The sequence below is a fragment of the Nocardia anaemiae NBRC 100462 genome, from assembly GCF_001612725.1.
Taxonomy (GTDB): domain Bacteria; phylum Actinomycetota; class Actinomycetes; order Mycobacteriales; family Mycobacteriaceae; genus Nocardia; species Nocardia anaemiae.
The window spans coordinates 1-57,671 of sequence record NZ_BDAZ01000041.1 but is presented as its reverse complement, the minus strand read 5'-3'; the positions used below and the strand labels follow the sequence as shown (position 1 = coordinate 57,671).

Annotated in this window: 44 protein-coding genes and 1 pseudogene (1 of these 45 running past the window's edge); 29 read left to right on the top strand and 16 right to left on the bottom strand. The window is 65.5% G+C overall.

What is annotated here, in order from left to right:
* A protein-coding gene (locus NA5_RS23315) for a discoidin domain-containing protein (protein WP_245672356.1) crosses the window boundary here: on the bottom strand, positions 1-2,111 show its 5' portion. The gene continues 619 nt to the left of window position 1, outside the view; the window shows 2,111 of its 2,730 coding nt (coding positions 1-2,111); the start codon lies at positions 2,109-2,111; its stop codon lies off the left edge, out of view.
* Between the two features lie 157 nt (positions 2,112-2,268).
* On the opposite strand from NA5_RS23315, the gene NA5_RS23310 reads away from it, so the two are divergent.
* Positions 2,269-3,300 (top strand): LLM class flavin-dependent oxidoreductase, encoded by a 1,032-nt coding sequence (locus NA5_RS23310; RefSeq protein WP_062989557.1) that lies wholly within the window; start codon positions 2,269-2,271, stop codon positions 3,298-3,300.
* Here the strand turns inward: NA5_RS23310 and NA5_RS23305 are convergent.
* Both NA5_RS23305 and NA5_RS23300 read right to left on the bottom strand, forming a co-directional pair.
* Positions 3,261-4,304 (bottom strand): fused (3R)-hydroxyacyl-ACP dehydratase subunits HadA/HadB, encoded by a 1,044-nt coding sequence (locus NA5_RS23305; protein ID WP_062989555.1) that lies wholly within the window; start codon positions 4,302-4,304, stop codon positions 3,261-3,263. The two genes, NA5_RS23310 and NA5_RS23305, sit on opposite strands and share 40 nt — an antisense overlap.
* A gap of 32 nt (positions 4,305-4,336) precedes the next feature.
* The gene (locus NA5_RS23300) at positions 4,337-4,975 is read right to left on the bottom strand and encodes a YdcF family protein (protein WP_062989553.1); all 639 of its coding nucleotides are present in this window, start codon (positions 4,973-4,975) and stop codon (positions 4,337-4,339) included.
* A gap of 337 nt (positions 4,976-5,312) precedes the next feature.
* On the opposite strand from NA5_RS23300, the gene NA5_RS23295 reads away from it, so the two are divergent.
* Both NA5_RS23295 and NA5_RS23290 read left to right on the top strand, forming a co-directional pair.
* Complete coding sequence (locus NA5_RS23295; protein ID WP_062989551.1) at positions 5,313-6,521, top strand: esterase/lipase family protein; 1,209 nt, start codon at positions 5,313-5,315, stop codon at positions 6,519-6,521.
* A gap of 354 nt (positions 6,522-6,875) precedes the next feature.
* Positions 6,876-7,676, top strand: a complete 801-nt coding sequence (locus NA5_RS23290) for a VOC family protein (protein WP_062989549.1) — start codon at positions 6,876-6,878, stop codon at positions 7,674-7,676.
* Positions 7,677-7,695: 19 nt separating this feature from the next.
* On the opposite strand, the gene NA5_RS23285 is transcribed toward NA5_RS23290, so the two are convergent.
* Positions 7,696-8,649 (bottom strand): Lrp/AsnC family transcriptional regulator, encoded by a 954-nt coding sequence (locus NA5_RS23285; protein WP_062989547.1) that lies wholly within the window; start codon positions 8,647-8,649, stop codon positions 7,696-7,698.
* An 85-nt stretch (positions 8,650-8,734) separates the two neighbouring features.
* On the opposite strand from NA5_RS23285, the gene NA5_RS23280 reads away from it, so the two are divergent.
* The 6 genes from NA5_RS23280 to NA5_RS23255 all read left to right on the top strand — a co-directional run bounded on the left by NA5_RS23280 (position 8,735) and on the right by NA5_RS23255 (position 14,050).
* Positions 8,735-9,616 (top strand): VOC family protein, encoded by an 882-nt coding sequence (locus tag NA5_RS23280; protein WP_245672355.1) that lies wholly within the window; start codon positions 8,735-8,737, stop codon positions 9,614-9,616.
* Positions 9,613-10,830 (top strand): carboxylesterase/lipase family protein, encoded by a 1,218-nt coding sequence (locus NA5_RS23275; protein WP_062989545.1) that lies wholly within the window; start codon positions 9,613-9,615, stop codon positions 10,828-10,830. Before NA5_RS23280 ends, NA5_RS23275 begins: the two co-directional genes overlap by 4 nt.
* Before the next feature lie 20 nt (positions 10,831-10,850).
* On the top strand, positions 10,851-11,807 hold the full coding sequence (locus NA5_RS23270) for a hypothetical protein (protein WP_062989543.1): 957 nt from the start codon (positions 10,851-10,853) through the stop codon (positions 11,805-11,807).
* Positions 11,804-12,256, top strand: coding sequence for an ABA4-like family protein (locus NA5_RS23265; protein WP_062989541.1), 453 nt, complete (start codon positions 11,804-11,806; stop codon positions 12,254-12,256). Before NA5_RS23270 ends, NA5_RS23265 begins: the two co-directional genes overlap by 4 nt.
* Positions 12,257-12,769, top strand: a complete 513-nt coding sequence (locus NA5_RS23260) for a DoxX family protein (RefSeq protein WP_062989539.1) — start codon at positions 12,257-12,259, stop codon at positions 12,767-12,769.
* Positions 12,770-12,976: 207 nt separating this feature from the next.
* Complete coding sequence (locus tag NA5_RS23255; protein WP_174555262.1) at positions 12,977-14,050, top strand: alpha/beta hydrolase; 1,074 nt, start codon at positions 12,977-12,979, stop codon at positions 14,048-14,050.
* 63 nt (positions 14,051-14,113) lie between these two features.
* On the opposite strand, the gene NA5_RS23250 is transcribed toward NA5_RS23255, so the two are convergent.
* Positions 14,114-15,331 (bottom strand): PucR family transcriptional regulator, encoded by a 1,218-nt coding sequence (locus NA5_RS23250; protein ID WP_062989535.1) that lies wholly within the window; start codon positions 15,329-15,331, stop codon positions 14,114-14,116.
* A gap of 828 nt (positions 15,332-16,159) precedes the next feature.
* Between NA5_RS23250 and NA5_RS23245 the strand changes: the two genes are divergently transcribed.
* The 13 genes from NA5_RS23245 to NA5_RS23185 all read left to right on the top strand — a co-directional run bounded on the left by NA5_RS23245 (position 16,160) and on the right by NA5_RS23185 (position 35,196).
* A complete protein-coding gene (locus NA5_RS23245; protein ID WP_062989533.1) occupies positions 16,160-16,423 on the top strand; it encodes an acyl carrier protein in 264 nt (87 codons plus the stop codon).
* A gap of 3 nt (positions 16,424-16,426) precedes the next feature.
* A complete protein-coding gene (locus NA5_RS23240) occupies positions 16,427-22,471 on the top strand; it encodes an aminotransferase class III-fold pyridoxal phosphate-dependent enzyme (RefSeq protein WP_169811347.1) in 6,045 nt (2,014 codons plus the stop codon).
* Complete coding sequence (locus NA5_RS41370; protein ID WP_062989529.1) at positions 22,468-23,307, top strand: nucleoside/nucleotide kinase family protein; 840 nt, start codon at positions 22,468-22,470, stop codon at positions 23,305-23,307. Before NA5_RS23240 ends, NA5_RS41370 begins: the two co-directional genes overlap by 4 nt.
* Positions 23,304-23,558, top strand: a complete 255-nt coding sequence (locus NA5_RS23230) for an acyl carrier protein (protein WP_062989527.1) — start codon at positions 23,304-23,306, stop codon at positions 23,556-23,558. The genes NA5_RS41370 and NA5_RS23230 overlap by 4 nt, the downstream gene beginning before the upstream one ends.
* A complete protein-coding gene (locus tag NA5_RS23225) occupies positions 23,555-25,270 on the top strand; it encodes a fatty acyl-AMP ligase (protein ID WP_062989525.1) in 1,716 nt (571 codons plus the stop codon). The genes NA5_RS23230 and NA5_RS23225 overlap by 4 nt, the downstream gene beginning before the upstream one ends.
* A 31-nt stretch (positions 25,271-25,301) precedes the next feature.
* Positions 25,302-26,705, top strand: a complete 1,404-nt coding sequence (locus NA5_RS23220) for a cytochrome P450 (protein ID WP_062989524.1) — start codon at positions 25,302-25,304, stop codon at positions 26,703-26,705.
* A complete protein-coding gene (locus NA5_RS23215; RefSeq protein WP_062989523.1) occupies positions 26,702-29,425 on the top strand; it encodes a PEP/pyruvate-binding domain-containing protein in 2,724 nt (907 codons plus the stop codon). Before NA5_RS23220 ends, NA5_RS23215 begins: the two co-directional genes overlap by 4 nt.
* Positions 29,422-30,744, top strand: coding sequence for an aminotransferase class I/II-fold pyridoxal phosphate-dependent enzyme (locus tag NA5_RS23210; protein ID WP_062989521.1), 1,323 nt, complete (start codon positions 29,422-29,424; stop codon positions 30,742-30,744). Before NA5_RS23215 ends, NA5_RS23210 begins: the two co-directional genes overlap by 4 nt.
* Before the next feature lies 1 nt (position 30,745).
* Positions 30,746-32,149, top strand: a complete 1,404-nt coding sequence (locus NA5_RS23205) for a nucleotidyltransferase domain-containing protein (RefSeq protein ID WP_062989520.1) — start codon at positions 30,746-30,748, stop codon at positions 32,147-32,149.
* Complete coding sequence (locus NA5_RS23200; RefSeq protein ID WP_062989516.1) at positions 32,146-32,868, top strand: HAD family hydrolase; 723 nt, start codon at positions 32,146-32,148, stop codon at positions 32,866-32,868. The genes NA5_RS23205 and NA5_RS23200 overlap by 4 nt, the downstream gene beginning before the upstream one ends.
* Positions 32,853-33,785 carry a diacylglycerol/lipid kinase family protein gene (locus NA5_RS23195; protein WP_062989514.1) on the top strand — a complete coding sequence of 311 codons (933 nt, stop codon included), beginning with the start codon at positions 32,853-32,855 and terminating at the stop codon, positions 33,783-33,785. Before NA5_RS23200 ends, NA5_RS23195 begins: the two co-directional genes overlap by 16 nt.
* Entirely contained in the window at positions 33,782-34,558 is a 777-nt protein-coding gene (locus NA5_RS23190) for an SDR family NAD(P)-dependent oxidoreductase (RefSeq protein WP_062989512.1), read from the top strand. The genes NA5_RS23195 and NA5_RS23190 overlap by 4 nt, the downstream gene beginning before the upstream one ends.
* Positions 34,559-34,722: 164 nt before the next feature.
* Positions 34,723-35,196 carry an HAD-IIIC family phosphatase gene (locus NA5_RS23185; protein ID WP_062989510.1) on the top strand — a complete coding sequence of 158 codons (474 nt, stop codon included), beginning with the start codon at positions 34,723-34,725 and terminating at the stop codon, positions 35,194-35,196.
* A gap of 57 nt (positions 35,197-35,253) precedes the next feature.
* Here the strand turns inward: NA5_RS23185 and NA5_RS23180 are convergent, their stop codons facing one another.
* Positions 35,254-36,201: an alpha/beta fold hydrolase gene (locus NA5_RS23180; protein WP_084484361.1), complete on the bottom strand. Its 948-nt coding sequence runs from the start codon at positions 36,199-36,201 to the stop codon at positions 35,254-35,256.
* Positions 36,202-36,276: 75 nt separating this feature from the next.
* Here NA5_RS23180 and NA5_RS23175 point away from each other — a divergent pair, with 75 nt between their 5' ends.
* Positions 36,277-36,627 carry a winged helix-turn-helix transcriptional regulator gene (locus tag NA5_RS23175; protein ID WP_062989506.1) on the top strand — a complete coding sequence of 117 codons (351 nt, stop codon included), beginning with the start codon at positions 36,277-36,279 and terminating at the stop codon, positions 36,625-36,627.
* 77 nt (positions 36,628-36,704) lie between these two features.
* Positions 36,705-38,411, top strand: a complete 1,707-nt coding sequence (gene ilvD, locus NA5_RS23170; protein ID WP_062989701.1) for a dihydroxy-acid dehydratase — start codon at positions 36,705-36,707, stop codon at positions 38,409-38,411.
* A gap of 120 nt (positions 38,412-38,531) precedes the next feature.
* Here the strand turns inward: ilvD and NA5_RS23165 are convergent, their stop codons facing one another.
* Positions 38,532-39,416 carry a sigma-70 family RNA polymerase sigma factor gene (locus tag NA5_RS23165; RefSeq protein ID WP_062989504.1) on the bottom strand — a complete coding sequence of 295 codons (885 nt, stop codon included), beginning with the start codon at positions 39,414-39,416 and terminating at the stop codon, positions 38,532-38,534.
* 99 nt (positions 39,417-39,515) lie between these two features.
* Between NA5_RS23165 and NA5_RS23160 the strand changes: the two genes are divergently transcribed.
* Complete coding sequence (locus NA5_RS23160; protein WP_062989502.1) at positions 39,516-39,863, top strand: DoxX family protein; 348 nt, start codon at positions 39,516-39,518, stop codon at positions 39,861-39,863.
* Positions 39,864-40,322: 459 nt separating this feature from the next.
* On the opposite strand, the gene NA5_RS23155 is transcribed toward NA5_RS23160, so the two are convergent.
* From NA5_RS23155 to NA5_RS23140, 4 genes are all read right to left on the bottom strand, one after another.
* Positions 40,323-41,921, bottom strand: coding sequence for a GMC family oxidoreductase (locus NA5_RS23155; protein ID WP_245672354.1), 1,599 nt, complete (start codon positions 41,919-41,921; stop codon positions 40,323-40,325).
* 105 nt (positions 41,922-42,026) lie between these two features.
* Positions 42,027-43,388, bottom strand: a complete 1,362-nt coding sequence (locus NA5_RS23150) for an NtaA/DmoA family FMN-dependent monooxygenase (protein ID WP_062989426.1) — start codon at positions 43,386-43,388, stop codon at positions 42,027-42,029.
* Positions 43,388-44,458: an LLM class flavin-dependent oxidoreductase gene (locus NA5_RS23145; RefSeq protein ID WP_062989424.1), complete on the bottom strand. Its 1,071-nt coding sequence runs from the start codon at positions 44,456-44,458 to the stop codon at positions 43,388-43,390. Before NA5_RS23145 ends, NA5_RS23150 begins: the two co-directional genes overlap by 1 nt.
* Positions 44,459-44,587: 129 nt before the next feature.
* Complete coding sequence (locus NA5_RS23140; protein WP_245672353.1) at positions 44,588-46,039, bottom strand: MFS transporter; 1,452 nt, start codon at positions 46,037-46,039, stop codon at positions 44,588-44,590.
* Positions 46,040-46,427: 388 nt separating this feature from the next.
* Between NA5_RS23140 and car the strand changes: the two genes are divergently transcribed.
* Positions 46,428-49,907 (top strand): carboxylic acid reductase, encoded by a 3,480-nt coding sequence (car, locus tag NA5_RS23135; RefSeq protein WP_062989422.1) that lies wholly within the window; start codon positions 46,428-46,430, stop codon positions 49,905-49,907.
* On the opposite strand, the gene NA5_RS23130 is transcribed toward car, so the two are convergent.
* Genes NA5_RS23130 through NA5_RS23120 form a run of 3 tightly spaced genes read right to left on the bottom strand, consistent with a single transcriptional unit; the run spans position 49,908 to position 52,894 of the window.
* Positions 49,908-50,531: a TetR/AcrR family transcriptional regulator gene (locus NA5_RS23130; RefSeq protein ID WP_157110585.1), complete on the bottom strand. Its 624-nt coding sequence runs from the start codon at positions 50,529-50,531 to the stop codon at positions 49,908-49,910.
* Positions 50,532-50,543: 12 nt separating this feature from the next.
* On the bottom strand, positions 50,544-51,419 hold the full coding sequence (locus NA5_RS23125; RefSeq protein WP_245672352.1) for an SDR family oxidoreductase: 876 nt from the start codon (positions 51,417-51,419) through the stop codon (positions 50,544-50,546).
* Positions 51,416-52,894, bottom strand: coding sequence for a flavin-containing monooxygenase (locus NA5_RS23120; protein ID WP_062989413.1), 1,479 nt, complete (start codon positions 52,892-52,894; stop codon positions 51,416-51,418). The genes NA5_RS23125 and NA5_RS23120 overlap by 4 nt, the downstream gene beginning before the upstream one ends.
* A gap of 182 nt (positions 52,895-53,076) precedes the next feature.
* Between NA5_RS23120 and NA5_RS23115 the strand changes: the two genes are divergently transcribed.
* Positions 53,077-54,546: a bifunctional phosphatase PAP2/diacylglycerol kinase family protein gene (locus tag NA5_RS23115; RefSeq protein ID WP_062989411.1), complete on the top strand. Its 1,470-nt coding sequence runs from the start codon at positions 53,077-53,079 to the stop codon at positions 54,544-54,546.
* A 9-nt stretch (positions 54,547-54,555) separates the two neighbouring features.
* On the opposite strand, the gene NA5_RS23110 is transcribed toward NA5_RS23115, so the two are convergent.
* Positions 54,556-56,016 (bottom strand): aminotransferase class I/II-fold pyridoxal phosphate-dependent enzyme, encoded by a 1,461-nt coding sequence (locus tag NA5_RS23110; RefSeq protein ID WP_062989410.1) that lies wholly within the window; start codon positions 56,014-56,016, stop codon positions 54,556-54,558.
* Positions 56,017-56,135: 119 nt separating this feature from the next.
* Here NA5_RS23110 and NA5_RS23105 point away from each other — a divergent pair, with 119 nt between their 5' ends.
* Positions 56,136-56,690 (top strand): hemerythrin domain-containing protein, encoded by a 555-nt coding sequence (locus tag NA5_RS23105; protein ID WP_062989695.1) that lies wholly within the window; start codon positions 56,136-56,138, stop codon positions 56,688-56,690.
* 49 nt (positions 56,691-56,739) lie between these two features.
* Here NA5_RS23105 and NA5_RS40560 read toward each other — a convergent pair whose 3' ends face one another.
* Positions 56,740-56,985, bottom strand: coding sequence for a hypothetical protein (locus tag NA5_RS40560; protein WP_157110583.1), 246 nt, complete (start codon positions 56,983-56,985; stop codon positions 56,740-56,742).
* A 323-nt stretch (positions 56,986-57,308) separates the two neighbouring features.
* Between NA5_RS40560 and NA5_RS23100 the strand changes: the two are divergent.
* Positions 57,309-57,671, top strand: a pseudogene (locus NA5_RS23100) (hypothetical protein); the annotation flags it as partial.

The following is a 57,671-nucleotide window of genomic DNA, read 5'->3' as shown; positions in this document are numbered from 1 at the left end:
AAGGTTTGCAGGAATCCGCCTGCCGCGGTGACGAATGTGAAGGCGGGCGCACCGGCGAGGGGATCCTTGGCTGCGACCTTGGCGCCGCGAGCCTCCGCGAACTGGCCGAAGGGGGCGCGAACGAACGGGCGGGCGGCGCGTTCGATGAAGGTATCGGTGGCGCAGCCGGGGACGCCGAGTTTCGCCGCGTCTATGGCATGCACCGAATCGGTCATTGCCGGACCGTCGGGATCCGTGCGCTCCGAATAGTATTCGAGCACGTTGGCCGCGACATCCGGCGGCATCGGCCAGTCCAATGGGTAGATGAGCAGTACGGTGTCGGCCTGTTTGACAGGAGTGCCTGTGTAGCCGTCGAATTGGACGAATATCCGCCGGTTGCCATCGAACGGCATGCGCAGACCATCGGCGATCGAGGTCCATTCGGGCGGCCGCGGTTCGCCCAGAATCTGCGCAGCGCTTGCGGCGTTGCGCAGCGCGAGGGCAGCGACGGCATTGGTGTAGACCGCGTCGTTCACTCCGTTGCTGTACTCGTCGGGACCCGCGACATTGCGAATCGAGTAGCTGCCGTCTTCGTTGCGCGTCACCCGCGAGGCCCAGAATTCGGCCAGCGCGCGCATCACCGGCCAACCGCGTTCACGCAAGTACCCGGTGTCGCCGGTGGCCGCGTAGTACTGCCACGCCGCCAGCGACGCATCTCCTTGCAGATGAATCTGAGTCAGGCAGTGCGGCGGGTCCCAACTGTGGCATTCGTCGAGATCGCCACGGCTGGCGCTGGTCCACGAATAGAAGGCACCGCGGTAGCCGAGCCGCTCGGCATTGGCTTGCGCGGCGGGCAAGGTCCGAAAGCGGTAGTCCACGATAGATTTCGCCAATTCCGGTGCGAACTGGAGCAATCCGGGGAACGTCCAGATATCCGCATCCCAGAACACGGCGCCGCCGTAGTTGTCGCTGCTTAGCCCGACCGGCGAAATGCTGTTGTCCTGTTGCGGATTCGTGCTGGAGTACAGCGAATACAACGCACCGCGCGCCCAAGTCTGCACATCGGGCTGACCGGGCACCTCGACATCACCGCGCCACCGCGCCCGCCAGGCCGCGGATGTTTGCGCGAGCAGGTTCGCCCATCCCGTCCGCACCGCCCGCTGTGCCGCCTCGAATGCGCTCGCCGCCGGGTCAGGCGAGGTGCGGGTGGTGTCGACCCCGACGAACTTCGTCAGCTGATAGGTGCCGCCGTCGCGCACTCGAAACCGAACATCCTGGCGCGCACTGAGATCGCGGCCCGCTGGCATCGGCTCGATCGCGTTCGAAGCGATCCCGGCACCCGGCCGCAGCACGGACACGATATCGCCGTCGACATCCGTGCCGTCGGTACGGAATCCGACTCGAATCGTGTCGTCATCGCGCGCGCCCACCTCGGACTGGCTGACTCGTCGCGCTCCGGCGCCGTCGACGAGATCGGAAACGACCATCTCGCCCGACCAGTGCGGCACCACCGTGACGTGCACCGCGCCGACATGCTGATCCGACTGGTCGGTGAGCACGTCGTAAACCAGATCGGTGGCCTTGCCATCGGGCGCGGTCCAGGTCAGCCTGGTCTGCACCAGCCCGCAGCGCAGGTGCAGCGTCTGTGCGAAATTCGAGATCTGAGCCGCCGGTGTGGCGGACGAATAGGTGTGCTCGCCGACACCGACCGACAATCCGGACCAGTTCGGAATGGCAGCGGCGACCTCGCGGTTATCGGCCACACCCGGAGTGTGCGCATAGAGGCCGGCGACGAAAGCGCCATCGTATGCGGGCGTGTACAGCGGCCAGCCGGTCATCTCATCGGTCGCGGCGTACCCCATGCCGTGCGGCGGCACGCGCAAGCCGAGATAGCCGTTGCCGACGAATGGATGCGCATCGATCGGCACCTGCACCCGATCGTTGGACGGTGCCCAGCCGGGCGCCGACGCCAGTGGATCATCCGGACATGCGGTGCTCGCTACCCGATCGGTGTGACGCACCGTGACCAGCACCGCTGTCACCGCCAGCACGATTACAGCCGCGAGCGCGACAGCCAACAGGATGGTGGTGCGACGGCTCATGCGTTGGAATAACTGGCCGATCCTGGACATTCGCGCCTCCACGTCGAGCTCGACGTTCGTGCCGAGCCGCGATACGCGTCGACGACCGCAGGACCGGCTACCGGGTTACGCAGGTGTGATCTCCATTCTTCCATCCAGCGCCGTCCGCACGGTGGAATGCGGCGGGGTCCGGGGTGTTGACACAGATATGATTTCGGAACTGGATCAGGTGCGGTTGTCGATCCTGGATCGCTCGCGCGTCCGACGCGGACAGAGCCATCCGGAGGCACTGCGGGAGACCGTGCAGTTCGCGCGCCTGGCCGAGGAGTGGGGATATCACCGGTTCTGGGTCTCGGAGCACCACAGTGTGCCTGGCGTCGCGGGCTCGGCGCCGACCGTATTGGCCGCGGCCGCGGCGGCGGCGACCTCGCGGATCCGAATCGGTACCGGCGGGGTGATGCTGCCGAATCATCAACCATTGGTCGTCGCCGAGCAATTCGGGGTCTTGGAATCGCTGTATCCCGGGCGCATCGATATGGGGTTCGGTCGCTCGGTCGGCTTCACCGACGGCGTGCGACGGGCACTCGGACACGGCAAGAGCGATGCCGACGATTTCGATCAGCAACTCACCGATGTTCTCGAATATATCGCCCGGGGCAAGTCAGGTGTGCACGCTTGGCCCGCGGAGGGGCTGCGGATACCCGCATTCCTATTGGCGACCGGATCCGGTGCGCAACGGGCGGCACGTTTCGGATTGCCGCTGGTTATCGCCGCGATCGCCGGACCGGACCGCATGGTCGAGGCGATCGAGGGCTACCGCGCGCAATTCCGCGCCACGCCATGGGGAGCCGAACCGTATGTCGTCGTATCCGGCGCGGTGGTGATCGCCGATACCACCGAGGACGCCCATCGGCTGTTGCTGCCGGAGGCGTGGTCGAGCACGTATTCCCGGACGCGTGGGGAATTTCCGGTGTTGATTCCGCCTGCGGAGATCGAATCCATGACGATGACCGAGCGGGAACGTCGGATCTTCGACGAGGCGCTGCGCGACCAGATCCACGGTACCGAGGACGAGGTCGCGGACGCATTGGAGGACTTGGTCGCTCGCACCGGCGCGGACGAAATCCTCGTCCACACCAGCACATACGACCGCTCCGCACGACTGGACTCACATCGCAGACTCGCCCGGCTGGCTGGACTTCAATCCCGTTCAGTGAAGCGGACTTCCGCGGCGGCGTAGCCGAAAAGCCGACGGCCATGCGCCCTTGCGTCCAGCGCTACGGTTGCCATGCGGCGATGCGGGTCGAGTGAGGTTATCCGGCCATGGAATTCGATCGCGCTGGCCTGAAGGGGCGGAATATGCAGGTAGTGCGTGTGATGTGCGAACTGTGCGCGGAATCGGGTGGCGGCCGCCGGATCACCGAGCCAGCCACTGAGGTATCCGGCGGCCAGACCGAGTTTGAACATGCCGGGGGCGACGACGGTCGGCAGACCGGTCGCGGTGGCGGCCTGCTCGCTGAACAGCACCGGATCGGCATCACCGGTCACCCCGGCGTAATCGACCAGATCACCGCGGGACAGCTGAACGACCCGTGCCGGTAATTCGGTACCGACCGATAGGGATTCGAAATCGACTGTGGTGCAGGGAGTCCGCGGTGAGATCGGTGCCACGATACCGTCGTCTTCGGCCGGAACGACGACACCGGGGGTATGTGGCGCAATCGGGGTATGCGCGCCGAGCCGTTCCGCCGATCCGGCGTTCTCCCGTCCGGTGCGCGCCAGCAGGGCGGTCGACCCGGTCTGCACCACGTCGCCGTGCTGATCGGTCAGTACGCTCTTGACCGCGAGCACATCGTATTGGGCGAAATGCTGGAATGATTCGAAATAGACATCACAGGTGATCCGGTCACCGGCGACCAGCGGCCTGCCGATATCGAGCACCTGGTCGGCGTGCAGAATCCGGTGAGCTTCGTAGCCGGTGATGAGGGTATCGAGTATTTCGCGATGGATCCGGAGCAGGATTATCGAGGCGAATGTCGGCGGGGCGATCAACCCGCCGAAGCCGAGTTGCGCCGCGGCCTCCTCATTCCAATGTGCGGGGTGGAAATCCTGTATCGCGCGGGCGAATTCACGGATCTTTTCCCGCCGGACCTCATATGTGGTGGCGGATCGATATCGATGGTCGAGTAACGCGCGGGCCTGGTCGGCGGGATCGGTAGCGGCATCGACGGCGCTATTGTTCATATTCGCTCCTGTGTTGCTGAATGTGGTGCGGTTCAGGATCTGGGCCCGAATTCCCAAACGAGCGGCGGTACCTTCTCCGGAGTGACGGTGGCGATGACGGCTATGCCCGCGTCGCCGAAAAGGGCTGCGGCCCGGTCGATATGGTCGGCGGAGGTCACCACGACCGCGTCGCGGGTGCCGATATCGTGCATGATCCGAGCCGATCGCTCGGCATTCTGCGCGGTGGACACCGCTTCCGGTTCGATATGGATGCGCTCGGCCGGAATACCGTGCCCGATAAGCCAATCCGCCATCGCTTGCGCCTCGGTGACACCGCTGCACGGATTACCGCCCGTCACGATGATCGGTGACAGCGGAGCCAGCAGTGCCTGTACATATCCGGCGTGCAGTCGACTGATCAACTCCGGTCGCATTTCGCCGTCGGGGAGCAGTCCGTACCCGAGCACCACGATCGCGGTCTGCGGTCCGCGGAAGCCGAGCGGCTGTGCCGACGGCGCGGGTTCGGTTGGCGGCCAATCGAACAGCGTCCCCTGCGGCTGCTCGGCGGAGCCGCCCGCATCGGCGATCGCGGGCGGGCTGTGCAGCAATACCGCCGCCACCGTGGCGGTGCCGAACAGGGTCCCCGAGGTCATCCGTAAGATGCCGCGGCCGAATTCGATCGGATCGAACATGGCAGCTCCACTCATTAGCCGTCGGGTGGCCGCCGACGGTCGGAAAGGTGGAAACCATGGTCTTCCCGCATGATCCGAATTCCTCGTGATCCGTTGGTGATCTGGATAATTCACCGAATTCGATCGGATGAATTGTGGCCGTCGCCGCGACACCGGAAAACCGTGATTGTGCCGCACCCCTAACACGGACAAACCCGTTTGGTGAGGTATCCAGTTACGTTGCCGTCGCACGGGTTTCACCGGCACCCGGCTTTAGCGTTGGCGCAGTTTCAGTGCCGTCGACCGACATACCTCGGCGCTGCGACTCGAACGCTGACGTTCTCCAGGAAGGCATGTCATGAAACGAAGTAGATGCGGTCGGTCGGTCAGCGCCGCGGTGATGATGGGCGTCTCGGTGCTCACCATGAGCATGACCGGGGTCACAGCCAACGCGGATCCCGATCCGGCGCCAACGGAGCAGACACTGGCCGACTACATCGCCGCGGGCCGGAAGGCGGCGCCGGTCGCCGATTCCGGCAGCGCGGGTAGTTCGGGTTCGGCCTGCACCTCGGGCAGCGGTGCGGGATCGGGCAATGGCTCCGGTGATTGCTACGGTGGCTCCGGTAGCAGTTCCGGATCATCGGGCGGATATGCCAGCGACACAGTGGGTTACGGCCCGCCGATGACATCGTGGCTGGCCGCCTTCGGCTACGGCCTGTTGAATCCTGATGTCGCACCGCCCGGCACAAACGACTGGAACTGCAAGCCGACCGCCGAACATCCGCGCCCCGTGGTCGCATTGCACGGCACCTGGATGAACGCCTACAACGGATTCGCCTATATGGGCCAGCCGCTGAAGGATGCGGGCTTCTGTGTCTTCACCTTCAACTACGGTCGCTCGAACCTGCTGGAAGGCGGCGGGGTCGGATCGGTGCTACCCGGCGTGATGGGTACCGGATACATCCAGGATTCGGCCAAACAGGTCGCCGCGTTCGTCGATCGAGTGCTCGCGGCGACCGGTGCGTCCGAGGTCGATATCGTCGCCCACTCCCAGGGCGGTTCGATGGCCAACTGGTACACGAAGTTCGAGGGCGGTGCGGCCAAGGTGAAGAATCTGGTCACCTTCGGCGCCACCCACCACGGCACCAGCCTCGACGGGATCGGCGCATTGGGCCGGGCCATCAATAACTTCGGTATCGACATTCTCGGCTTCATCGAGATCTTCGTCGGTCACGCGGGCATCCAGCAGACCATCGGCTCGGATTTCGTGAACCAGCTCAATGCGAACGGCGACACCATTGCGGGGGTCGACTACACGGTCGTGGGAACCCGCTACGACGAGGTCACCAACCCCTACGACCTGACCTTCCTGAAGGCGGGCCCGGGGGTGACCGTCCACAACATCACCCTTCAGGACGGTTGCGAACAGGACCTGTCGGACCACCTGACGATCATGTACTCGCCGCGCGCCCTGTCGATCGCGCTCAACGCGCTCGACCCGGCCGCGCATCCGAATCTGGAATGCGCCTTCAACCCGTGGTTGATCGGCGGTGGCGGCAAGCTGTGAGATTCGAGTAGGCGTGCACCGCGGCCGGACAGGACGAACCCTGACTCCCCGAGCCTGTCCGGCGGGTGCGCTCACCGCCACGCGATCCCGTACCGGCGAAACGGATTCCTACCCCGCCTCTGTTTCCCGATGGGTGTCGGCGCGTGGTGGCCTGTCCACCGGGCCGATTCCGCACGATCGGCCCGGTGGGCATTCGGATGTCCGAACCCGTTGCAGTAACCGTTCGGCGAACTACAGGACACCGGCCGGAGATGCTGGTTCACTACTAGACGGCAGTGTGATCGGCATCATCCCGGGCGGGTTCGGTAGGCCCGCCCGCGACCGCAGGCAACCGACGAGTGAACGGAGATACCGATGCCTGTTCGAAGCACACCTTGGTCCGAGGGCACCCCGTGTTGGGTCGACTGCCAGGTCGACGACCCGGTGAAGGCGAGCGAGTTCTACGCCGATCTGTTCGGCTGGTCCATCGAGAGCGGTGGGGACGAGGCAGGCGGATATCTGATGGGGATGAAGGGCGGTGACGCGGTGGCCGGAATCGGTCCCAAACCGCAGTCCGAGATGCCCTCGGTGTGGACGACCTACTTCGCCGCCGACGATGCCGACGCGATCGCCGAGAAGGTGCGCGCGGCGGGCGGCCAAGTCGTCATGCCCCCATTCGACGTGCTCGATGCCGGGCGCATGTTCATCGGAATCGACACCGTCGGTGCGGCATTCGGCATCTGGCAGGCCCGTGCGCACAACGGCGCCGCGGTCCACAACGAGCACGGCGCCTACTGCTGGAACGAACTGCACACCCGCCAGCTCGACACCGCGAAGAAGTTCTACGCCGACGTCTTCGGCTTCACCTACGCCGATGTCGGCGACGGCAAGAACATGATCTACGCGATGTTCACCCCGCGCGGCGGCGAACAGTCCGTCGGCGGCATGAACGACGACACCGTGATGCCCGGCGAACCCATGCCCAGCTACTGGCTGACCTGGTTCCAGTTCGACGATGTCGACGCCGGAGTAGCGCGCGCTTCCGAACTCGGCGCGCAGGTGCTGATGCCCGCGTCCGACTCACCGGCCGGCCGAATGGCGATGGTCGCGGCGCCACAGGGAGAGATGTTCGGGCTGATCGATACCAACGTGACGGTGGGGGAGATGCCGCAGTAAACGAGCGTCGCCCGAACGACTAACGAAATATTTGGGCGTCGCGCTTGGCGTAGGTGGCGATCGGTGTGGTTTCCATGCGTTCGATCCCGTCCAGTGCGGTGATCCGCTCGGTGAGGTAGGCATACAGTTCTGCGGAGGTGCGGAAGACCGCGATCGCTATCAGATTGTGCTCGCCGGTGGTGGCGCCGACGAATGCTGCCTCGAAGTCGGAAGCCAAGGCTGTCGCCACAGTCTGGAGCTGATGCGGTACTACGCTCATCCAGATCACGCAGGAGACGGTGAAACCGAATGCGGCGGGGTCGATTTCGACGCTGAACCGCAAAATCCCGGCGCGTCGAAGTTCGTCGAGTCGACGCCGGATCGCTGTCTCGGACCAGCCGATGCGGCGGGCGAGGTCGGGGTAAGTGGTGCGGCCGTCGAGCGATAGGGCGGCGAGTAGCCGATGGTCGAGCTCGGTCAGCGATAGCGACTGTGTCGCGGCGGTATCCGGTGGTTGCAGCGCCTCGATTTGGGCGGTGGTCAGCGCCGAGGTGCGGCCGCGCCAGCGGCGTTGCATGAAGTGGTGCAGGAGCCGGTGTGCGGTGATATCGAGGACATCGCCATGTCCGGCGAGTACGGCCAGCGGTGCCGGGCCGTCGCCGGGTATGCGGAAGATGCACACGATTTCGGTGCCACTGTCGACCACCGTCACCCAGGCGGTGTCCGGACGCTGGACGAGGGCGCGCGCCAGCGTGCCAGCGGAACTTGCCCGTACGGTGATTCGGACGATCCACTCAGCGGTTGCAATCGGCCCCGGGGTCGCGACGCCGGTGACCCGGACGAGCCCGTTGGCGCGCAGGCGGCCGTATCGACGGGCCACGGTGCGCGAGGAAACCCTAAGTACCTGGGCGATTGTGCTGTATGCGGCGCGGCCGTCGATTTGTAGTGCGTGCAGCAGTTGCAGGTCGAGCTCGTCGAGGGTGTCCGAATCCACCCGATCAGGGTAGATAGATGTCCGAAAACGGCGTCGACCGCCCGATAAGCGGTCTTCGACGCTGTGGTCCAGCAGCCTCGTTCGCATGAACGACGACATGAGCAGGCAGTACATCGGAGCCATCCACCACACGGGTCTCAAAGGCAGTGACTTCGATGCGATGACGCGTAGATACCGGTCCTTCGGATTCACCTTGACGCCGCGGTCGCGGCACCTGATGAGCCCGGGACCGGGTGAACCGGCGATTCTGGGGTGCACCGCCAACGAATGCGCGGTGTTCGGCGACTCGTACATCGAATTGTTCGGCATCGTCGATGCCGCCGCCCCGGACCCGTGGCACGCCAAACGGCTGCCGGATGGATTCCGGATTCTCAATCTGGAGACCGACGACGCCGCCGCGGTCAGCACGCGGCTCATCGAAGCCGGGCTGCCCGCTTCCGGTGTGCTCGAACTGAAACGTGATGTGGACACCGAGGACGGCGTGCGGACCATGCGCGCCCGCACGGTGCATATCGATCCGCGCAGCACGTCCGAGGGTTTGCTCGGCATATCCCAGCACCTGACCCGCGAATATGTGCACCAGCCACGGTATCTCGACCATCCGAACGGAGCGCGCGGGATCGCGGCGGTGACGATCGTGGCCGCCGACATCGAGTTCGACGAGATCGTCGACCGCTACCGGCGCATCATCGCGGTCGATCCGACCATCGAGGATTCGTTGATCGTGTTGGCGCACAAAGAGGTTCGACTCGAGTTCGTTCGGGCGTCGGACGTAGGCCAGGTGCTGCCCGGTGAGCCGGTGCCTGCGCCATCGTACTTAGCGGCGATGACCATCCGGGTCGATGATGTCGACCACGCGCGTCGGATTGTGGTAAGCACCGGTTCGCCGACTCGCACCACCGCGGCGGGGTTCTTTGTGTCCGCGCGCGACGCATACGGCGCCGGACTGACATTCGTCGCGCAATGATCGTCGAGACTGCCGCGGGGAAGGTCAGGGGGAGTGCCGACGGTCGGGTAGCCGCGTTCCGCGGCATCCCTTTCGCGACTGCCGTGCGTTTCGGCGCGCCGCGCGCCGTGGAGCCATGGCCGGGCATCCGCGACAGTGTCGAGATCGGCCCGGCCGCACCACAGTTGGCGTCACGGCTGGAGCGCGTCATGGGTCGGTTCACGGTCGCCCAGGCCGAAGACTGTCTGTCGCTGAATGTTTGGGCACCGGCCGGGTCCGGTCATCAGGTGCTGGTTTTTCTGCACGGCGGCGGATTCACCAGCGGCTCGGGCGGATTGGCCTGGTACGACGGTGCGGAGCTGGCCGAGCACGGAGACATCGTGGTCGTGACAATCAACTATCGACTCGGTGTTCTCGGATATCTGTACCTACCCGGTGTCAGCGAAGGCAATCTCGGATTGCTCGACCAAATGGCCGCACTGGAGTGGGTGCGGGACAACATCGCCGCGTTCGGCGGGGATCCGGCGCAGGTCACCGTTGCCGGGCAATCCGGCGGGGCGCTCTCGATACTCGCGATGCCTGCCCGGACCACCGGACTTTTCCGTCGTGCGATCCTGCAGAGCACCCCTGCCGGTATACCGCCCGCCTCACCCGAGGACGCGGTCCTTGCCGGGCGAATGCTGTTGAGCGAGTTGGGCCTTGCGCTGGATGAGCAGCGGCGATTGTTCGATGTTCCGGTGGCCGAGCTGCTCTCGGCGCAGCATGCGGTCGGGGCGCGCGTCGGTGGTGCGGCTCCGCCGTATCAACTGGTCGCCGACGGTGTTCTCGTCAGCGACGACTTGGTGCGGTCGGCCTCTGTTACGGGTATCGAGGTCCTGCTGGGAACGACAAAGGACGAGGCGCTGGCGATGGTCGCTGACGCAGCCGACGCCGTGACCCACCAAGTGTTCCGTGCTCCTACCCTGCGCTTGGCGGAAACGCTTGCCGCGCACGGAAATACCGCATGGCGCTACCGATTCGACTGGCATCCGGCGGGCAGCCCCTTCGGCGCATGTCACTGCCTGGACCTGCCGTTCCTGCTCGGGAACGCGGCAGCGTGGGCGCACGCGCCGATGCTCATGGGCGAGCGGCCGCAGACCCTGGTCGAGGACATGCGCGGGCGCTGGATCGGCTTCATCCGCCACGGCGACCCCGGCTGGTCCCGCGCCACCGAACAGCACTTGAACACCGACTAGTTCCTGCCGAAGGACACCACATGACCTCCCTGAATTGGCATCGCCCACTGATGCTGCTCGCCATCGTGATGGCACTGCTTGTTCTCTTCTCGATCGGGGGTGTGATCGTCGACGACCGCGTCCTCACCGGACTGCCGATCTGGGCCAAGGCATTGAAATTCGCGCTTTCGGTGCTTATCTACGCCGTTACCTGGGCGTGGCTGATCGCCCAGCTCAGCCGCTGGCGGCGGATCGCCTGGTGGGCAGGCACGGTGGCGGCCGTCGGCCTCGGCGTGGAACTGGCCGTCATCGTGATCCAGATCGTGCGCGGCGCCACCAGCCACTTCAACTTCACTACTCCGCTCAATGCCGCGCTGTGGGACACCATGGGGCTGTCCATAGTCGTGGTCTGGGTCGCGACGCTGGTCGTATCGCTGATCCTGTTTGGCAACCCGACGCCGGATCCGGCCCGCAACGCCGCGATCCGCTCCGGCGCCGCACTGTCCCTGATCGGTGCGGCGCTGGGGATGCTCATGGTGATGCCGACCGCGGCTCAACGCGAGACGGGCAGCGCCATCCGAGGCGCGCACACCGTCGGCCTCGCCGACGGTGGACCGGGGCTGCCGATTCTCGGCTGGAGCACCACCGGTGGTGACCTACGCATCCCGCATTTCCTCGGAATGCATGCGGTGCAACTGCTTCCACTGGTCATCATCGCCCTGGAATTCGGTGCGCGCCGAATTCCCGCATTGCGGTCGGCCCGGTCCAGGGCGGCGCTCGTGACCGACGCGGCAGCGAGCTTCGGCGGCCTGCTCGCCGTGCTGACCTGGCAGGCGCTGCGCGGACAATCCGTGGTGCATCCGGACACACCGACGTTGCTGGCACTCGCAGGAATAGCCACTGCCGCAATCGGATCGGCCATGGTGATCATTCGGCGCCGACCGCGGTCCACACACCTGCCATCTGAACCGCTGACCGTGATCGGAGCGACTCGATGACCCGTTCGCTATTCGATCTCACCTTCTGGCTGGCCGCGCCCGTCTGGGCGCTCATGATTCTGGCGCCGCGCTGGCATCGAACGCAGACCATCGTCGCGTCACCACTGATCTGTGTGCCGCCGTTGCTGATCTACGCGACGCTGGTGCTGCCGGAGTTCGGGCCTTTCCTGTCCGTACTGGTCAACCCGAATCTGCCTGGCTTGCAAGCAATTCTTGCCAGTGATGCGGGCGCAGCCGCGGCGTGGGCACACTTCGTGGGATTCGATCTGTTTGTCGGCCGCTGGATCTACTTCGACAGCCGCGCACGCGGTATCCATCCCGTGCCGATCAGTGGACTGCTGCTGTTCACGATCTTGTTCGCGCCGCTGGGCGTACTCGCCTACCTGCTCATCCGACTCCTCCCGGCACACCGACCGACACCGAACCAACTCACCCATGCGGAGGCATGAATGGAAACCCTGATCTTTCTGTTGATTGTCCTGCTCGTGCTGCGCCTCGCCGGTGTACTGGGAGCTACTCGATTCACCGGCTGGCCGACGTGCGCGGCGTATGCCCTTGCGGCGATGCTGGTGCTCACCGGCACGACGCATTTCCTTCCCGACAGCCTTGCGAGCGGGCCTGCTCCCACCCACAGCGATCTGCTGCCCATGGTGCCGCCGTTCGTGCCATTTCCGAGTTTCCTGGTGTATCTGACCGGCGTGCTGGAACTGCTCGGCGCGCTCGGTCTCGTCCGCGCCAGCACCCGCCGACCCGCCGGGATCGGCTTGGTCGCACTGTTCGTCACACTGCTGCCCGCCAATATCTATGCCGCCGTATCCGACATCCCGTTCAACGGCGCGCCCGCGTCTCCGCTGTGGATTCGGATACCCGAACAGGTGCTCTACATCGCAGTGGCTTTATGGGCGGCCGGACTGTACAGGCCGAGTCGTGACGAACTTGTCGACGTGGCGGTGCAACGCTGAAGGAACCCGTGGACGCCGAGAACCGCGGGCGTCGCCCCGTATTGTGTTGCGTCCCTAGTGGTGTCGAGGGCATTGGTGAGGTGTCAAGATCCCGCTGGCGTTTGCCGTACATCGTTCTTATCCGACTCTAGCGTTGGCGCAGTTTCTGCCGTTGACGAGCACGAACGATGTGAGTAGACGAACGCTGGGTCTTGGAGGAAGTGGAGAATGAAACGAAGTCCTGCCGGAGACGCGTTTGCGCCGGTTGCCGGATCGGGCAGTGGGAGGGTCGGAACAGCTCGCCGCCCTTGGGTGCACGCGCTCGCTGCGTTGGCGGCGGTGTTCACGGTGAGTGCGGGCGTGGTCCCGTCGGCCGCGAAGGCCGATGCACCGTCATCGATCACCGGGTCGTGGGCCGAGGGTGATCGCACCGTGCAGCTGCGGGTGTATTCCGCTGCCATGCAACAGGACATCATGGTGAAGGTGTTGCGTCCGGCGGATCGGTCGACACCGCGACCGACGTTGTATCTGCTGAATGGCGGTGGCGGTGGGCAGGACAGTGCGACCTGGCAGAAGAACACCGACGTGCTGAGGTTCCTCGCCGATAAAGACGTGAATGTGGTGCAGCCGGTGGGTGGCAAGTGGAGCTACTACACCGACTGGCGTGCGCCCGATCCGAAACTCGGTCTGTACAAGTGGAAGACGTTCCTCACCGAGGAGTTGCCGCCGCTGATCGATGCGGAGCTCGATACCACCGGTGTCAATGCCATCGCCGGGCTATCTACGTCGGGCACTTCGGTTTTGCAGTTGCCGATCGCGAAACCTGGTCTGTACCAAGCAGTTGCGGCTTACAGCGGTTGTGCGCAGATCAGTGATCCGATCGGGCAGCAGTTCGTGAAGCTCGCGGTGGAGGGCTGGGGCGGCGGCGATACGGTGAATATGTATGGCCCGTTGAATGATCCGATGTGGGCGGCCAACGATCCCTACCTGCATGCCGACCAGTTGCGCGGCATCCACCTGTTCATCTCCACGGGTACGGGCGTGCCGGGAATGTATGACCGCTACAACGGCACCCATATGCAGCCCGGGCCGCGTGGGTTCTTCAATCAGCTGGTGATCGGCGGTGTCATCGAATCCGCGGTGAACTGGTGCACCCAGAACCTGCGCTCCAAACTGGATCAGCTGGGCATCCCGGCCACCTATGACTTCCAGCCCACCGGGACGCACTCGTGGGGGTATTGGCAAGAGGCACTGAAGACTTCATGGCCGGTGCTGGCCGAGGGGCTCGGCCTGCCGTCCTGATAGGAAGACCCTCCAGACAAGCGAAAGGCCCGCCGGACGATCATCCGGCGGGCCTTCTCATTGTCACGTCCGGTATGTGCGCGCGACCAAAGCGGAGCGCAGATACCAGAGCCCGGACGGCTGTGACGGGTCGAAGCCGGTGAGTTGTCCGATGCGCTTGAGGCGGTAGTCGACCGTATTGGTGTGCACATGCAGCACCCGGGCGGTCCGTTGGCGGTTGAGGTTGTTGCCGATGTGGCGCTGCAGCGTTTCCAGCAGTTCGGGGTGTTCGTCCAGCGGATCCAGCAGCGAACCGAGGTATTCGCGGCCAGGACCCGGCCGGGTGAGCTGGTATTCGAGGGCGAGTTCGTCGAAGCGGTAGAGCCCGGCCACCGCCTGCAGCCGCTGCACCATGTCCAGCAGTTCATGCGCCTGGTCGGCGGCGTTCGGAATCTGCTCTGGTGTGGCAACGACCATGGTCGCGGTAATGCCGACCTGCGCGGCATGCGAGAGCCTGGTCACCACGGCGTCGAGTTCGTCGTTGTCGAATTGGGCCGACGGGATCAGCACGGTGCCGCCGTCCACACTCAGCAATGACAGCGCGCTCGCGCCGCATTGGGTGGCGAGTTCGGCCTGCAGCCGACGCAACTTGCGCCGGGCCACCACCTGGCCGTCGAGCATCGGATTGTGCTCATCGCGATGCGGTGGAATGGCAACGGCGAGAACGTCGTACGACTCCGCGATGGCGATGCCGCATTCGCGGGCCATGGTCGAGGTGCTGTGTCCGCCGAGCAGGGCGGAGGTGAGCGTGTGCACGGCGGTGTGGTGCTCGCTGACGACCGCGCGCAGCTCGCGGATATAGGCCACCGAGATCGCCGAGGTGAGCTTGTCGAGCAGTTCGACGACCATCTTCGCGCCGTCGACGAGATTGTCGTAGTCCTTGATCGTCGCACTGGACACCACCAGCTCGAGGCCCATCTGGAAGCCCTCGTGGATGGAATGCAGGATGGTGTCGATCGGCACGCCCTCGCGGGCCCAGCCCGCGGCATGGTCCTCGAGCCGCTGCACCTTCTCCGGGATGTCCTTGCCGTCGAGCATGCTGACCGCGATCTCGAGGCAGACGCGGGTGCTGGCGGTGAAATCTCCGGTAATGGCATCCCCTGGCATCGTCGAGCAGGGGATGACGTTGTCCACGAAGTGGCCGACCATCTGTCGGGACAGCGCGCGGACGTCCTTGAGCGGGGACGACATCGGCTTGCCCGACAGGGTCAGGGTCGGCCTGGTCGAGTGGTCGACGGACATTGGCGTCTCCTTTTCGGCCACGGGTGTAGCTGTGGGGAGCATTCACACTAACCCTCCGAGGTGACGTGTGGACTGGTTCGCATCGTTCTGTGAGAGTGCGCTAGCCGGGCGGGCGGGCGCTTGTGAGCGGTCACAGTGCTTCAGAGGGGCTACCGGCGGGTAATGAGAGCCGTCACATCCGCCCCTCGGACCAGAAGTTAGCCGGAAGTTCGGGTGCGGAACATGACCGACCGTCGGATGTAAAAATGCCGTTACGTGACTTTGTATTCGGTGCGAAATGTGTTAGCGCCCAATACAAAACAAAAGTACCGATGGGTCGGTTCGGAAACATCGCTGTCAGCTCGGTGAACCCGGCATGAACAGCGCATTTATTGGCAAATGATTCCACACCTCGATGGATGGTCGAATGTGCGAATTGTCCATGACCGCGAATGGCGCAATGAATTGTCTCAGACGCAGTCTCGTCGGGCCCCCTTTTCGGTGGGTGTAGTCGAGCTCCTTGCGTATCGCTGAGTCGAATTAGCGCAATAGTTGCTGAAAGATCTAACCGGCTCTGACCGAACGCTATTCACATTGCCAGTCGTAAATCGGCGGTGTACAGATGTGTGCATGCACCACTGTGATTGCCAACAGTTGTGCGCATGGACGAGATATTGGACGTGACAGTCCTGATTGCCGTATCGGAGGGCAAGTGATCGCAGTCTCGGCTGACAACGAATTCCGCGTTGAACAGCGAGTATTCCTGGCAGGCGCGGTGGATTCGATGGTCTGTGCCCGCGCGGCGCGCACGGTGGACGCGGCAGGTTCGAGCGCGTGGGGCGACGTGCGATGACCGGGTTGAACGACGTCGGTACACGGGTGCGCGAGCTCTTTTCGCGAGGATTACAGGTGCCATCTATCGATGTGAATACACCGTTGCTGGATTATGGCTTGGACTCGGTTCGCTCGGCGGAACTCGTCATCGAACTCGAGCGCACGTTCGGGATCGAGATCTCCGATGCGGAAGCCGCGACCCTGCATACCGCGCGCGACGTAATCGACTGCGTGGTCGCCAAGTCCGCCGTGGAACGTCACTCTGGTATAGGGGCGTAAGTGGTGTCGGCGGGCGTTCTGTTTTCGGAACAAATAAATTCCTCGGCCATTGTTCCCGAAGACGAATTATTCGACGATTTCGCTCGATACAACCGTCCCGGACTGGCTCGGCTGCTCCGTGCGTGCCATCTGGATGTCGTGTACGCGGGTGCCGAAAGTGACTACCTGATCCGGCCGGACGGGACCCGGGTACTGGATCTTGTCGGCGGCTTCGGGGCCGCGCTGTTCGGGCACAACCATCCGACGCTGGTGCGGGTGGCGACCGCGCGGCTGAATCAGCGGACGCCATTCGTCTCCCAGGGCAGTGTCCGGCCCGGGGCCGCTCGACTTGCCCGAAGGCTTTCGGAGGCAGTGGCCGCCGGAAGCGATCGCGAGTACGTGGTGACCTTCGGGTCCACCGGCGCCGATGCGGTGGAGGCGGCGATCCGGCATGCGGCGGTGGCGCATGCACGCGCCCTCGTCGACCTGGAGACCGAACTGCGGCGCACCCTGCGCCGGGTTCGGCGCGACGGGCTGCACGATGTTCGTCCGATCGCCTTGGCCGACAACGAATCCGACGACGACCGCTCGGTCGCCGAGACCCTCACCGAATCACTGCGGGAGATCGACGAATTGCGGCGGCGCGGAGCGGTTTTCGTCTCGCTGACCGGTGCCTTCCACGGCAAGACCGCCGGTGCCTTCGCCCTGACCGAGCAGGCCGACACGCCCGCGGACCTGGTGGTGCCGGGACCGGAGCGACGCAGGCTCGACACCTGGGATCCGGACGCGGTGGCCGATGCGTTCGCCGAGGAACTACGACCGGTATGCCGGATCACCTTCGACGGCTCGGGTCGGCCGGTGCGATCGTGGGCCAGGATCTCGCCGATCGCCGCGGTGTTCGTCGAGCCGATCCAGGGCGAGGGCGGCGTACGCGAGGTTCCGGTCGCGACCCTGCGGGCAATGCGCGAGTTGGCCGATCGGCACACGGCGGCATTGGTATTCGACGAGATCCAGTCGGGCATGGGCCGCACCGGAACCTTCCTCGCCGCATCGCCGTCGCAGGTGAGCGCGGACTACTACCTGCTCTCGAAATCGCTGGGCGGCGGGCTGGTGAAGATCTCCGCCCTGCTGGTCGACCGGCAGCGCTCGATCGCCGACTTCGGGCGGTACCACACCTCGACCTTCGCCGATGACGATCTGTCCTGCGCGGTCGCCGAGGCGGCAGTGGACCTGCTGCGGGACAACCAGATCCGCATCTGCGATACCGGCGCGCGGCTGCGATCCCGACTCGACGCGGTGGCGCGGCGCTGGCCCGAGGAGATCCTCGCCGTGCGGGGGCGCGGGCTACTGCAGGGCATCGAACTGTCGCCGCCGGAGCCGACATCCGCGCTGCTGCGCGAGATCTGCGATCCGGAAATGTTCGGGTATGTGGTGGCCGGGTATCTGCTGCACGTCCACCGGATCCGCATGCTGCCAACGCTTTCCGCGCCGACCACACTGCGCGTCCAGCCCTCGGCGTTCCTCGCCGACGCGGAGCTGGACCGGCTGACGTCGGCCCTCGACGATCTCGCCGCAGTGCTGCACCGTGGCGACTACGCCCGACTGCTCGCGCACCTGGCCGCACCGGTCACCACGAATTGGCCGGTGCCGGAACGCAGGTCGCCATCGTGGCGGCGTGTCCACCAGGTCGCCCGCGACTGGAACGCCCCGACCAGAGTGGCATTCCTCGCCAACCTGCCCGACGCCGCGGATCTGCGCAGATTCGCACCGGAACTGGCCGAATGGTCCGACGGCCGATTCGCCGCACTGTTCGAACGGCTGCGCGGGGTGGCCGAACCCTTCGAACTGACCAGACAGCTCGTTACGTCGCCGACCGGTGCCGCGGTCGAGGTATGCCTGATCGCGGTGCCGATTTCGGCCGAGCAGATCATCGAATGCCAGCGCGCCGGACATCGGGCCTGGCTGCGCGATCTGGTGCTGGAGGCGGTGGAGCAGGCGATCGCCCTGGGCGCCAGCGTAATCGGGCTGGGTGGGTATACGTCCATCGTCACCGATGCCGCACGGGATGTCGTGGAGGACGCCGTCAAGGTGACCTCAGGCAATTCGCTCACCGCGGCCTGTGCCTATGAGGTGGTGCGCGCCGAACTCGCCCGCCTCGAACCGGGGCAGCGCCGGATCGGCATCCTCGGCGCGCTCGGCAATATCGGTGCGGTCATGGCGGAACTGCTTGCGCCGCTCGCCGATTCGGTCGCCCTGGTCGGGCGGACGGGTTCGGCGTCCCGGCTGGAGCGGGTGGCCGCGAGTCTGCCCGGCGTGGTGACGGTCAGTGAGGACCTGACCGCCCTGCGTACCTGTCGCATCGTCCTCACCGCCACGAATTCGGCGGTGCCCGTGGTGACCGCCGCTGAATTGGCCGACGACCATCCGGTGCTGGTGGTCGATCTCGCGGTCCCCGGCGATGTGGCACCCGCGGTATCCCGGCAACCGAATATCACCCTGGTCTCCGGCGGTCGCATGGCACTGCCGCTGGGCCAGACACCCCCGTTTCCCGAAACCGGGCTGCCCGCCGGGGTCGTCTACGCGTGTATGGCCGAAACCGTTCTGCTCGGTTTCGAACCGCGTACGCCGAGCCCGTCTTATGGCGGCCTGACCGCGGCAGGTGTACGCGCCGCGCGCGACCTGGCCGCCCGTCACGATGTGCGCCCGGTTCTGCATCCGACAGGAGCTCCCACTGTGTCCGAAACTTCCACCGCAGCCATACCCGCCCCGATGTTCCTCGGCGCGGCCGATTTCGCATCCGACCGCGCCGGTGGCAAGGCGAGCACCCTGCACGAACTGATCGTGGCCGGATTCGAGGTGCCGCCAGGCTTCGTCATCACCGCCGATCTCGATCTGGCCGAGGTATCCGATGACGATCTGAACGGCTGGGTCCGGGCACTGGGCGGCTTCCCGGTCGCCGCTCGTTCGAGTGGGGTGCTCGAAGACCTCGATGATGCCAGTTTTGCCGGTCAGTACGAGTCTTACCTCGATATCACCGACGTCACCGCCCTGCGCGAACATATCGAGCAGTGCCGAGAATCGGTGCACAACGAGCGAGTTCGCACCTACCTGGCCCGGCGCGGCTATCACGAGGCCGGTGCTTCGGTCGCCGTCCTGGTGCAGCGCATGGTCGACGCGCGTTGTGCCGGTGTCGGTTTCAGCATCGACGCGCTCACCGGCATCGAGGACCACGCGGTCGTCGAAGCCTGCCGCGGACTCGGCGAACGACTCGTCTCCGGACATGTCACCCCGACCAGATACACGCTGCGACTGTTCGACGGCACGGTGGTCGAGCGGGACGCGGGCGATGAGGATGTCGAGCTGAACGCCACCGCCACCGCCGAACTCGCCGCCCTCATGCTCGCGGTGCAGGCGCACCGGCACCGCCCGCAGGACATCGAATGGGCCATCGACGGCGACGGGAAACTGTGGCTGCTACAGGCGCGGGCCATTACCGCGATCAGCTGGCGCACCGATATCGACCAGTTCTCCGACGCCGATCTGCGCGACGGCGGCGTCTCGGCGCGGGTCTGCACGCCGATGATGTTCTCGTTGTACGACAACGCCTTCCAGTACTCGATGCAGCAGTTCTTCGAGCGGCTGAAGCTCGCCGAACCGGGCGTGGAACCGGACTGGATGGCCATGTACTACGGCCGCGCCTACTGGAATGTCAGCGCGGTGAAGAAGTGCTTCTTCCGCATTCCCGGCTTCGACGAACAGCATTTCGACAACGACCTCGGTGTGCTCAACGACTACGGTCCCGATGGTCCGCACCGCACCCCGACGAACACCAAGACCATTGCGCGGGCATTGCCAGCGGCGCTGGCCGTGCAGAAGAGCTACCAGGATCAACTGGCCGCGGTCGACGCGTTCGCGGCGCAGTGGCCTGCGAAATACGCGGTCTGGCGCGAGCGAGTACGCGAACTGCCGCATACCGACCAGGCCACCTTCGTCGCGGATCTGGCCGACTGCCTGCTCACCTTCCACGCCGCCACCGAGCGCACCTACTTCACCACCATCTACAACAACTCCAGCGTGCAGACCGATTTCAAGCAGCTGCTCGACAAGGTGGACGCCGCGACCGGCGCGACCACCTCGGCCATCGATCTGATGGGCGGACTCGCCGATATCAGCCATATGCAGCTGCAACGCGGCATCGTCGAATTGCACCGGGTGGCAAGCGATCACGGCCTCGGCAGTCCCGAATGGACGAAGGCGCTCGATGCCTTCCTCGATGAGCAGGGCTTCCATGCCGACGCGGAACTGGACCTCACCTGCCCGCGCTGGTCGGAGGCGCCCGAGCGGGTGCGCTCGATGATCGCGGGCATGCTCGAACACGGCACGCCACCCGCGGACCCCGATCTGACGCTGGTGGATCAGCGCAAACGCTACGAAGACGAACTCGCGGCGGTGCGCTCGCGGGTGCGGGCCAAGCCGCTGGCGCGGGTGAAGCACGCCAAGGCCTTGGATAAGCAGGTCGAGCGGATGCGCCGGTATCTCGTCGCACGCGAACGCATGCGCGAGTTCTCGTCGCAGTGCTATGCGGTCGTGCGCGCGTATGTCGTCGAGGCCGGGGTGCGCTTGGCCGCGACCGGCACGCTCGAGCAGGCCGACGACGTCTTCCAGCTATCCATCCACGAGCTCTGTGATCTCGCCGCCGGACGGGCGGACATCTCGACGCTCGCACCGCGGATCGCTTATCGCCGTGCGGTGTACGCGGGCTACCGGGACCTGGTGCCGCCGCATGAGCTCGGCGGTGGAGTCACCGTCGGCGCGGTGCGCGAGATCGGCGACGGCGATCTGACCGGACTCGGGTGCAGCCCCGGCATTGCCGAGGGCACCGCGCGGGCGATCACCTCGCTGGCCGATATCGACCAGCTGCGCGAGGGCGACATCCTGGTGACGCGGTTTACCGACCCGGGATGGACGCCCGCGCTCGGGCTGGTTTCGGCCGTGGTGACCGAGGTGGGCGGGATGCTCTCGCATGCGGCGGTCATCGGACGCGAATACGGAATACCGGCGGTGCTGAACGTCGCGGGTGCGACGACAGCGGTCCGCTCGGGTCAGCGGATTCGGGTCGACGGCGGTGCGGGGGTCATCAGCGTGCTGGAGACCGCATCCGAGCCGGTTACGCCTGCGCCCGGTCACAGCAACCACCCGCACGGATTCGATCTCGCGGAACCGGAGCAGGCACGGGAGCGTCCGCGGCCGGTCCCGGACGAGCTGCCGATCCACGAACCGGCACAGGTACAGGAGCGTCCGCGGCCGGTCCCCGACGAGCCGCCGATCCCCGAAACGGATGAGCCCGTCGCGCCTGCGGTGCCGCTACGACCAACTGAGCCCAGGCAACAACCCCAGCCCCCGGAGCATCCACGCCCGGCGGCCACCAGAACGGATGAACCACTGACCGCACGCAAACGCCTGATCTGCATCGCCGGTGCCGACGGATCGGGTAAGACCACCCAGGTGGCCCGCATCGCCGCGGAATTCGAGGCGCAGGGCCAAAGCGTTGCCGCCGTGACCATTTGGGACGCATTCCTCGATCCCAAGGTCTCCTCGAAGCTGCCGTGGCGCAGTCCGGCCGAGATCTACGGCTACCTGAAACTGCTGTCCCCGCTGAGTCGCGCCCACTTCCTCTTCCACGCCATGCAGCTGTCCTTCGACCTCGCCGCCGAACGCGGTCCGGACATCCTGTTGGCGAATGCCTACTGGTACAAGTACTTCGCCACCGAGGTAGCGCACGGCGGCGATCCGGTGGTGCTGCGCAAGCTGGCGGCCGGATTCCCGGAACCCGATCGCACCTTCTACCTCGCGGTGAGTCCGCAGGATGCGTTGGGGCGCAAGCAGTTGCGCAGTGACTACGAGAGCGGCTACGGCGACGAGGAAACCTTCCTGGCCTTCCAGCGACGCAGTCACGATGCGCTGGAGGCATTGTCGGAGGAGTTCGGCTGGATTCGCCTGGACGGCACCGACACACCCGCCGACATCACCAAGGCCGTGCTCGCCCAACTGCGCGAGGACGACCGGTGACCCGACGCGTCGCGATCGTCGGTATCGACGGTTCGGGCAAATCCTCGGTCATGGCCCGGCTGCGCGAATCGGCACCGGACACCGGCTCTTTCGCCTCGATGACCTGTCCGGACTTCCACAACACCAGGAATGTGCCGCTGACCGACCTATCCGAGCAGCTCAAGGCCTTCAGCGTCGGATGCGATGAAATCGGCAGCCTGGAAATGAAGGCCACCGCGATGTATCTGCAGATGACGCTGTTCGGTCCGGTAGAGCGGCACTTCCTGACCACCTGGTCGCCGGACGTGCTGGTATTCGAGCGGCATCCGCTGATCGAATTGTTGGTCTACGGGCCGCTGTATGTCGCGCTGGCCCGCCCGGAATGGAACGGGCACGACCGCGCGGACGAGATCGCGGCCGTGTTGCAGCGCCACCGGCCGGGCACCTTCGAGGACATCCTCGCTTGGCAGCGGTCGGAATCCACGCGCCTGGGCAGCTCCCCGGATATCTGGGAGCTGCTGTCGGAGATCGCGGATCTGGTGCGCCGGGATGTGACCGAATCCGTGCCCGGCTTCGCCGACCGTTTTCGCACCAGATTGCCCGATGCGGTGCTCTGGCTGGACGCACCGCCGGAACAGGCCGCGGCGCGGTGCGCGGAACGCTCCGGGAATGGGCCGAAGGAGGCCCACGAAACAGCAGAGCGGCTCGCGGCCCTGCGTGACGGATATCTACAGGTGCGCGACACCCTCGCGGTGGCCTTCCCCGAAGTGGGTTTCCACCGCATCGACACCGGCGACGGTGTCGATCTCGAGGAGTCGGTCCGCGCCTGCGTGACGGAAGGGAAGTTACTCGGGTGAATACACAGGCAGATACCCCGGCCACCGAGATCGAGGCGCGGGTGCGCGCCATTGTCGGTGAGGTGCTGTGGGTTTCGGCGGACGAAATCGACGCGTCCGCGCAATTGATCGACTACGGACTGGATTCGCCGACCGCTATCGAGCTGACCATTCAGCTGGAGCAGGCATTCGGCATCGTCATTCCGGAAGACGCTGCGGCACAATTGAACACGGTCGGCGAGATCGTCCGTTACGTGCGGGGTGCGCAGTGACGGCATTGGTTCCGGAGCATCCGACCATCGTGCACGCGCTACTTGCCAATGCCGAGCGTGCGACATCGGCGCCATCCACCATTTTCGTACCGGAGCGCGGCGACGCCGACGGTGAAATCGCCTGGCGGCACGACGACCTCGCGACCGCGGCGGGCAAAACCGCGGCCGCATTGGCCGCCGAGGGGGTCCAGCCGGGAGATCGGGTGATGCTGTGTCTGCCCACCTCCCCGGAGTTCGTCACGGCGTTCTTCGGTGCGCTGATGCTCGGCGCGGTGCCGACCGCGGTCGCGACGCCGGGCGGGTTCGGTTCGGCGGATATCTTCCGCGACAAGTTCACTCGGCTACTCGGTTATCTGGAACCCGCGGCGGTGGTCGCGACCCGGTCGGTGCTCGCAGGGGGAGCACTGCCGGACGTCGTGGCCGCCATCGATGGCGATGTGCTGCACGCCTGGGCCTGTTCACCGGACACGCCGACGCTGCCACCGAGACTCCCCGAACCAGGGGATCTGGCATTCATCCAGGCGACCTCCGGTTCGACGGGGACGCCGAAGGGGGTGCAGATCACCCACGCGAATCTGGCCGCCAACTGCGAACAGATCGCACAGGCGGCCGCGATGGGGACGGGCGATACCTGGGTCGGCTGGCTGCCGCTGCATCACGATATGGGGCTGATCGGCGGGTTCCTCACGCCGGTATTCCGTGGTATCGATGCGGTGCTCATGCCGCCGAGCCGATTCCTGCGCAGCCCGGGGGATTGGTTGCGTGCCGTTGACCGGTATCGCGGAACATTCACGGCCGCACCGAATTTCGCGTACGGATACGCGGCGGCGCGGGTTACCGACGCCGAACTCGATGGTGTGGATCTGTCGAGTTGGCGGTTCCTGTTCTGCGGTGCCGAGCCGATCCATCCGCCGACCGTGCAGAGCTTCGTCGACCGTTTCGCGGCCTGGGGACTGCCGAATGACGCGCTGGTCCCCTGCTACGGTATGGCCGAGGCATCCCTGGCCGTCACCGTGAACCGGCCGCACGCGCCGGTCGCCTACGACTCGGTGTCACGCCGGGCACTCACCGGAAACGGTGTGGCCCTGGATATTCCGGAAGACGACCACGATGCGATGCGTATCGTCGACTGCGGCGCACCGCTGCCCGGCACCGAGGTACGCATCGTCGGCGAGGGCGGCGCTGTCTGCGGTGCGGACGTGGTCGGTCGCATCCAATTCCGCGGCCCGTCGATGACGCTCGGTTACTTCCGGCTGCTGGAAGAGACGGCGGCCGCCAATCGGGACGGCTGGTGGGACACCGGCGATATCGGCTATCTGCGCGACGGTCGGCTGCGCATTACCGGCAGGCACAAGGATCTGATCATCATCCGCGGCGCGAACTACCTGCCGACCGATTTCGAGCTCGCCGCACAGGAAGTCGCTGGTGTACGCCTCGGCGGTGTCGCGGCTGTCGGTCACGCCGATACCGCAGGGCTCTCGGAGGAGTTGCATCTCATTGTCGAATCCGATGCGGAGGCGACCGAACACGATGCGTTGCGCCGAGCGGTGCGGGTAGCGGTGAGCAAGCGTACCGGTGTGCTGCCCGCCGGGGTCCGGGTGGTGCCGCCGCGCAGCATCCCGAAGACGACGAGCGGCAAGGTGCAGCGCGCGGAGGCCCGACGGCTGTTCCTGGTCGAGGGCGATCTGGTCGGCGCGGGGGGCGTGGGATGAGCGTGCATCCGAGCGCCAGCGAGGCGCAGTCATGAGCGTGCAGCCGAAGTTCGGCGGCCGTCGACTCGGCGGTCCCGCACTGCGACACCCACTGGGTGCGTATCCGGATTACCGAGCCGACCCGCTCACGCTGTTCTACGAGCAGGCCGTCGCACACGGTGGCAGCGTCCGGCTGCGACTGGTGCATCAGCAGCTGCATCTGCTCGTCGAGCCGGAGCACATCAATCAGGTGCTCGTCGCCAATGCGGCGAAGTACGAGAAGGGCATCAGCTATCAGAGTCTGAACTACCTGCTCGGACCCGGACTGCTGACCAGCGGCGGTGAGCTCTGGAAGCGCCAGCGCGCTCTGATCAAACCCGCGTTCTCCCGCCGCCACGTGGATACCGAGATCCCGCTCATGGTCGAGTGCGGACAGCGGATGCTCGATCGCCTCGACGCGTACGCCGCGACGGGTGCGGCCTTCGACCTGGTCCCTGAAATGATGGGCTTCGCGGCCGATGTGGTGTGCCGCGCGGTGATGGGCTCCGATATCGATGGCGTACTGCCGCAGATCGAAGACGATGTGCGCGAAGGTGTTTCGTGGGTGATGCGGCACATGGCCGCACCCATCCAGGTGTCACCGACGGTGCCGACACCGGCCAACCGCCGTTTCCATGGCGTCCGGGAACGCCTACATCGCGTGGTGGACAGTGTTATTCAACGGCACCGGGACGCCGATACCGAAGCGACGTCCCTGCTGGCCCGACTCCTTGCGGCCCGCGATGATGCCGGGCACGCCATGGATGACGCGCAACTGCGTCACGAGGTGCTCACCTTCCTACTCGCCGGACACGAGACCACCGGCGGCGCGCTGGCGTGGACCATTTACGAACTCGCCTACAACCCGGCGGTGCTCGCGCGGGTCCGCGACGAGATCGATATCGCACTCGCGGTGACCGACGGCGTCGACCGGGCACTGCCAGCATTGGAGCTGACCGGGCGCGCGATCGACGAGGCCATGCGCCTGCACCCACCGGCGTGGGCATTCAGCCGCACCGCCATCGAACCGGACAGCTTCGACCGCTTCGATCTGCGACCCGGCGCGATCGTGGTGATCAGCCCGTTCGTGAACCATCGTTTCCCGGAATTCTGGGACTCACCACTGACCTTCGATCCCGACCGGTTCACCAAGGACCAGACCAAGGCCCGTCCACCGTTCCGGTATTTCCCGTTCGGCTGGGGCGCGCATCTGTGCGTCGGCCAGCATATGGCGCTGATGGAGGTGCGGGTCGGCATCGCAATGCTGTTGGCCCGCTATGACATCGAACTCGTCAACGGGATGCGGGTGCGGGAGAACCCGGAGATCTCCAATACCCCCGATCCGGTACTCGTGCGGCTCACCCGGCGTGCGTCCGCGGTGCCGAAGGTCGAGACCATGCAGGAGGCCGCGCAATGACCGGAACAATAGTCAGCGATATCGCACTGGCGGCCGATGCGACGATGGCGGCGCAAGTGGGTGCCAAGGCCGCGAATCTCGGCAGGTTGGTGGCGGCGGGCCATCGGGTGCCACCGTTCGTGGTGCTCGGCGCCACCGCTTGTGCGCGCATCCTCGGACCGATCCGTGAACCCATTGCCGCGGCGCTGGTTTCACTCGAACACACCGACCCCGCGTCGTTGCGTGCGGTGTCGGGGGAGATCCGCAGGATCATCCTCGATCAGGAAATCCCGGCGGATATCGACACCGAGCTGGCCGCGGGTGTACGCGAAATCGTTGATCGCACAGCACAATCCGGTGCGCGGCTGGCGGTGCGCTCGTCGGTGAGCGGCGAGGATTCGGCGACCGACTCCTTCGCGGGCCAACTCGACACCTTGCTCAATATCGCCCCGGCCGATGTATCGGTGGCCGTGCTGGAGGTGCTCGCCTCGGCCTATTCGGAGCGGTCGCTGTTCTATCGAGCACATCGTGGACTGGACAACACCGAGATCGACTGCGCCGTCCTGGTTCAGGTGCTGATCGACAGCGCGGTCTCCGGTGTCGTCTTCAGCTGCAACCCGCAGACCGGCGACCCGGACGAGGGCGTCGTCTCGGCGGCGCTCGGTCTGGGCGAAGGCGTGGTCGCCGGAACCGTCGAATGCGATACCTATTTCGTCGACACCGCCGCGCGCAGGGTGGTGTCCCGTTCGGTGGCCGAGAAGCAGAGCCGGGTCGTGGTCGCGGGCGATGGTTCCGGCACGGTCGTCGAACAGATCGCCGCCGTCACCGATCAGGCACTCGCCGACGCGCAGGTGCTCGAACTCGTCGATACGGCAACGGGATTGGCCGAATCCTTCGGCGCGCCACAGGATATCGAATGGGCCTATGACTCCGATGGCGTGCTGTATCTGCTCCAGGCCCGTCCCATCACCGCGACCGGTGCCCGCGAAACGATCTTCGACAACGTCAATGTCGCGGAGTCCTACCCAGGTCTGTCCAGCCCACTGACCTTCTCGATCCTACGAAACGCCTATGAGCAGGTATTCCGAGCCTGCCACAAGGATTTCGGTGCCACCGATGCCATCGTCGAACGCAATGCCGCGAGCCTCTACCCCTATCTGGTCGGCACCGCGCACGGCCGCATCTACTACAACATCAGCAACTGGTACCGGCTGTTCCTGCAGATACCCGGCATGGAGTTCGCCATCGAAGGCTGGGAGGCGGCACTCAATATCGAGAACCGCTACCAGCGACCGGCCGCGCCGAAACACGGTCTGGCCCGGGCCCAGATGTATCTGCTGCGTTTGCGTATCGCCGCCATCATTGCCGCTGGCTGGTTGCGGCTACCGCGACGGCTGCGCGCGTTCTTCACCGAACTCCAGAACTTCACCACCGATCTGGACCACCGACTGAACTCGGAAACACCGGAGCGGGAACGGGATCCGGAGGCACTGCTGGAATGGATGGAACGCTGCCTGCACGAACTCGTGCCCGCCTACGCGGTACAGATCTTCAATGACTTTCTGGCCCAGCAGATGTTCCACGTCGTCGGTCTGCTGCTGGAACGCGAAGGCCTCACCGAAACGGCCGCCATCACCTTGCGTAACGAATTGTTCTGCGGCGAAGAGGGTGTCGACAGCGTGGACCCGGTCCGCTCGGCGCTCGCATTGACCGCGATCGTCCGGACCGATGCCGCGCTGCGTGAGCTGTTCGAGGGACCGTTGGAACCGCATGAGGTGTGGAAAGCGCTATCACAGCCCGAATTCGCCGAGTTCCACAGCGCGTGCCTGCGGCATATCGCATTGTTCGGCGACCGCACCGTCGACGAGCTGAAGCTGGAAACCGATCCGCTCGGTGAACATCCGGAGCGACTGGTTCCTATGCTGCGCAACTACCTGCGTGGCGGTCAGAACATCGACGAGATGGCGGCCCGCGAGAAGCAGATCCGGCACGAGGCGGAACGCACCGCTGCGAAGCTGTTCCGTGGCAAGCTGCCGCAACGGTTGGCATTCCGGTTCGCCCTCGGCCGCGCGCGCGAGCACGTGAAACAGCGCGAGAATATGCGGCTGGGTCGCAGTCGCTCGTTCGGCCTGGTCAAGCGTGTTTTCCGGGAGTACGGCAGGCAGCTGCACGCGGCCGGATTGCTCGATGACCCGCGCGATATCTTCTGGCTCACCTACGAGGAGATCGCGGCCCTCACCCGGGGCACCGCGGTCGACACCGATGCGGCGCGCACGGTCGCCACCCGCAAGAGCGATCACGAGCGGTGGCGCGCCGAGCAGCTGCCGTCGCGGATCGTCACGGCCGGAATCGCGGCCGTCGGCATCAATGATCCGACCTTCGACCATCCCGCCTCGACCGGGGACTCCGGCAGCGTGCTGCACGGAATCGGCTGTGCGCCAGGCCGAGTCGAAGCCCCCGCGCTGGTGTTGACCACTCCGGAGCCGGATGTGGTCGTCGACGGTCAGATCCTCGTCGCATCCAGTACCGATCCCGGTTGGGTCTTCCTGATGGTGGCCGCCGGGGGATTGGTCAGCGAGAAGGGCAGCCCGCTCTCACACACCGCCATTATCGGCCGCGAACTCGGCATACCGACCGTCGTCGGCGTTCCGGGCATCACCCGGCTGGTCGCCAGCGGGGATGTGCTGATTCTCGACGGCAAGGCCGGAACCGCAACCATCGTTCAGGAACACAGCTCATGACATCCACCGCAGCCGCACCGCACGAGACCGCGCACGGCGAGAACTTCAGCCTCGAGCACTACCTCGATCCCGCCGCGCACACCTTCGAACAGCGCTTCGAAGAATTCCGTCCCTACGTCGCAAACGCACGCGGCACCGGATTCGTCCTGCGTGAGATCACCGGACCGGCGGGACCGGTGGTACGGGTTCGCGATCCCGACGGAGGCACGGTTCGCGACCTGATCATGTTGGGGTCGAACAACTACCTCGGCCTCGGCAACGAACCGGAGATCGTCGAGGCCGCCGTCCGGGCCGTGCGCGAATTCGGTGTCGGCCACGGCGGACCGCCACTGCTCAACGGCACCACCTCGGTGCACCGGCGGCTCGAGGAACGCCTCGCCGAGACCAAGGGCTGCGAATCCGCGCTGGTGTTCTCCTCCGGCTACGCCGCCAATGTGGGCTGGGTGACCGGCCTGCTGCGCAAGGGCGACATCCTGCTCTATGACGAGCAGAGCCATGCCAGCCTCTACGACGGCATCCAACTCGGGCGGGTCCGCTCGATGGCCTTCGAGCACAACGATCTCCGGCATCTGCGACACCGGCTCATGCAGATCCGCTGGCGCAATCCGGGCGCGAATATCGTGGTCGCCGTCGAGGGCGTGTATTCGATGGACGGCGATATCGCGCCACTGCCGGAGATTCGGGCGCTGTGCGATTCGTTCGGGGCCTGGCTGGCCATCGACGACGCGCACGGCACCGGTGTGCTCGGCGCGAAAGGCCATGGCACCGCTGAGCATTTCGGCATGGGGGCCGGATCGGTCGAGCTGTATATGGGCACCTTCTCGAAGGTTTTCGCCACCACCGGCGGCTTCGTCGCCGGTTCGAAGGATCTGGTGGATACGCTGCGGTTCTTCGCGCGCTCGTACATGTTCTCGGCATCGCTGGCGCCCGCGGTCGTCGCCTCGGTACTCGCCGCCATCGATTTCATCGACGCGCATCCGGAGCGGATCCGCCAATTGCACGACAATGTCGACTATTTCGTGCGCGAGCTGCGTCGAATGGGTTTCGCTGTCGATCCGCAGACCGCGATCATCCCGCTCCTGGTGCCGCAGCGCCTAGCCGTCGCCGAGGTCGTCGCGGCGCTGCACGCCGAGGGGGTCTTCGTCAACGGCGTCGAATTTCCGGCCGTTCCGCGCGAACAGCAGCGACTGCGGGTCAGCATGATGGCCACCCTCAGCCGCGATCAGCTGGATTTCGCGTTGGCGAAGATCTCGGCCGTCGCCCGCCGCTTCGCCTTCCATCCCGAACAAATCGGTTCGACCGAAGAAGGAATCCGCTGATATGACCGGAACCGCAATCGCCGCGGGCGGCACGGCTTCGGAACGGCTGCTGGTGCACGCGGCACTGGCCGAGCCGAGCTCGGACGAGCGGGCCGCATTGGCGAAGCTCGCCGACGAGGTCACCGATTGGGCCGAGGTTTTCGAACTCGCCGAGCTCAATGCGACCGTTCCGCTGGTGCAACGCCGCTTGGAATCCGAGCAGCTCTACGACCTCGTTCCCGAACTGGTGCGCGCGCAATTCGCCAGCGTCACCGATCACATCGCCGCCGTGAACGATCGACGCCTGACCGGTGCTCGGGAACTGTTGCGTCGCCTCGACGAACGCGGCGTGCGCTGTGTCGTGCTCAAGGGCATGTTGTTCTCGGCGGAGATCTACCACGACCCGCGCTACAAGCGCATGAACGACCTGGACATCCTCGTCGAACTCGACCAGGTCGACACCGTCATCGAGATCTACCGGGAGCTCGGCCTTTTCGCCACCTCCGAACTGCTGGGCAAGGCCCCGAAGGTCCGCGCCGAACGCTCACACCATCTGCCGTCGTTCGTCTCTCGCGACGGAGCGCTTGTCGTCGGAACGCACTGGGGCCTGATCACCCCGCTGGCCCCGTACACCGTCGACTACACCGCGATCTGGAAGCGCGTGCGGCGCATCGACTTCTACGGTGTGCCCGCGTGGGCCATGTCGCATGCGGACAACCTGCACCACCTCGGAATCCACCTGCCCTACTACAAGACCGGTGTGCGCGAGCTCGCCGACATCTGGAACCTGGCCCGCCACGCCGACGACCTCGACTACGACCTGCTGGCCGGTGAAATCGCCAAGGCGGGCAGCGAAAGCCTGATGTACCACGCCCTTTCGCTGGCCGATCGGCTCGTTCCGATACCGGAGTTCGCGGCATTGATCAGCTGGATCGAACCGAGGATCAACCGCTTCACCCGCTACGACACCGCGCGCAAGACCGCCGATATCCATGCCCTGCTGCGCAGCCGCTCCACCCACACCGCACGCATCGAAAAGGCCTACACCGAATTCAATATGACCGCCCTCGCGAACGAGAAGCGCGACCGCTTCGGTCGCCTGTGGTCGGACCTGCTGCTGGTGCCCGGTGTTGAGGCGCGCAAGATGAGTTCGCTGCGCAACCCGTCGCCGCTATCGGCTCTCGGCGCACGCATTTCCGCCCCCTACCGGCTGACCAGGGTCTTCCAGCGTGACCTGGGCCGCTGGCTGTTTCCGGCGGCTTTGGCCAAGACCGTCTTCGATCTCGGTGCCGCATATGGTTCGGAACTGGCGAGCCGGGCCGGAATCGGGACGACCGCGACCGAACGTCCTGGCATCGACGAATACGCGGCACAGTTGGGCCTGACCCGCGCGGATCTACAAGCGGTACTGGACAGTCAGGAATGAACCGCATAGTGCTGTGGGACCTGGACGGCACCTTGGTGCGATTGCATCGCCGCCGATTCAAGGCGCTGATGCCGCTGGCGGCCGCGCAGGCATTTCGCGAGTTGACCCCGCCGCATCGGTTCCTGCGTGTGCTGTCCGGCGTGCTGAAGCAGGTGCGGGCCAATGACACCGAGCACACCAACACCGACCTGATGGTTCGACTGCTCGCCGAACGGCTCGGCGTCGAAGCCGATGCGGTGGCGGCTCGCCTGAAGAGTCTGGCGGAGACGGGTTTTCCGCGCCTGCGCCATTGTTTTCCACCGGAGCCGTCGGCATTGGACACGGTGACCCGGCTCCGAGAAGTCGGCACCGTACAGGTCGTTGCGACCAACCCGCTGTGGCCGGACAGCACGGTCACCACCCGGCTCGGCTGGGGCGGCTTCGACCCGTCCGCGTTCACCTTTCGGACCAGCGGCGAGAATATGTGCCGCTCGAAACCACGCATCGAGTTCTACCGAGAACTCCTGGATCGGCTCGGTGCGGAACCGGGGGAGTGCGTGATGATCGGCAACGACGCCGCGAACGACGCACCGGCAGCGCGAATCGGAGTTCCCGTCTTTCTGGTGAATGTGCCGGAACATGCTGTCCCACAGGAATATTCGAGCCTGGTACGTACGGGGGATTGGCCTCGGCTGCGCGAGTGGCTCGGAATCGAGGAGGAATCATGCTCGTCGTCCTGAATCCACAGTCCAATGCCGGGACGGCGTTGCAGCGGTGGCGTCCGGTAGAAAGCGTGCTGCGCGAGCGGTATAGCGATCTGACCGTCGAAATGCCCAGTGACGCGGAACAAGCGATGAAGCTGGTCCAGGCGAGTTTCGAGTCGGATCCACCCGAGGTGATCGTCGCGGCGGGCGGCGACGGCATGGTCAACCTTGTCCTCAATGCGATCATGGACCCGTCGACGGATCGACCACGGCACGGGGCAGGATCGGTCGCACTCGGCGCGATCGGTCTCGGCAGTTCCAACGATTTCCACAAACCTGGGCGAACCCGCATCGCCGATATCCCGGTCCGGCTCGGTGCGCCCGAATTGGTCGACGTCGGCAAGGCCACCATGCTGCTCCCGGACGGCACCCGTACGGTCCGCTACTTCCTGCTCAATGCGAGCATGGGTCTCGTTGCGGCAGGCAATCATTCGTTCAACAACGCGCGCGGGCCGATCGGCTGGCTGAAATCCCGCAATGTCGAGGCGGCCATCATCGCAACCGCGCTGAGCAATATCGCCACCCACAAGCCACTCGCCATCCAACTGCGCGGATCCGACTGGGTACACACCGCACCGATCACGAATGTCGGTGTGCTCAAGAGCATCCACTTCGCCGGGGGCATGTATTACGACACACCAGTCACCCACACGGACGGCATGTTCGATGTGAATATCTGGGAAGCCGCCGGTCGGGCACGGATTCTGGGGCTGATCGCGGGTCTTTACCGCGGTAGATTCAGGGGTTCCGCACTCGCTACCTGCGGTCGGGACACCGCGGTGGAAATGCGCCCCGCCGCACCGGCGCCGCTCGAATTGGATGGCGAGATCACGATTGTGGAATCGGCGCGCCTCGAGGTGCTGCCCCGCGTGTTGCAGGTGTGTGCGCTGTGACCGTCGTCCTGGTGACCGGCGCTGCCAATGGTATGGGCGCGGCGACCGTCGAATACCTCGCGCGCGTCGGCTATACCGTCGAGGGCGGCGACAAGGTCGCGCGGGCTGGTGTGAGTGCGGTCGATGTCCGTGACAGCGAGGCGGTGCGGAGTTGGGTTAAATCCGCGCACGCACGGCACGGCGGCATCGATGCGGTGGTCACCTTCGCCGCCTACGGCATTGTCGGTTCGGTGGAGGAGACCGATCCGGACGAGGCCGCCGCCCTCATCGATACCAATGTGATCGGCACCCACCGCGTGCTGCGCGAAGTGCTGCCGATCATGCGTGCGCAGGGCCACGGACGGGTGATCCTGGTGAGCTCCGGTGCGGGCGCGATCGCCGAACCCTACGGCGGCTGGTACTCGGCCAGCAAGGCCGCCATCGAACGTCTCGGCGAGGCGATGCGGATGGAGACCGCCGGTCTCGGTATCCACGTCTCGGTGCTCGCGCCGGGGTGGACGGTGACACCCATCATCGATTCCGCTGCGCGCGTTGCCGATCCGATCGAGGCATACACCGCCGATCGGACTTCGGTGCTGGCGCGCGTCACCGGATATCTCGAGGACGGACAGTCCGCGGAGACGGTAGCCAGAAAAGTGCGGACAATCCTGGAAGCAGCCGAACCGCGGCAAACCTACCTGTGCGGCAGCGACGTTCGGCTCTCGTTCTGGACCCGACGATTCACGCCCGCTCGGGTCTACGAACGGCTCGTCCGCCGCTATTACGGCTTTTGACAGGAGCATTCACCGGCGATATCGGTATTATCACCTCGGCCGCATGGGTTCCCGAGAAAGTGGGGGCTTGTCCGGCACGTGCCGTTCGCTGGATGGTTTGCAGTAGCCCGTCCGCCGACGACACGGCAGCAGAGGCAGCGATGACCAACCGATAGGAGCAGGCGATGGCACCGGCTCTGCGATGTCTTGTCTGGGAATTGGACAACACCATCTGGGATGGTGTCGTCTGCGACGCGACCAGCGGCGCACCACGCCCCGCCGCCCTGCGCACGCTGCTGAAGCTCAGCGACCGCGGCATCTGGCACGCCGTTGCCAGCCGCAGCGACCGCGACCTCACCCTCAAAAAGCTCTACCGGTACGGGCTCTACGACATGTTCTCGGCCATCGAGATCGGTTGGGGCCGCAAATCGGCGTCGGTGTTGCGGATCGCGCACACCCTCGGCTTGGAGCTGGACACCATCGGGTTCATCGATGCCGAACCGGTGGAACGAGCCGAGGTCACCCGGGCACTCCCACGTGTGCGCTGCTACGCCGCCCGCAATGCCGATGTACTGCCCGCACTTCCCGACTTCCGCCCGGTACTGCGCACGGGCCCGTCACCCACGCCGCCCATGGGTTTCGCGAGCGTCAGGGGGTGATGCCCCCGCCCCGCGAGGGGATCAAGATCAGGCGGAAGCTGTGGCGGCACCCGCCGATCACTGATCGCCTACGGTCACTGATCCCTGGGAATCAATCGTCTGGTCGATGCATTGCTGTGGGGTTGGGCCGATCGAATCGACATCGGCCGCAAGAAAATCCGTGAGCAGGCGGAGCAGGTGAGTGGTGCCGTCCAGTGGAATGATGTGTCCACAGTCCGGAACCACGTGGGCGACAAGGTCATCGGTGATCGGACGTAGTTGCCGTGCCAACGCGTCGCCGACCGGATGTGCGCCGACGGCCATGGTCGGCACGGTCAGCCGCCCGGTTGCGACGGCCTGTTCGATCTGGCTCGCGCTTTTGGGCATCGCCCGGTAGTACGCGAAGGCGCAGCGCAGCGCCTCACGTCCGGTGTAGGCGGTGACGAAGGCGTCCCGAATGTCTCCGGGTATACCGCGCCCATGGGTTCCGGTAGTGAGAAACCAATCGATGTAGGCGGATTCGTTTCCGGCGAGCACGGTTTCGGCAAGTCCGGGTACCGCGTGGAAGCCGAACCACCAGGGTGGGCCACCCGCGAGGAAGTCCTCGGCGCCGGGTAGAGCGCCTAACAGTGATTCCATGAGGACGAGCTGACGCACACGTTCGGGCCGCCGCATGGCCAAAAGGAATGCGGGTGGTGTACCGGCATCGATCGCGATCACCGTCGCGTTGGGCTCCGCCAACGCGTCGAGCAGGCCTTCGGCATCCGCGGCGAGCGTATCTGCGTCATAGCCATCGGTTGCGCGGGTGGCAGCACCGAGCCCGCGCAGATCCGGCGCGATGACGCGATACCGCTGCGCGAGCGGTCCGATCACCGCGTGCCACAGCTGCCAGGTGTGCGGAAAACCGTGCAGCAATAGCACGGCCGGGCCGTTCCCGGCGATCGCGACCTCGGTGCTGATGCCATTGGTTTCGATGTGCCGTATCGAGATATCGGAAGACATTGCCTGCTTCTTGATAGTCACCATTGGTTACCACCTGACAGTAGGTAACGTAGGTAGCACTGCCAAGACGGCACTTTCACGACAGGTGGTGAGGTCCAGGTGACTACCCGCGGCGATCTGTTCGACCCCGGCTGCCCGACGCGTCGCCTCTTGGACCGCATCGGTACCAAATGGGTGTCCATGATCGTCAAGACGCTTGCCGAGGTGTCCCCTGGCGAGCTGGGTTTTGCCGAACTTCGGCGACGCATTCCGGGCGTATCCCAAAAAATGCTCTCGGTCACCCTGCAGGGCCTCACAGTAGACGGCCTGGTCGCCCGCCGCGTCGAGCCAACAGTCCCACCCCGCGTTCACTACCGCCTCACCGACCTTGGCCTCTCCCTGGAAGTGCCGCTCTCGGCACTGCGCATGTGGGCGGAGGAGCATATGGCCGAGATCGATCGGCACGGCTGAGCCCGCGATGGTTGAATCGCCGGGCTGATCGGCGTGGTCGGCAGCGGGTGGGGATGTGGGCGGGGAATGATGTGGCCATGGTGAATGATCCGAACGGTCCCGATATCAAGCCGCGTAGTCGCGATGTCACCGATGGTCTGGAGAAGACGGCCGCGCGCGGCATGCTGCGGGCGGTCGGTATGGATGACGGCGACTGGGGCAAGTCGCAGATCGGTGTGGCCTCTTCGTGGAACGAGATCACGCCGTGCAACCTGTCGCTGGACCGGCTCGCCAAGGCGTGCAAGGAGGGGGTGTTCGCGGGCGGGGGGTATCCGATGGAATTCGGAACCATTTCGGTCTCCGACGGCATTTCCATGGGACATGAGGGCATGCATTTCTCGCTGGTATCGCGGGAGGTGATCGCCGACAGCGTGGAAACCGTGATGCAGGCCGAGCGGCTCGACGGTTCGGTGCTGCTGGCCGGATGCGATAAATCCCTGCCCGGCATGTTGATGGCGGCGGCGCGACTGAACTTGGCGAGTGTGTTCCTCTACGCGGGCTCGATCCTGCCCGGTATCGCGAAACTCAGCGATGGCAGCGAGCGCGAAGTGACGATCATCGATGCGTTCGAGGCGGTCGGGGCCTGCTCGCGCGGTCTGATGAGCCGCGAGGACGTGGACGCCATCGAACGGGCCATCTGTCCGGGTGAGGGCGCCTGCGGCGGCATGTACACCGCCAACACCATGGCGAACGCGGCCGAGGCATTGGGTATGTCGCTGCCCGGCAGTGCGGCGCCGCCCGCGACCGATCGACGTCGTGACGGTTACGCGCGGCGCAGCGGTGAGGCGGTGGTGGAATTGCTGCGGCGGGGAATCACGACGGGCGACATTCTCACCAAGGAGGCCTTCGAGAACGCGATCGCGGTGGTCATGGCGTTCGGCGGCTCCACCAATGCCGTACTGCATCTGCTCGCGATCGCCCACGATGCGAAGGTCGATCTGTCACTCGAGGATTTCGCGCGCGTCGGGCGTCGGGTGCCGCACCTCGCCGATGTGAAACCGTTCGGGCGCCATGTGATGACCGATGTCGACCGGATCGGCGGCGTGCCGGTGATGATGAAGGCACTGCTCGACGCCGGACTGCTGCACGGGGATTGCCTGACCGTCACCGGCCGAACGGTCGCGGAAAACCTCGCTACCATCGCGCCGCCGGATCCCGACGGAAAGGTGGTGCGGGCCATGGCATCTCCGATCCACCCGACCGGCGGCATCACCATCCTCGCCGGATCGCTCGCGCCCGGCGGCGCGGTGGTCAAATCGGCAGGCTTCGATTCCGACGTATTCACCGGTACCGCACGGGTTTTCGACCGTGAGCGAGCCGCGATGGATGCGCTCGAGGACGGCACGATCACGGCAGGCGATGTGGTGGTCATCCGCTATGAGGGGCCCAAGGGCGGTCCCGGTATGCGCGAGATGCTCGCGATCACCGCGGCCATCAAGGGTGCGGGCCTCGGCAAGGACGTGCTGCTGCTCACCGATGGACGCTTCTCCGGCGGCACCACCGGTCTCTGCGTCGGTCACGTCGCTCCCGAGGCGGTCGATGCTGGGCCGATCGCCTTCGTCCACGACGGCGACCAGATTCGCCTCGATGTCGCCGCGGGCACCCTCGACCTTCTCATCGACCCGGAAGAACTCGACCGCCGCCGCGAAGGCTGGAAACCGCTGCCGCCCCGCTACACCCGCGGCGTGCTCGCCAAATACTCGAAGTTGGTCGGCTCGGCCTCCTACGGTGCGGTCTGCGACTGAAGTGGGAGTCAGTCGACGGCCGATGCCGTTGGCCGGATCGGCCGCCGAGGCGAGTCATAGGGTGGTTCGGAGGCATTCCGTAAGCGACCATTCGACTTGCGTCGGCGATGGGCAGCGAACTCAGGGCAATTCGGGAAGGACGGCGATGTCCAGTTGCCGCAGGCGGGCCGGATCGGCGATCACCTCGTAGCCCGCGATTCGGTCGCCCTGGACCGTAACCGCAAGTGCGAGGAGCAGTTTGCCGCGCGGCGCGACAATGACGCCGACCGCGCCGTCGACCAGCGCGAGCGCGGCGACCTGCGAGCGGCGGCGCAGGATGACGGTCTCCCTGGCCACCGACCGCGCACCCCGCGCGATTGGCGCCATACCCGAGGGCAACGCGGCCGGATCGGCCGTACGCACAACATCGGGCGCGAGGACCGCGAGCAGTGCGTCGAGATCGCCGCTGCGGGCGGCGGCGAGGAAGGCATCAACGACCTGCCGCTGCTGCGCGAGTTCGGCGGTGGACGCGGTCGCATCGCCGCGCGCCCGCGTTCGGGCCCGGCTGGCCAGCTTCTTGGTGGCGGCGCTCGTGCGCCCGACGATCGGCGCGATCTGATCGAAGGGCACGGCGAACATATCGTGTAGCACGAACGCCACCCGCTCATCGGGACCGAGCCTGTCCAGCACTACCAGTAGCGCGCGTCCGACCGAATCGATCAGCACCGCTTCGCTTTCCGGATCGCGGTCGTAGGCGGTGTCGCCGAGTTCGGCGATCCGATCGATCGGATCCTCGCGCCGCGCGACCCGCGAGCGCAGCATATCGAGGCAGATCCGGGAGACCACCGTGGTCAGCCACCCCGCCAGATTCTCGACATCGCTGGTGTCGGAGCGGTCCAGCCGCAGCCAGGCCTCCTGCACGGCGTCATCGGCTTCGGTGGCCGACCCGAGCATTCGGTAGGCGACCGCATGCAGGTGATCGCGGTGCGTCTCGAATCGTCGCGCCAACAATTCCTGTGCGTGCATCGGTCACCTTTCGCGGTCGGCATCCGTCACGTGAGTGAGGCGATCGGACCATCCACGATCGCAGACCCGCAGCACCGAGATACCCGGAGGGTAGTTCCCATGTCTATCGCCTATGTCGTCGTCACCATCCTCGCCGCCGTAGCCGCATTCGTCGCCACCGGCTTCGATATCGTCGAAGCGGAGCGGGTGCGCGAAAGGATGCGCGGCTACGGCCTCCCGCAATGGACTCTCAACCCGCTGGCCATCCTGAAAGCCCTCGGTGGCCTCGGCCTCTTGATCGGCCTGGCCATCCCGCCACTCGGCCTCACCGCCGCCGTCTGCCTGGTGCTGTACTTCCTCGGCGCGGAAATCACCATCATCCGCGCCAAGTGGTACACCGACATCGCGTACCCGATGCCCTACCTGATCCTGTCCGCGGCCTCGCTCGCGCTGTTCGCCTACGCCTGACCCGGCCATGCCCGCGCGGCCCCCGATCCAGCCCGTCGCACCGCCGACCACTGGAGTCGTCGCGTCGGATGCTGTCGCGCTGCTGGTGGCGGCGAGCAAGGCGTCCACGACATGCCGCTGCTGCCCGAGTTCGACGCGGTCGCATTCCCGCGCACGGGCCCTGCCAACGAGGATGTCGTCAACTGGGTGGCCGTCGCTCGCCGGGGCCGTTGTCTCGCGGGGTGCCCGTCGCGACGAGGCGGGCATTCGATCGGTCGAGCAGGCGGTCGACATTCGATGCGGCACAGCATCTTATGCGGATGTGCATGCGATGCGATATTGCACCGCATGCCATTTCGAGCCCGATTTTCGCGGCACAGCTGCCCAGGCCGACAGATTCCCTTGTCCGCTCGGCATATTCTGCGGATCCGACCGGCAACATGCCCGCGCGCGGCCCATCGAGCCGTCGCCTACGGCACGCTATCCACGCAGGATGAACTGAGCCGCCTGTTCACCGACGAACACACTCGGCGCGTGCGTGTGCCCGCGGATCAGCAATGGCATCACCGACGCGTCGGCAACGCGGAGTCCTTGCACTCCACGCACTTCCAGGCGCGGTGTGACGACACTGCCCGCATCGGTGCCCATCCGACAGGTGCCGACAGGGTGATACAGGGTGTGCGAGTAGCCGTTCAAGGTCAGTTCCATCGCGGCCTCGAGCTGGGCCGGAGCCTGCGGAGGATAGATCAGCGGTCCGAGCACCGCCTTCAGCGCCGGAGCAGCCGCCAGTTCGGCGCATACGCGTAGACCGGACATGATCGCGGCCCGGTCCGCGCCGCCGCTATCGGACAGATAGCGCGGGTCGATGATCGGTTTGGCCGTGGGATCAGCCGAACCCAGCGAGATCCGGCCGCGACTGTGCGGCCGCAGCAGCACCGTCGCCAGCACGACCCCGTGCCCGGTTGGATCCTCGAGCCCCTCGTAGAAGAACGGCGCGGGCGCGAAAATCAGCTCCAGGTCCGGCAATTCGAGATCGGATCGGCTGCGGATGAACCCATAGGCCTCACCGACATTGGAGGTGAGCATGCCGCGGTGCCGGATCAGATAATCGAGTAGCTGACGCGGCTGCTCCGCCGCGAACAGCGAATCGGATTCGACGCCGTAGCCGAGCGCCGCCACCAAGTGGTCCTGCAGATTCGCGCCCACCTCGGGCGCATGATGCACAAGCGGAATGTGATGGCGCGATAGCTCGTCTTGATCGCCCACACCCGAGAGCATAAGCAGCTGCGGACTATTGATCGCCCCACCGCAGAGGATCACCTCGCGTCGGGCGGCCACCGTCTGGGTGACGCCGTCCTTGCGATACTCCACACCGGTGGCCCGCGGTCGGCCGTCCGATGAGGTCTCGAAGATGATCCGCGACGCGAGCGCCTCGGCGTATACGGTGAGATTCGGACGGCGCATCGCAGGCTTCAGATACGCATCGGCCGTACTCCACCGCCTGCCACCGTGCTGGGTGACCATGGTCTCGCTGAACCCCTCCGGCCGCGGCCGGTTCGGCGGCTCCACCCGGAACCCGGATTCCTTGACCGCGGTCAGATATGCCGCGGTCAGCGCGCGTGGACTGCGCTGCCGCGAAATGTGCAGCGGCCCGGTCGCGCCCTCATCCGGATACTGGGCATCCTCGACGGTCTCGATCTTGCGGAATTGCTCGACCGCCGCCGAGAACCCCCACTCGTCCCCGGCCAGCAAGGCCCACTCGTCATAGTCGGCACGGAATCCGCGCACCCACATCATCGCGTTCATCGACGACGAGCCGCCGAACATTTTGCCGCGCGGCCAGTAGATCTGCCGATTCTTCAGCTCGGGCTGCGGCTCGGTGAGGTAATCCCAATCCACCTCCGAACGGAACAGCTTCGCGAAGGCCGCCGGAATATGGACGAACTTGTTCTTATCCGGCGGTCCGGCCTCGAGCACCACCACCGATACATTCGGATCGACGCTGAGCCGGTTGGCCAGGACCGCACCGGCCGATCCGGACCCGACGATCACATAATCCGCGGTAACCCCTGCTTGCACTGTCCCACTCCGATCTGCACTGCGTATGGCAAACATACGAGTAAGACACGGTCTCGGGCTCGGTTTCCTGGCAAACAGCCATCTTTCGCGGATCGGACCCGGTGATCAACGCCTGGTCAGCGGCGGTCGCAGGCCGAGGTGTTGGCGCAGGGTGGTGCCGGTGTACTCGGTGCGGTACGAGCCGCGCTCCTGCAATTCCGGAATCAGCCAGTCGACGATCTCGTCGAGTCCGGTGGGCACCAGATACGGCGAGATATTGAAGCCGTGGGTCGCGCCGCTGCGGACCCAGCGGGTGAGTTCGTCGGCGACCTGGCTTGGCGTCCCGGCGAATCCGGACCGCTGCGAGGTCTCGATCGCGACCTGGCGCAGCGACAGATTCTTGGCCTCGGCCAGCGCCCGCCACTGCCGGGCGATCGCCACCGGATCCTGACCGTCGCGCTGTGCGCCGCGCTCACCCGAAATCACTCGGGGCCGCGGATCGTCCGCGGGCAGCGGACCGTCCGGGTCGAGATCCGACAGGTCACGGCCCCAGACCTGCCCGACCAGGGAAAGCGCGGTCTGACCGGTGAACTGGCCCTCCAGCACCCAGCGCGCCTTCTCCTCGACCTCGGATTCCCGCTCGGCCAATACGATCTGGGTGCCGGGCAGGATCTTGATGTCATCGGCCGGACGGCCCACGCGTTCCAGGCGTGCCCGAATATCGTCAGCGAATGCGAGTGCGGCGTCGAAGTGTGTGCCGTGTCTGGAGAAGATGACCTCGGCATGGGCCGCCGCGAAATCGCGGCCCGCCGGTGAATCACCGGCCTGGAAGATCACCGGATGGCCCTGGGCGCTGCGCGGCAGGGTCGGCGTGATCGAGACCTGGAAGTGCTCGTTGTCGCGGACCACTGTCCGCACCGAATCCGGTGCGGCCCAGTCGATATCGTGACGCGAGGTCGCGATAGCCTTGTCGGCCCAGGCATCCCAGATCTCGCGGGCGGTCCGAATGAATTCGCCCGCGCGCTCGTAGCGTTGTGCGTGGTCGAGGAAGCCGCCGCGCCGGAAATTCGCCCCGGTCCAGGCATTGTCGGTGGTTACCGCATTCCAGCCCGCACGGCCACCGGACAGCAGATCCAGGCTTGCGAGTCGTCGCGCGAGATCGGCGGGTTCGTTGTAGGTGGTGTTCTGGGTGGCGACCAGACCGATTCGGCTGGTGATCCCGGCCAGCGCCGCCAGCTGGGCAATGGCGTCGGGACGCCCGGCGATATCGGTGTCGAGCAGCTGTCCGTTCTGCTCGCGCAGGCGCAGGCCCTCACCGAGGAAGAATGCGTCGAAGAGTCCGCGCTCGGCGGTGGCGACGATATGCCGGAAGGTTTCGAAGTCGATCTGCGAGCCGCTGCTGGCATCCGACCAGATGGTGCTGTGGTTGACGCCCTGGAAGAAAACGCCGAAATGAACCTGTGCGTCAGGGAAAGGGACCTCGGACATCAGTGCTGATCCTTCGCATAACGGTTGACCGGCCGCTGCAGTCCGAGATTGGCGCGCAGGGTCGAACCCGGCACCGGTCGGTGGGTCACACCGGCGCGGAAGAGTGCGGGCAGGACGTAGCGCGCCAGCGCCGGGAGGTCTTCGTCGATGACGGCCGGATGCAGTCGCACGCCGTCGACGTGGTCAGCGAGTTCGGTGATGAGGCGGACGAGTTCGGTGGGGGAGCCCGAGAACGTCAGGCGCTCGGTGCGATTCGCGACCGGGTAGCTATCGAGTTCGGCGAGACGTTCGGCGGCCGTCGCGTCCGGAATGTCCAGGGCGACATCGAGTTCCGCGAATACCAGTGCGCCGGTGGCCCGCGCGCGGTCGGCAGCCGCCAGCGTCTGAGCGAGATCACTTCCGGTGACCAGGATGACGTCGGCATCGCCGGTGTCGTGCGCGAAGACGACCACCTGCCCCTGTGGCGGGCGAGGCACGATCGCCGGACCCTTCACCGAGAACGTCTCGCCGCTGAAGTCGATGTAGTGTAGCTTGTCTCGATCCAGGAATCGGCCCGCCGCATAGTCGCGGACCACGGCATCGTCCTGCCATGAATCCCACAGTCGACGTGCGACCTCGATCGAATCCCGTTGTTCGCGTGCGAGTTCCGCTTCGCCGGTGCGCGGCGGTCGGCCCCAGGTGGTCGCAGCCGCGGGATCGGTCGTCGCGAGCCATCCGCCGCGCCCGCGCGAGGCGTAATCGAGCGTGGCCAATTGCGACGAGGTATGGAACGGCTCGGCGTAGGTGGTCGCGACCGTGGCAACCAATCCGATGGTGCTGGTTGTCGCCGCGACGAACGAAGCCCGCGTCACCGCGTCGATTCGGCCCGCTGGATGCCCTTCGGACGGCGGCAGGATCGAATCGTCGAAGGTGGCCAGAATGAAACCGGCATTCTCGGCCGCGCCCACTCGTTTGCGCAGCGTATTGCCGGTGAGCAACTGATCGGGTGCATGTGCGGCCCGCCGCCACGCGGCCGGGTGATATCCCTCGCCATCCAGTTCGATGCCCACCGCGAAGACATTTCCGCTCATTGGTATGACGATCGTCAAACTTGTCCGGCAGCGCCATGATTTGCGTCGCGATGATCCGAATCCGTCCAGCTTTCGATCGCCTGGTGATCCCGGATTCGCCACCGCGCGAACCCGGGATCGTTGCCGCGTTTACCGCGCGGCGCGAGCCGACAGCGCCGCGGCGATCAATACCGTGACACCTTCCGCAATAGCCGTGCCGCCCAAGGCATGTGCGGCCGATAGCACCGTGCTGCCCGCGAGGCCCAGGAATACCGAGCCGAAGCACGCGATCCCGACCACGATGCCGAGCTGCACACTGGTCACCAGAATGCCACTGGCGTCGGCGGCGAGGGCCATCGGAATCCTGGCCAGGGTGCGGGTCATCAGCGGGCTGAACGCGAGGCCGAAGCCGATGCCCTGGATCCCGAAGACGACCAGTGGCAGCGGGCCGAAGTCGGCGCCGTTGCGCAGCATCGTGCCCAGTGTCACCATGGTGGCCGCGCCGATCACCAGGCCGAACGGAATCATGGTGGCGTGTAGGCGATGTGGGATGCGCTCCCAGTTCAGGCTGGCCAGCGCAAAGGTCGCGCCCATCGGAATGAACAGCAGACCAGCGTGCAGTGCGCTGTAGCCGAGGGTGCTCTGCAGGTGGATCGCCATGACGAACATCCAGCCACCGAAGGTCGCCATGATCGTGAACAGCGTGCCCGCGGTGAGCGCCAGGCCAGGTGACTTCAGCACCCGCTGGGCGAACAGCGGTTCACCGCCGCGTGCCGCGACGACCCGCTCGATCGCAACGAACAATCCGACACCGATGGCGCTGGCGCCCAACGCGATCCACGTCCACAGCGGCCAGTCCTGCTCATGCCCCAATACCAGCGGCAGCACCAGCAGCAGCACCGAGACGGTGAGCATGGTCAGACCCGCGAGATCAAGCTTGCGATCGAATCGCGCGGTGGCCGTGGGCAATACCCGCGGCGCGATGAGCAGCAGCACCGCACCGATCGGCACATTCACCAGAAAGACGCCGCGCCAACTGCTGCCGAACAGGTCGGCATTGACGATCAGTCCGCCCGCCACCTGGCCCACGACCATACCGCCGGAAATGATCGCCGAGTACGCGCTGAGTGCCTTGGCCCGGGCATTGCCGGTGAAATTCCGCTGGATCATCGTCATGATCTGCGGAATCATCGCCGCCGCCCCCGCACCCTGCAGGAACCGGAATACGATGAGCGAGAACTCATTCCAGGCCAACCCGCAAGCCAGCGAGGCAACGGTGAACACCGCGAGCCCGGTAATGAAGGTGCGGCGCTGGGTGAACCGATCACCCAGCCGAGCGCCGGTCACGAGCAGCACGGCGTAGGCGATCACATACCCCGCGACGATCAACTGCAACGCGGATCCACTGGTATGCAACGAAGTACGAATAGAAGGAATGGCCACATTCACGATCGACGCATCGAGCACCGCCATGAACTGTCCGGTGAGCAACACCGCGAGCACCGCGATGGTCCGCCGCGCACCCAGCGCGGCAGGTTGAACTGCCGGTTCCGCGACGGCCGACGTGGCCGCAGCGGTACTCGGCCGCAAGGTCTGAGTCATGCGATGAGCTTGCAACCGATCCGAAACCAGTAACAGGAGTCCGATAACACTGGTACTGGCAACACCTGGATACGGGCGGGTGGACGCGGCGAGATGTATATCGACGATATCGCTTTCGATCGCGAGCTGTCTCGGGCCGCGATATGTTCGTTCCTACCGAGGGAGGACCATGACCGCAGGTGACCTGCGGTAACAATGGAGAGTGGACCCGTCGAACAGTGTCTCGACAAGATGGGGTAGCGGGATCGTTTTGGTCTCCGGATCCAAGGCGCCGCGCCGCGCAGTGATTCGTCAGGTCAGCCGCCTGATTTGGCTCGAAGCTGGAATATTTAGCCAAGCTAACGTATTACTGGGTATAAGCGTCTTCAATGTGCGAAGGAGACTGGCCATGCTGAGTGAAATGCGGATGGAACGGCTCATGAGCCGCATTGCTGATCTGTACGCCACATATTCGGACATTCGCGACGCGCGACCGATTCCGGAGACTTTCGCCGCGATCCGCGAACCGGGAATGCGGCCCGCGCAGATCGCGGCGACGGTCATGGCGGCCTACGCCGATCGCCCCGCGCTCGGACATCGGGTCCGCGAACTGACCACGGAGGCATCGGGGCGGCGCACGCTGCGACTGCGGCCCGAATTCGCGACCATCACCTACGGCGAATTGTGGGCGCGGGTCGGTGCGATCGCCGCGGCCTGGCACCACGATCCCGAAAATCCCGTCAACGCAGGCGATTTCATCGCAACACTCGGCTTCACCAGTAGTGACTACACCACTCTCGATCTGGCCTGTCTGTATCTCGGTGCGGTTGCCGTACCGCTGCAGGCCGGTGCGGCACCGAAGCAGCTCTCGGCGATTATCGCCGAGACCGAACCGCGCATTCTCGCCGCGACCCCCGAAAACCTCACTACTGCAGTGGAATGCGTCCGCACCGGGCCAACACCGGAACGCCTCGTGGTCTTCGATTACCACCCCGACGACGATGATCATCGGGAGGCATTCGAATCCGCCCGCGACTGCCTGGCGAATACCCCGATAGTGCTGGAATCGCTGGAACAGGTGCTCGAACGCGGCCGTACCCTGCCGCCCGCACCACTGTTCGTACCCGAAAACGACGCCTTGGAGTTGCTGATCTACACCTCCGGCAGCACCGGCACCCCCAAGGGCGCGATGTACACCAGCCGGTTGGTAGCCGCGATGTGGTTGGCCCAGCCGGAGGTCGGGGGGATCGGCCTCAACTACATGCCGATGAGTCACATGGCTGGACACATGTCGCTCTACGGCGTGCTCGCCCGCGGCGGCACCGCGTATTTCACGGCCAAGAGCGACATATCGACGCTTTTCGAGGATATCGGCCTCGTCCGGCCGACCGAGATGTTCTTCGTGCCACGCGTCTGCGATATGGTCTTCCAGCGCTATCAGAGCGAAATGGAACGTCGCGCCGAACCGGATATCGACCGCGTTGAACTCGACCGTGCGGTGAAAACCGAGCTGCGCGAAAACTTCCTGGGCGGCCGATTCCTATCGCCCATCGTCGGCAGTGCGCCTCTGGCCGCCGAGATGAAGACATTCATGGAATCGGTCATCGAGATGGATCTGCACGATGGCTACGGTTCGACCGAGGCGGGTGGTGCCATCATGGTCGACAATGTGATCCGCCGTCCACCTGTACTCGACTACAAGCTGGTGGACGTGCCGGAGCTGGGATATTTCGGCACCGACCGGCCGCATCCGCGCGGTGAGCTACTGCTGAAGACCACCACCATGATTCCCGGGTACTACAAGCGTCCGGAGGTCACCGCGGAGATCTTCGACGCGGACGGCTTCTACCGGACCGGTGACATCGTGGCCGAACTCGGACCCGACGAGCTCGTGTACCTCGACCGTCGCAATAATGTGCTGAAGCTGTCCCAGGGCGAATTCGTCGCGGTCGCACACCTGGAATCCGTATATGCCAGCAGCCCGCTGCTCGAGCAGATCTTCGTGTACGGCAGCAGTGAGCGCGCCTACCTGCTCGCGGTGATCGTCCCGACCGAGGAAACGCTGCGCGGTGCTGATCCCAAAGCGGCACTGAGTGATTCGCTGCAACGCATCGCCAAGGAGGCCGACCTCGAGTCGTATGAGGTCCCGCGCGACTTCATCATCGAAACCGAACGCTTCACCACCGAAAACGGTCTGCTCTCCGGTATCGGTAAGTTATTGCGTCCCAAGCTGATCGAGCGCTACGGCGAGCGGCTACAGCAGTTGTACGCCGAGCTGGCCGCGGGTCAGGCGAACGAATTGCTCGCACTGCGCCGCGAAGCCGCGGACTTGCCGGTTCTGGAAACCGTTAGCCGAGCCGCGAGGGCCTTGCTCGGCTGCGCCGCAACGGATCTGCGACCGGATGCGCATTTCACCGACCTGGGCGGCGATTCCCTTGCCGCGCTGTCGTTTTCGAACCTGCTCCGCGATATTTTCGCCGTCGAGGTGCCGGTGGGCATTATCGTCAGTCCGGCCAATGGGCTGCGTGAGTTGGCGGAGTACGTCGAATCGGCGCGCGGATCCGGCGCGATCCGACCCACCTTCGCCGCGGTCCACACGCACGGTGATCTCGCGCGTGCCGATGAACTGACACTGGACAAGTTCATCGACTCGCAAACGCTTTCCATCGCAACAACTCTCCCACACACGACCGACACACAGGCGGTTCTGCTGACCGGTGCCAACGGCTACCTCGGCCGTTTCCTGTGCTTGGAATGGCTGGAGCGACTGGACAAGTCGGACGGCAGACTCATTTGCATCATCCGCGGCAAAGATGCCGCGGCAGCGCGGAAAAGGCTCGACGAGGCCTTCGACAGCGGTGATCCCGAGCTGCTGCGGCACTATCGTGAGCTGGCCGCCCGCCGCCTGGAAGTGCTGCCGGGTGATATCGGTGAGCCGAATCTCGGCCTGAATGATGTGGTGTGGCATCGGCTGGCCGACACCGTCGACCTGATCGTGCACCCCGCCGCGCTGGTCAACCATGTGCTGCCCTACGACCAGCTGTTCGGTCCCAATGTCGTCGGTACCGCCGAACTCATCCGCTTGGCCATCACCTCGCGCATCAAGCCCGTCACGTATCTGTCCACCGTCGCCGTCGCGGCCCAGATCAATCCGTCCTCCTTCGTGGAGGATGGCGATATCCGCGAAATCAGCCCCACGCGTGCCATCGACGACAGCTACGCCAACGGCTACGGCAACAGCAAATGGGCGGGGGAGGTCCTGCTACGTGAAGCGCACGATCTGTGCGGACTTCCGGTCGCCGTCTTCCGATCCGATATGATCCTGGCGCACAGCCGATTCGGCGGCCAGCTGAACATTCCGGACATGTTCACCCGACTGCTGCTGAGCCTGGTGGCCACCGGCATCGCCCCGTACTCCTTCTACGAAACCGATGCAGACGGCAAACGTCAACGCGCACACTACGACGGCCTGCCCGCCGACTTCACCGCCGAAGCGATCACCACCATAGGCGCCGAGGTGCGCACCGATTTCCACACCTTCGACGTGCTCAATCCGCACGACGACGGCGTTTCCCTGGACGAGTTCGTCGACTGGCTCATCGAATCCGGCCACCCCATCCGGCGGATCGATGACTATCAGGAATGGTTGAGCCGATTCGAAACCGCGCTGCGCAGCCTTCCGGAGAAACAGCGGCAGGCCTCGCTGCTACCGCTGTTGCACGCCTATAGCCGACCCGGTCGGCCGGTCCGTGGCGCCGCCATCCCGACACAGGGATTCACCGCTGCCGTACAAGCCGCGAAAGTCGGTGCCGAACAAGGTATTCCGCATCTGACGCCCGCGCTCATCGACAAGTACGTCAGCGATCTGCGATTGCATGGACTGCTGTAGTCAGGCGAGCCCGAGAATGGTGATGGTGAGCCGGGTGGCGTAATCGACCACCTCGTCGCGATTGGCCTCGACATCGCCGTCGAGCCAATCGAGGAACAGCGCCACGAGCGCGCCGGATATCGCGCTGACCGGTAGCGGAATCCGGCCCGACGTCGGAATGAAACGCGCGGCCTGCTCCGGTGCGAGTTGCGTGGCGACGAGCGTGACGAAGGCGGGGAGTGCGTCGGCGCCGCGGGCCCGCAGGGTGTCATCGGCGAGGGTCTCCCGGAACATGATCCGTCCGCGACGCGGATCGTCCGCGAAATATTGCGCTGCCGCGTCGAAAGCCGCCCGGGCGCGGGCGGTTTCGTCGTCAGGCGCATCGGCGAGCCGGACGATGACGGAGTCGACGAGCCCGCGTGCGGTCTGGTCGTAGATCTCGATGAGCAGGGCATCGCGATCGGCGAAGTTCTCGTAGAAGTAGCGCAGGCTCAGGCCCGCCGCACGGCAGACCGCGCGCATGGTGGTCGCCCGCGCGCCCTCGCCACCGAGCAGCGCGAATCCGGCACGCACGAGTTGCTCGCGGCGCTCGGCGGCGCGGCTGGCCATGGTGCTGCCGCGCCATGTGGTGGCTGACGAACTCACGGGTTGATCATGTCATGTGCCGCTGGACTCGCGTTGTTCCAGCTTGCGGAGCAGGACCCCCAATTGTTCGTCGGTGCTGAGGTACTGGTCCATCAGCACATTGATCGCACCGCGCAGCAGCGAATAGGGCTCCCAGACGCGGGGTGCGATGGTGCGCGGAGCCCGGTGGGCGATGCCGTCGGCGACGGCCAGCGCGGCCTGGGCCGCGCTGATGCGTTGGTTGAGCGGCCAGGGCAGCATGGCATCGGCCGCGCGACCGAATTCGTCGTCGTCGAGGGTGTGGTGGGTCATGGCGGTGTCGACGATGCCGAAATAGGCGACCCCGGCGGTCGCGCCGGAGGCGGCGAGTTCCACCCGCAGCGCCCGGCCCAGCTGTTCCACACCGGCCTTGCTGATCATGTAGGGGGACCCGCCCATGCCCGGCGCGAACGCCGCGCAGGAGGAAACCACGACGACATGGCCGCGGGTGGCGACGATATCGTCGAGCGCCGGTCGCACGGTATTGAAGACGCCGGTCAGGTTGACCGCGATGACCCGGTCGAAATCCGCGGGATCCATCGTGCGCAGCGTGGCGGGAGTCGGGGTGATTCCGGCATTGGCGATCACGAGATCGATGCGGCCGAATCGGTCGCGGACCGTCGCCATGGCGGCGACCATACTGTCGCGGTCGGCGACATCGGCGCGCAGCGCGATCGCTCTGGACCCCAGACGTGACGCGGCAGTGCGCACCTTTGCCTCGTCCAGGTCGAGCATGACGACCCGCGCGCGGCGGCGGTGCAGGATCTGCGCCAGTTCGGCGCCGATGCCGCGTCCGGCGCCGGTGATCACCACCACCTTGTCGGCCACGTCGAAGGTGTCATTGGTCGGCAGCAGCCGCAGCAGGTTCACGATGCCTCGATCAGGTAGGCATCGGAATCGAATCGCATGGTGCGCCTGGCGTATTCGAAACTCCAGTTCGGATACAGCCCGGCATTGTGTTGGCCGTCGGCGGTCTGGTAATAGCTGCGGCAGCCGCCGGTGACCCATACCGTATCGCGGCTGCGCTGCTCCATCTCCTCGACGAAGTCGCGCTGCACCTGCGGTCGCACCTCGATGCGGCGAAGTCCGTTGTCGCGCATGTTCTTTACCGCGTCAACGATATAGCGGATCTGGGCCTCGATCATGAAGATCGCCGACTGGTTCCCGGCCGCGCCGAACGGGCCGAGGGTGGTGAAGAAGTTCGGAAATCCGGTCACGGTGGTGCCGAGATAGCTGCGTGGGCGTTCCCGATACAGCTGTGCGAGTGTGCGTCCGGCGGTGTCGTGGACGGCCTCGAATATCCGTGGTGGCACACCGAATCCGGTGCCCCAGATGATCGTGTCCACCTCGTGTTCGGTGCCGTCCACCGTGACGATCGAGCGCTGCCGGATCTCGGCGATCCCGGCGGTCTCCACCTCGACATTGGGCTTGGACAGCGCGGGGTAGTAGGCGTCGGAGAAGATCGCGCGTTTGCAGCCGATCATGTAGTCGGGCGTCAGTTTTCGGCGCAGGGCCGGATCGGCCACCTGGCGACGCAGCTGTAATCGGCCAAGTGCCTCGAACGGATGACGGAATCGCTTGTCCACGAACCCGACCAGCCCGAATCCTTCGATGCCGGTGAAGTACGCGGCGCGGATCGTCTTTCCCAGCAGGGGCATCCGGCGCAGGAGGGTGCGCTCGACGGTGCTGGTCGCCCAATCCACGCGCGGCACGATCCACGGTGCCGAACGCTGGAACACCGTGAGCCGTTCCACCATGGGCTGGATCTCGGGAATGAACTGCACCGCGGACGCGCCGGTGCCGATCACCGCGACCCGCTCACCGGTCAGATCGTGGTCGTGATCCCAGTGCAGGGAATGGAATTGCGTGCCGGTGAAATTCGCGATGCCGGGCAGGCGGGGGATCTGTGCTTCGCTGAACGGCCCGATCGCCGAGACCAGGACATCGGCGGTCAGCGTGCCCTGCCCGGTGCGAATGCGCCATCGTCCGGCCGCCTCGTCCCATCCGGCGTCGAGTACCTCGGTGTCGTACCGAATATGTTGTGGCACATCGTATTTATTCGCGACACCGCGCAAGTACTCGAGGATCTCCGGCTGGGTGCCGTAGCGGTGCGACCAATTCGGATTCGGGGCGAAAGAATACGAATACAGTATCGAAGGCACATCACACGCACAGCCCGGGTAAGTGTTCGCGCTCCAGGTACCGCCGAGGTCGCGGCCGCGTTCCAGGATGACGAAGTCGCGGAACCCGGCCTCGCGCAGCTTCACCGCCAACCCGATACCGGCGAACCCGGCTCCGATGACAACGATCGGCACATGGTCGGGGCGCGTCGTCGGCTGATCCATCGTGCACTCCTCCGGACGAGTCCGCGCGCCCAAGCTTATGGGAATCGGTCGATTCCAATAGAATCAGATGATTCCTTTGTGGCCGGTCATGTGTCAAGGTCGAGCGGGGTTATCGCAGGTCAACCGTCATTTCGGGGATAGCGGCGCAGCATGTGTCGTAGCAGACCGGATAGCCTGTGGGCATGCGTAGGCAGTCATCCAGGCTCGCGAGGCACGAGGACAGCTGGCTGGTGGCGCGCAGTGCGCGGGTGCGACCGACCGCCGCCGATCGGTTCCTGCGGACACTGAGCATGAGCGCCGACCACAGTCGGTTGTGGATGGTGGTGGCCGCGCTGATGTCGATGGACGGTCGAGCACCGCGGCGGGCGGCCGTGCGCGGGCTGGTCTCGGTGGCGCTGGCCAGTTCGGTGGCGAACGGCATTGCCAAGCCATTGTTTCCGCGCCGCCGACCGCCCGACGAATCGGTGCCCTTCGTGCGAAGACTGGTGAAACCGCCGGTGTCCTCCTCATTCCCATCCGGCCACTCCGCGTCCGCGGCGGCCTTCGCAACCGGCGTTGCCCTGGAATCTCCGGCCGCCGCGGTCATTGTCGCCCCGATCGCGGTGGCCGTCGGCTACTCGCGCGTGCACATCGGGGTCCATTGGCCCTCCGATGTGATCGTGGGCGGTGCGATGGGCGCTGCGATCGCCCTCGGTACCCGGCGTTGGTGGGCGCAGCGCGACGATGAGCCCGCCGAACTGGGCCCGCATCAACGAATCACTCCGATACACAATGGATTCGGGCTTTTGCTGGTGATCAATCCCGGCGCGGGCGGTGGCACCGGCTCCGAGCAGCTGCGGTTACTACACGAAAAAGTGCCCGCCGCAGAGTTTTTGACGATGACCGATGATCTCATCGCCCAGCTCGAGGAACGAGTCGCCCGCGACGATATCGTCGCACTCGGCGTATTCGGCGGCGACGGAACGGTTTCGGCTGTCGCCGCGGCAGCTGTCGAATATCGGCTGCCACTGGCGGTATTCGCCGGTGGAACCCTGAACCATTTCGCCCGCGATACTGGTGTGGAATGCCTCGAGCACACCCTGGCCGCATTGGAATCGGGCGACGCGGTCCGAACCGATACCGCCGAGGTGCGATCCGATGGACTCGACCGACGAACCTTCGTCAATACCGCCAGCCTCGGCGGCTATCCCGACTTCGTCCGTCTTCGTGAACGCTGGGAGCCGCGTCTGGGCAAATGGCCCGCCGCGGGAATCGCCATGATGCGCGTACTGTTTCGGGCCCAGCCGCTACCGACGACCATCGACGGCACCCGTACCGCGATCTGGATGCTGTTCGTCGGCAACGGCCACTACCGCCCCGCCCATCAGATCCCGATGTCGCGTCCCGCGCTGCACCACGGCGCCCTCGATATTCGATATCTGCGCGCGGACCTGCGGTTTTCGCGAACCCGCCTGATCTGGGCCACCCTCACCGGCACCCTCGATCGCTCCGCGACCTACGTCAACCGACGCGCCGACCGGCTGACCGTGCACGTCGAGGACGGCCCGATCGCGCTCGCCACCGATGGCGAGGTCGATTTCCGCGGCGACGACTTCACGTTCACCAGCCGTCCCGCGACGCTCACATTGTTGCATCGGAGCGAGCCGAGTTGATGCCGTGCGTCAGTCGGCGACCACGCGCACCGTTCGCATCGAACTGTCGGCGGCATCGGGCACCACCATTCCGGCGTCCACCCCGGTGACCAGGTAGTCGATCACCGCCTCGTTCAACCGCTCCCCGGGCACTGCGACCGGAATGCCCGGTGGATACGGCGTGAGCTGCTCGGCGGCTATGCGTCCGGCCGCGGAGGTCATCTCGACCGTGTCGACCGGTCCGAAGAACGCGTCGCGGGGGAGCATGGTGGTTTCGAGTTCGAGTTCTTGCGGATCGGGAAGTCGAATCTGTTTCGGCGCCGGGATTTCCGATGCCGCCGCGCTCAGCGACAGCAGTGCGTCGAGCAGTCGCCTGGTGGTGGATTCGTCATCGGCCATCGACAGTGTCGCCATAATGCGGCGGTGATCGCTGAGACCGACGTCGATGCGCGCGTGCTCCCGCAGCCAGTCGGCGCACTGATAGCCGGACAGCCCGAGCTCGCCGACATCGATGAGGACCTGCATCCGGTCCAGGTCGTGCGAGGCCTCGGCGCCGAGCAGCTCGTCTTCCAGTACATGCAACCCCGGAATGTCCTCGATATCGGCACGCAGTTGTCCGGCCAATTTCAATGCGGCGCTGAGCAATTCGTGACCGTGCTCGACCATCTGGCGCCGCCACCCGTCCAACGCCGCGTACACCATGACATTCGGACTGGTGGTCATCAACAGATCCGCGCACGCCGAGAGGCGCTCGCGTTCGACGAGATCGCCCTGCACATGGAAGACCGAACCCTGCTCGAATCCACTGCCCATCTTGTGCACGCTGACCACACAGACATCGGCACCGGCATCCATCGCCCACGTGGGCAATTCCTCGTGGAACGGCAGATGCGCGCCCCACGCCTCGTCGACGATGAGCGCTTTGCCGCGTTCATGGCACACGTCGGCGATACCCCGGATATCGGCGCAGGTCCCGTACGGACTCGGGCTGACGATCAAGGCCCCCGCCGCATCCGGATAGCGCTCCCAGGTTTCGCGAATCTGCTCCGGCGACGGCGGATGGGACAGGTGCCGCTCGGCATCCCAGCGCGGGGTGATCCAGCGCGGCTGGACACCGGAGAAGATCAAACCGGCGACGATCGACTTGTGGCTGTCGCGCGCCACCAGCAGACCCGGCGAGCCACCCGCGACCGCGAGCATCGCCGCCTTGACCGACAGTGAACTACCGCAGGTCGAGAAGAACGCGTAGTCGGCGCCGACCGCATCGGCCATCAACTCCTCGGCCCGCGCCAGATAGCCACCACTTGCCTTGCGGTCGTCGAGCCCGCTGTTGCCAAGGACATCCGAACCGAAGGTATCGGCACCAAGGATGCGCCGCACGCGCTCGTCCGCGCCGCGGCCCTGTCGGTGGCCGGGCGGGGTGAAACCGTATCGTCCCAGCTCACGGTATTCGGCAAGGGCATCGAGTAAAGGGGCTGCGCCATGGTCCATATTGCCGACCTACCCAGGGGCGCAGGTGGCAAACGGCTCGCTGGCGAGTTTGCCCGTGGCGCGCTGGTCGGCCTTCGGAGGAAGATGTGTAATACCCCGCCGCAGAAATGAGGTGCACGATGGGAAAGCTGGATCAGAACGTGATCGATCTGCTGACCGCCCAGCACGAGCAGATCCGGCGCTTGCTCGACAAGCTGAGGTCGGGCCAGGACGATAAGCGCGAACTGTTCACCGAGCTGGTGCGCCTGCTCGCGGTGCACGAAACCGCCGAAGAGGAGGTCGTGCACGCGGTGGCGCGGCGGGCGGCCTTCGGCGCCGACGACATTATCGGGCCGAGATTGGCCGAGGAAAACGCGGTGAAGCGCGCACTGGCCGAACTGTACGACATGGGTGTCGACCACCCCGATTTCGATGCCAAGCTGGCCGCATTCGCCGATAAGGTCGCCGAACATGCCGCGCACGAGGAGACCGAGGAATTCCCCTTCCTGCTGAAGCAATTCTCGGTGAACCAACTCGAACGCTGGGCCGGAATGGTGCGCGCCGCCGAGCGGCTCGCCCCCACCCGGCCGCACCCGCATGCGGGCGAAACCGGCCTGGCGAACCTCATGACGAGTCCGCCACTGGCGGTATTCGACCGAGCACGGGATATCCTGCGCGACATGCGCTCCCACTGACGCAGAATGGATTCGAACTCTTCCCGTTGTGTTCCGTGATCTATATCCGTCACACAGGAGGAACGAAGCCCTCGCAGAACGCCAATGCTCCCCTGACTGTGGACCCCAGCCAGCCACCGCTGACTTCGGGTTCGGAGGCGCAGGTGGGGTGGCGCTCGTCGACCGTGACGGCATTGTGGTCTCCGGACCGGCTGAGAAGTTCACCGTGCAGTAGTGCGCACCCCGATTTCGCACCGGCACTCCACTCGGCGGTACCCGATGCCAGGATCTGGTCAGCCCATGCCTGAGTGATCATGGCCCGAGGTGCCGCCTGCGTATGCGGGAACGGCTCTGCCGGAAGACCTTCGGATGATCCCGGGTCTCGGAGCCGTTGCCGGGTGCTATCGAGTGCACGTTATGACGGAGTTCACTGAGCGGTGGGCTTGCCATGGCTGGTAAATGCCGGTGTTGCGCCGGGACGGGAAGTGCGAAATCTTCAGCCTGGGAATTTCCACATCATGACGACGTACCGATCCTGGTGATTGGGGGGACTGCTCGTGAACTGTTCGCGATCCACGTTGCGCGTTGGCGCCTCCGAGGTTTCGGCGCGCGTGTCGTTCCCGGAACACGGAGAGTGCCGTGACGCAGGCCGGGGATGAGGACCTCGCGGCGTTGGCCGATCGGATCGTGGCCGGGCTGCGTGAGATAGCCCCGCCCGGATGGCAGCGACTGGAGGCGCGCTTCGCGATGACCGTGGTCGCCGAATCGGCAGTCCTGATGGTCGATGACGGTAGCCGGTCGATCCGGTGCCCCGTACCCGATGCGGTGTTGGATGTGGTGCGTCGGCATCGGCAGGCGTCGGCAGGCGCGGACGGCGGGCCGTGGTGGCGGTGGCTGGTCGGCATCGATGCGGACGGTGTCGAGACCGCTGCCGATTACGGTGCGGTGCCGTTCCCCGGCGAGCAGCTGTTCGGACCGGAGGCCTATCTCGCCGACCTGGAA

Excerpts from the sequence above, each read along its gene's own strand:
- NA5_RS23310 (WP_062989557.1), top strand. The coding sequence starts at position 2,269 with ATGATTTCGGAACTGGATCAGGTGCGGTTGTCGATCCTGGATCGCTCG.
- NA5_RS23305 (WP_062989555.1), bottom strand. The coding sequence starts at position 4,304 with ATGAACAATAGCGCCGTCGATGCCGCTACCGATCCCGCCGACCAGGCC.
- NA5_RS23300 (WP_062989553.1), bottom strand. The coding sequence starts at position 4,975 with ATGTTCGATCCGATCGAATTCGGCCGCGGCATCTTACGGATGACCTCG.
- NA5_RS23295 (WP_062989551.1), top strand. The coding sequence starts at position 5,313 with ATGAAACGAAGTAGATGCGGTCGGTCGGTCAGCGCCGCGGTGATGATG.
- NA5_RS23290 (WP_062989549.1), top strand. The coding sequence starts at position 6,876 with ATGCCTGTTCGAAGCACACCTTGGTCCGAGGGCACCCCGTGTTGGGTC.
- NA5_RS23280 (WP_245672355.1), top strand. The coding sequence starts at position 8,735 with ATGAACGACGACATGAGCAGGCAGTACATCGGAGCCATCCACCACACG.
- NA5_RS23275 (WP_062989545.1), top strand. The coding sequence starts at position 9,613 with ATGATCGTCGAGACTGCCGCGGGGAAGGTCAGGGGGAGTGCCGACGGT.
- NA5_RS23270 (WP_062989543.1), top strand. The coding sequence starts at position 10,851 with ATGACCTCCCTGAATTGGCATCGCCCACTGATGCTGCTCGCCATCGTG.
- NA5_RS23265 (WP_062989541.1), top strand. The coding sequence starts at position 11,804 with ATGACCCGTTCGCTATTCGATCTCACCTTCTGGCTGGCCGCGCCCGTC.
- NA5_RS23260 (WP_062989539.1), top strand. The coding sequence starts at position 12,257 with ATGGAAACCCTGATCTTTCTGTTGATTGTCCTGCTCGTGCTGCGCCTC.
- NA5_RS23255 (WP_174555262.1), top strand. The coding sequence starts at position 12,977 with ATGAAACGAAGTCCTGCCGGAGACGCGTTTGCGCCGGTTGCCGGATCG.
- NA5_RS23250 (WP_062989535.1), bottom strand. The coding sequence starts at position 15,331 with ATGTCCGTCGACCACTCGACCAGGCCGACCCTGACCCTGTCGGGCAAG.
- NA5_RS23245 (WP_062989533.1), top strand. The coding sequence starts at position 16,160 with ATGACCGGGTTGAACGACGTCGGTACACGGGTGCGCGAGCTCTTTTCG.
- NA5_RS23220 (WP_062989524.1), top strand. The coding sequence starts at position 25,302 with ATGAGCGTGCAGCCGAAGTTCGGCGGCCGTCGACTCGGCGGTCCCGCA.
- NA5_RS23215 (WP_062989523.1), top strand. The coding sequence starts at position 26,702 with ATGACCGGAACAATAGTCAGCGATATCGCACTGGCGGCCGATGCGACG.
- NA5_RS23210 (WP_062989521.1), top strand. The coding sequence starts at position 29,422 with ATGACATCCACCGCAGCCGCACCGCACGAGACCGCGCACGGCGAGAAC.
- NA5_RS23205 (WP_062989520.1), top strand. The coding sequence starts at position 30,746 with ATGACCGGAACCGCAATCGCCGCGGGCGGCACGGCTTCGGAACGGCTG.
- NA5_RS23200 (WP_062989516.1), top strand. The coding sequence starts at position 32,146 with ATGAACCGCATAGTGCTGTGGGACCTGGACGGCACCTTGGTGCGATTG.
- NA5_RS23195 (WP_062989514.1), top strand. The coding sequence starts at position 32,853 with ATGCTCGTCGTCCTGAATCCACAGTCCAATGCCGGGACGGCGTTGCAG.
- NA5_RS23185 (WP_062989510.1), top strand. The coding sequence starts at position 34,723 with ATGGCACCGGCTCTGCGATGTCTTGTCTGGGAATTGGACAACACCATC.
- NA5_RS23180 (WP_084484361.1), bottom strand. The coding sequence starts at position 36,201 with ATGGTGACTATCAAGAAGCAGGCAATGTCTTCCGATATCTCGATACGG.
- ilvD (WP_062989701.1), top strand. The coding sequence starts at position 36,705 with ATGGTGAATGATCCGAACGGTCCCGATATCAAGCCGCGTAGTCGCGAT.
- NA5_RS23165 (WP_062989504.1), bottom strand. The coding sequence starts at position 39,416 with ATGCACGCACAGGAATTGTTGGCGCGACGATTCGAGACGCACCGCGAT.
- NA5_RS23160 (WP_062989502.1), top strand. The coding sequence starts at position 39,516 with ATGTCTATCGCCTATGTCGTCGTCACCATCCTCGCCGCCGTAGCCGCA.
- NA5_RS23150 (WP_062989426.1), bottom strand. The coding sequence starts at position 43,388 with ATGTCCGAGGTCCCTTTCCCTGACGCACAGGTTCATTTCGGCGTTTTC.
- NA5_RS23145 (WP_062989424.1), bottom strand. The coding sequence starts at position 44,458 with ATGAGCGGAAATGTCTTCGCGGTGGGCATCGAACTGGATGGCGAGGGA.
- NA5_RS23140 (WP_245672353.1), bottom strand. The coding sequence starts at position 46,039 with ATGACTCAGACCTTGCGGCCGAGTACCGCTGCGGCCACGTCGGCCGTC.
- car (WP_062989422.1), top strand. The coding sequence starts at position 46,428 with ATGCTGAGTGAAATGCGGATGGAACGGCTCATGAGCCGCATTGCTGAT.
- NA5_RS23120 (WP_062989413.1), bottom strand. The coding sequence starts at position 52,894 with ATGGATCAGCCGACGACGCGCCCCGACCATGTGCCGATCGTTGTCATC.
- NA5_RS23115 (WP_062989411.1), top strand. The coding sequence starts at position 53,077 with ATGCGTAGGCAGTCATCCAGGCTCGCGAGGCACGAGGACAGCTGGCTG.
- NA5_RS23110 (WP_062989410.1), bottom strand. The coding sequence starts at position 56,016 with ATGGACCATGGCGCAGCCCCTTTACTCGATGCCCTTGCCGAATACCGT.
- NA5_RS23105 (WP_062989695.1), top strand. The coding sequence starts at position 56,136 with ATGGGAAAGCTGGATCAGAACGTGATCGATCTGCTGACCGCCCAGCAC.
- NA5_RS40560 (WP_157110583.1), bottom strand. The coding sequence starts at position 56,985 with ATGATCACTCAGGCATGGGCTGACCAGATCCTGGCATCGGGTACCGCC.